Raw genomic sequence first — 57,671 nt, 5'->3', positions numbered from 1 at the left:
TTGAGTTCTATCACGATGAAGCGGGCTTTAATTACCGCATGCCAAACCTCAATGCCGCGCTTGGTTGCGCGCAGATGGAAGTACTCGATAGTTACTTGGCGCAAAAACGCGTGCTTGCCGCGCGTTATGAGCAGTTTTTTGCGGGCAGTGACATTCGTTTTGTCACGGAGCCAAGTTACGCGCAGTCAAATTACTGGCTGAATGCCGTGATTTGTCCAGACAGCGAAATGCGCGATGCGCTGCTGGCGGGCACCAATGATGCTGGCGTGATGACCCGACCGATCTGGAAGTTGATGCACCGCTTACCGATGTTTGCCAATGCGCCGCGTGGTGATTTAACGCAATCGGAATTTATTGAAGCGCACTTAGTCAACCTTCCTAGCACCCCCTTAGAGATTAAGTAATATGAGAAAAATAGCGGTATTTACAGGAACTCGAGCAGAATATGGTCTCTTATACTGGATAATTAAGGGGCTGCATGAGTCTTCGGAAGCGGAGCTTCAGTTATTTGTGGGAGGAATGCATTTATCACCAGAATTCGGTAAAACGATAGCGCAAATCGAGTCTGACAACTTTCCTGTAACCGAGAAACTGGAGTTTCTTTTATCTTCCGATACACCTGTGGGCATTGCGAAATCAATGGGGTTGGCATTGATCAGTTCTGCAGATGCGTTTGAAAGAACTAAACCTGATTTATTGGTGGTTTTAGGCGATCGATTTGAATCGATGGCTATCTGTCAAGCTGCGATGGTGGCGCAAATACCGATAGCACATATTCACGGAGGAGAAACAACCGAAGGACTTATTGATGAGGCCGTGCGTCACTCTATAACAAAAATGTCGCATTTACACTTCACGGCGACTGAAGAGTATAGACAACGTGTGATTCAACTTGGAGAAGATCCTGCGCGTGTATTTAACGTCGGAGCGCCTGGTATTGATAGCATCATGGCGTTAGATCTTTTATCTCGTGAAGCCCTTTCAGAGTCTATCCAATTTGATCTTACGGACTCTCCGTACATGGTTGTAACTTATCATCCAGTGACATTGAGTCGTGATGGTGCGGTAGACGATCTAAAACAGCTCTTGGCTGCACTGCGTGAGTATAAGGAGCATAAGTTTCTTATTACATATCCGAATGCGGATACTCATGGGCGTGCCTTGATTCCATTGTTGGACGATTTTGCACGCGAATTCCCAGGAAGGGTGTTGTTAGTTCAATCTTTGGGTCAATTGAGGTATTTAAGCGCACTGAAGTATTGCGATTTGGTTATAGGAAACTCATCAAGTGGTCTTATTGAAGTTCCTACATTCAAAGTTCCAACCATAAACATTGGGAATCGTCAAAAAGGTCGTATTGCAGGAAATACAGTAATCAGTTGCGATGGCAATAGATCCTCAATTCAAGGGGCAATCAGCGAAGCGTTGAGTACTTCGTTTAGAGATAAGTGCCGCACTTCAGTAAACCCTTATGGCATTGGCGATAGCTCCAGAAAAATTGTGAATACCATTCTAAATGAGAGTCTGAATGATCTTGTTTTTAAATCATTTTTCGACATTAAGTAGGGCGTGATGAAAGTTGGTTTTATTGGGTGCGTCGATTCGAGTCGATCAGCACTTCAAACGTTACTTGGTGTAGATGGCTTAACGGTTTCTGCGGTAGTGACTCGTGATCAATCAGCAGTTAATGCCGATTTTTGTGATTTAACGGATCTTTGTTACGAAAATGAAATTCCAGTACATCTTGAAGATCCTAAAGCGCGTGCTGAATCCGTTGCGTTTTTTACCTCTTTTGACCTAGATGTCATTTTTTGTATTGGATGGAGTTATTTACTCGATGAGAGTATGTTAGCGCTTCCCCGTATCGGAGTTATTGGGTTTCACCCAGCCAGTTTGCCGAACAATCGAGGCAGACACCCTATTATCTGGGCATTAGCGTTAGGACTAAAAGAGACTGCATCAACGTTATTCTTGATGGACGCTGGAGCTGATTCAGGACCGATTGCGAGTCAAGTTCCCGTTCCAATTGAAGATACAGATAACGCGACGAGTTTGTACGAGAAGATTTTGGCAGTTTCAACAAATCAAATTGCTAGGCTTGGTGCTGAGCTAGTTGAAGGAACAGCGACATTCGTGGAACAAGAGCATTCGCAGGCCACTTACTGGCGTAAAAGAAGCCGTAAAGACGGTATGATCGATTTTAGAATGAGTGCTAACGTGATTCATAATCTTGTTCGAGCGCTGGCACCGCCATACCCTGGTGCAGAGTTTGGCTTTGGTCAAAAGTATATTTCTGTCCAAAAGAGTCGCATTGCTGTAGAGAGTTATCCTTTAAATATCGAACCTGGAGCCGTCTTGGCTAAAACTAGCAATGCTCTGTTAGTCAAAACCGCTGGCACTGAGGCGATTTGGCTGTTGGACATCGAATACGGTGATATCGCAGTAGGGGATTATTTATGAAAACGGTTCTCGTTGTTGCTCCCCACGCAGATGATGAAACGCTGGGTTGCGGTGGTACTATTTTAAAGCTCATCGAGCAGGGTTACCAAGTTCATTGGTTGCTCGTAACCGGGATGACGAAAGAGTCTGGATATTCAGATGCTCAGATCGAATCAAGGCATGATGAGATTCTAAAGGTATCCAAACAATATGGTTTTAGTGCTACTCATGAGTTGAATTTACCTCCTGCTCGTTTAGAAACGTTAGCGAAGGGGGACGTGATTGGCCCCATTTGTAAGGTCATTAGTGAGATCAAGCCAGAGATTGTATTCTCAGTTTATCGCAATGATGCGCATAGCGACCATGAAATTGTGTTTGATGCGGTCATGTCGGCAACGAAGTCGTTTAGGTATCCATTTGTTAAAAAAGTTATGGCTTATGAAACAATGTCTGAAACGGACTTCGGCATGAAACCTGAAGATGGTGGGTTTAGACCCAATATTTTTATCGATATAGCGCCATATTTAGCTAAAAAGCTCGATATTCTTGAAATATTTGAATCTGAAGTGGGTGACTTTCCTTTTCCTCGCTCAAGGAAAGCTCTGCAATCTTTAGCTTATGTCCGTGGTGCTCAGTGCAATACTGAAGCGGCTGAAGCATTCATGTTGATTAAGGAAATTTTATGACCCTCGTTATTGCTGAAGCCGGTGTGAACCATAACGGCGATGAAGCCTTGGCGTTTCAGTTAGTGGATGCGGCCCATCAAGCGGGCGCGGACATTGTGAAATTTCAAACCTTTAAAGCGAAAAACTTGGTGACCGAGCAGGCTAAACAAGCCGAATATCAAGTCACCAATACTCAAAAAGAAGAATCACAGTTGGCGATGCTAAGCCGCTTAGAACTCTCTTATGAGGTGCATCATCAATTGGTGCAGCATTGTCAGTCGCTGGGGATTGAGTTTCTCTCGACCGCGTTCGACTTAGAAAGTCTGGTGTTCTTGGTCGAAGATCTTGGTCTTAAGCGCCTGAAGCTGCCATCTGGCGAGTTAACTAACGCGCCTTTGGTGCTTGAGCATGCTCGCACTGGGTGCGATTTGATCGTTTCAACTGGCATGGCGACCATGGCCGAAATTGAAACCGCACTGGGCGTGATCGCGTTTGGTTACACCGCTGAGCGCGATGCCGAGCCATCGATGCAAGCGTTCCAAGAGGCGTATGCCTCGACGTTGGGGCAACAAGCACTGAAAGAAAAAGTGACCATCTTGCATTGCACCACCGAATACCCCGCGCCAATGAAAGAGATCAATTTGCGCGCGATGGACACCTTGGGCAGCGCGTTTGATTTACCGGCGGGTTATTCTGATCACAGTGAAGGGATCACCATTCCCATCGCGGCGGTGGCGCGCGGCGCGGTGCTGATTGAAAAGCACTTCACTCTCGATAAAAACATGGAGGGACCAGATCATAAAGCGTCCCTTGAGCCACATGAGCTGGCGGCGATGGTGACGGCGATACGTCAGGTGGAAGTGGCGCTGGGTAGCCGCGTAAAATCGCCCACTGTGTCGGAAGTGAAAAACAAAGCTGTGGTGCGAAAAAGCTTGGTGGCCGCGCGTGCGATCAAAGCGGGCGAAACCTTTGATGCCGATAATGTCACTATCAAACGTCCGGGCTCGGGTCAATCGCCATACCATTACTGGGATTTGCTCAAGCGCCGCGCAGAACAAGATTACCAAGCCGGAGATCTGATCCTTGAATAAACTCGATAGACCGATTGTGCTGATCGGTGGCGGTGGGCATGCCGCGGTGTTGGCGGACCTGTTGCTGCGCCAAGGCGAAACCATCGCGGCGGTGATCGCTCCCGATGAGATTGCCGAGCGCGGCGTGTTTGCCCAGTTGCTGCAATTGGGCACGGCGCACCATCGTCAAGACAGCGATGTTGCGCAGTTTGCCCCAGAGTCGGTCTATTTGGTGAATGGGTTAGGGATGATGCCGAAATCGAGTTTTCGCAAGCGTCTTAACCAAACGTTTCTTGCCAAGGGGTATCAGTTTGCCTCAGTGATTGCCAAAAGCGCAGAGATCTCCCCCTTCGCCACGCTCGAAGATGGGGTGCAAATTCTTGCTGGGGCGATCGTTCAAGCGGGCGTGCACATTGGCGCGCACAGCATCGTCAATACCGCAGCCTTAGTCGAGCACGATTGCGAGCTTGGGCAATACAACCACCTTGCGCCACGCGCGACCTTGTGTGGTCAAGTCTGTGCGGGTGACGATGTGTATATCGGCGCGGGTGCGACGTTGATTCAATGCTTATCATTGGGCACTGGCGCGATCGTTGGCGCAGGGGCACTATTGACCCGCGATCTTGCGGCTGGCGAAATCGCCTATCCAGCGAGAGCGATAATTAAAACAATTGAAAATTAAAGAAAGGTGATCCATGAGCCACTGTTGGAATAACGTGCTGATCAAACCCGACAACACCATGCGTGATGCTTTGGAAATCATCAACACTGAAGCGCTGCGTGTGGTGCTGGTGGTCGATGAAGCGCAGCGTTTGCTGGGTGTGGTCACCGATGGGGATATCCGTCGAGGCTTGCTGAAAAATTTACCGCTGACGGAAACCGTCGACAAGGTGATGAACACGTCTCCGACTTTTGCGCCAGTGGATACCTCACGGGGTGATCTGATTGCTCTGATGGAGAAAAAGAGCATTCTTTCGTTGCCACTGGTGAATGAACACGGCGTGGTGGTTGGGTTGGAAACCTTGCATGGCGCACTGCATCAACCTAAGCATGCGAACCCAGTCTTCATTATGGCCGGCGGCTTTGGCACTCGACTGCGTCCATTGACGGATACTTGCCCTAAACCGATGCTCAATATTGGTGGTAAACCAATCTTAGAAACGGTGATCCGCAGTTTCATTAAGGCCGGTTTTGAGAACTTCTACATCTCCACGCATTACATGCCAGAGCAAATCGAAGCACATTTTGGTGACGGCAGTGATCTTGGCGTGTCGATCACTTATGTGTATGAAGACAGCCCACTGGGCACCGGTGGCGCATTGGGGTTATTGCCGAAAGATCTGCCGAAAGATTTGCCGCTCATCATGATGAATGGCGACGTGTTGACCAAAGTGGATTTTCAGCGTTTGCTTGATTTTCACGTCGATAATGACGCGGATGCGACCATGTGTGTGCGCGAATACGAATACCAAATTCCGTATGGCGTGATCAACGGCGAGGGCAACAAAATCGTCGGTATGGTGGAAAAGCCGATCCAACGCTTTTTTGTTAACGCAGGGATTTATGTTGTCTCACCGCGAGTTATCCAATCGGTGCCAATGAATCACCGCATCGACATGCCAACTCTGCTTGAAGAGCACATGGATGAGCGAGACAAGATCATGATGTTCCCGATTCACGAATACTGGCTTGACATCGGTCGCATGGACGACTTTAACCGTGCCCAAGCGGACATTCATACCTTGGGGATGTTGTCATGATCCATGGTAAGCGCGTGATGGCGATCATTCCTGCCCGTGGGGGCAGTAAACGTCTGCCGAGAAAAAATGTATTACCCCTGGCAGGAAAACCACTGATCGGTTGGTCAATTGATGCGGCGCTGAACAGCAAGTATGTCGATCACGTTTTTGTCAGCACGGATGATCAGGAAATTGCTGAGGTTGCTCGTCAGTTCGGTATCAACGTGCCTGAGCTAAGGCCGGCAGAGTTGGCGACCGACACTGCATCGAGCGCCAGCGTATTAAGCTACACAGTAGAAAAATTTGGCTCACAGGTGGATATTGTTGTGTTATTGCAACCCACCTCACCGCTGCGAACTACGGAACACATTGATCAAGCACTTGATCTTTACATGGCAAAACAGGCGATTTCAGTGATATCTGTCACGCCTTGTGAGCATTCACCGTTATGGGCGAATACTTTACCAGATGATTTCTCGATGGAGGATTTTTTGCCTTGTCATGCACAGACCCGCTCGCAAGATCTTAAGCCTTATTATCGGCTTAATGGTGCAGTCTACGTGATTGATGCGCAAGCGCTGAAAGATATGGGCTCGATTCCTTATACCGAGCGCACTTTTGCTTATGAGATGGGAAACCACGTCTCGTTTGATATCGACCAGCAGTTAGATTTTGAATTGGCGGAATTTTTCATTCAAAAACAATTGGCGCCCTAGGTTATCATCTCAGATAAAAGAGCCGGTCTTTAAGATCGGCTCTTTTGCGCAAGTATTAATCGATGCGTCGCCATCATTGACCCAGCTTAACAAGATAGCTCCTCAAAGCCTTCAATCTTTTTCACGTTGATGGCGTTAAATTGACGGCGCAACTCTTCACGAAGCACCGGATCGGGGTAATCGTCTGAAACTGTATAGATGGGCATTGTAGGGTAGAGTAATCGACATGTGAACATCACTGTTGAGTAGGTACCCACAAAACCAGACAGCTTGATACCTTTGTCAATTAATTCAATTTCAAGCGGATACTCACTTTGGTGATAGATGATGTTCTCGTTACGCTCTAATGCTTCACGAACTTCTTTGCGCTCGGTTCTATGTGGAAAATAGAGAATTTTGTGTTTGGCTGAGATGGTGAGTTCTTCTAGTTCTTGAACATACTGTTTTATTGATTTCTGGTATTTATCTCCAATCGCTCCCTGTCCAATGTATCCAATCGGTGCATTGGTGTTATAAAGATTAGGATGCCCATAATGGGCTTTAAGCCGTTCAAGTGTGTTTTTATGGACGGTGTGCGTCGTTGGGTCTAAATCAAACATCGTGAAGAGCTCGAGATGCTCTGAGGGTGCAAGATGACCAATGGGCTTGCAGCCTTGTAAACGAATAAGCCAATCTTGAATCAAACGAGGGCGATAAAAGGGCGCTTTGGAATAAATGTACTTTGGGTACTCGCGTAATGTCATCGTGCCATCATCAAAATATATTTCTTGCGCGATAGGCAAATTTTTGATCATAAGCTTAGTGCGCCACGAGTTGTATTCAGCATAAAAAAAACGCTCAATAGTACGCTGTTGTATGATTTTTTTTATTTTTTTGATTGCTTGGGGCACTTTGAAGCTACGATGAGTACGGTCAATTTGAATCACATGCGTCCAGTCACTGAAGTCTAGTAATTTGTCTTGCTGGGCAATTCCTTGAGCTTTGTCTTGATTAACTAGGAGCAATAGACAATCTTGGCACCCAAAGTACGCCTTTGCTTCCAATGCAAGGACGTATTGCAATGGTGATGTGACTAAAAAAAGGTTCATTTATTAACTTCCAAAATCGAGTTTAAGGTGCGCTGTAACGAGCCTCGATTATGCTTTACTACTGTATCTGCAGCCAGAATAAGAGAGTGTTGTTGTGCTCGGTTGCTCAATAATCGACTCACGGTAGTGTTTATCTCTGCTGCATCGCAAATTTTTATTGCATTGTGCTTAATTAGTGCTTCTGTGATGTCAGCAAAATTAAAGTAACTTGGCCCTGTAATGATGGGCACACCAAGTGCGGCTGGCTCTAGCATATTATGCCCCCCGACTTTATCGCCAAGTAGGCTTCCCCCCATAAAACAAACATCCGCAGCGCCTAGCAAGACCAACATTTCGCCCATAGTGTCGGCAAGGTACACTTGCGTTTCTTGTGTGGGGAGCATGCCGCTGGTGCGTCTGGTGCAGTGAAAACCTTGCTGCATGGTTAAGGTATAAACATCATTAAAACGCTCTGGATGACGCGGCACGAGGATCAAAAGCGCTGTGGGGTGAGCCTCAAGAACCACGTTATGGGCAGCAAGTAGAATTTCATCCTCGCCCCTGTGTGTGCTCGCAGCAATCCATATTGGCCTAGCGTCATTTTGGCTCAACTGCGCTTTTAGCGCCTTGCCTTGTGTGCGGATTTCTTCTGAAATATCAATATCAAACTTGATTGATCCCGTGACGCTAAGGGAGTTTTGCGCAACGCCTAACGCCGCAAAACGGTTGGCGTCACTGTCAGACTGACACAACACTTGAGTCAGGCAGGGAGCGATAATGTCAAAAAGGGGCTGAATCTTGGCATAGTTACGCCGGGATTTTTCAGATAAACGTGCGTTAACCACGAAGATCGGAATGCCCGCGTGATGCACGGTAGTGAGCGTATTGGGCCACAGCTCGGTTTCGATTATCAGCAGTTGAGACGGGTTAATGGCTTTAAGAAATCCGCGAACCGCAAAGCCAAAATCAAGCGGCATATAACGATGCTCAACCAAATCGCCCAGCTTTTTCACTTGCTCTGCACCCGTACTGGTGGTGGTCGTGACGACAATCAAAGTGTCGGGACGCTGCTTTTTTAGAGCTTTAATCAATGGAATCGCGGCTAACGTTTCGCCCACTGAAACTGCGTGAATCCAGATCGGACGCTCCGCAGTTTCAAGCTTTGGCGTTACGCCAAAATGCTCTTTCCAGCGCAAACCAAATTGCGGCTTATTGGGCTTTTTTCGATATAAACCATACAGCAAGAAGGGGGCGGCAAGCAGCAGTACGAGAGTGTAAAGCGTTAGAATAACACCTTGTTTGACGCGCACGTTCATGACTCACCTGAAGCTGAGGTATCAGCGTTAGTGGTGGGTGAGACGGCGAGCCCTTTAATGGCATCAAGCACTTGTTGTGGCATCAACTTATTAAGACAATCAAGGTGAGTAAGTGGGCACTCACGCTTAAAGCAGGGGCGACATTCGATGTCTGTGTGCACCATTGCGACGTTTTCTGCTAGCGGTGGCGTATATTTGGGTGAGGTTGAGCCATAAATGGCCACAACACGGCAACCGACTGCTGCCGCAACATGCATGAGTCCGGAGTCGTTACTGACGACAGTATGGCACGCGCCAAGCAGATCAATCGCCTCGACAAGGCTGGTTTGCCCTGCGAGGACATGAACCTGGGTTTGTAAGTCATCACTGACCAATTTTTTGATGTTGTTACAACTGTCGAGATCTTTGGCAGAACCAAACAGCCAGATCTGATGGCCTTGCTGACATAGCGCCTCGGCAACGGCCGCGTAATGGCGCTCTGGCCATTTTTTTGCTGGACCAAACTCAGCGCCGGGGCACAAGCCAACAATCGGACGATTTGAGGTGAGTGAGAACTTACTCATAGCCGCTTGCTGCAAATCGCTATCAACACGCAGCATAGGGCGCGGTAAATTGGCAAGGCCACCGAGCGCACTTGAACCCGTCATCTTATTTTTAGGGTAGGCTAGCGCCACATAGCGCTCGACCATGTATTGAAACGCTTTTTTATTCGGTCTTAAGTCGTTTAACAGTCCATAACGCATTTCGCCTTTCCAACCCGTGCGCGTAGCAATGTTGGCAAACCAAGGAATGAGCGCTGATTTTGCCGAATTGGGTAACACATAGGCGTGATCATAGTGTTCACTTCGCAGCGAGCGACCTAACTCACGGCGGCCAAGGAAGTTGAAATCGCCATGGCCTAATGGCATCTCGATGGCTCGGTTCACTTCGGGCATACGTTCGAGAATCGGCTTGCACCAAGCTGGGGCCAATACATCGATTGTGGCATTAGGGTGCTGCTGCTTTAAGGTTGTGTAAAGTGACTGTGACATCACCATATCGCCAACCCATGATGGGCCAATAATGAGGAATTTCATTGTTTATTTTTCCAATACAACAACCTCATGAACCACTCGTAGGTGCGAAATGACTCAATGAAGATTTTGTCAAAAAACGTTATTTTCGATTTATCTTTACGATGACTGCCGATGGTAGAGCTAACGCTCGCTCTCGTAAACAAACTTGGCTGAATACTGTAGGTTTGGATATGATGCCGCCATGGCTTTTCCATATAATCATCAACAGGTTCAATAAACTGTACCGCGTGTTGGCTTAGATTTAACGCGGCGCTCGGGGAGATCGCATAGCTGGTAGCCCCCGTTGTACCCTTGGCAAAGCCGCCGAGTGAGTAATCGAGTGTAAGAGGCAAAAATGAGTGAAATTTGCCACGTTTGGTCGCAGAAAGTTTGATGAATTCGAACTGCGCGATAATGTCATCCACTTTATCAATAACGTTCTTAGCATTAGGTGAAATATCAACGTTATCCTCAATCACTAGGATAGGCTCATCAATGGCAACGCAGTGTTGCCACAGCGCAAGATGGCTCGCAAAACACGCGACTTCACTTGAAAGTAACGAATACCCTTTACGTAGGCGTGTGAGCCTGTCGTTATAGCGCTCAGAGTACGTGAAAGGCGATTGAGCGGCATCAATGGCGTCAAAAAATTCGAATTCGATTTCGGCTTCAGCCATCTTTTCAATCATGCGTTTGCGACGCTCGGTTGATCGAAATAAACTAATTACGAATACTTTCATTTATTGCCATCCTAGCGTGTTAATGACTTTGTTTATAGGTAATATACCCAAGCAACTTCAGGTGGGAAGTGGAATGCCGCGTTAGTTTAGCCATTTGGGGTCTTTATAAGGGCTAATTTCATCTGGATCTGGCCGCGTTCTTAGTAGCTGGAAAATCCACATGTACTGCTCAAGATGCTCGGTAAGTACTTGCTCCAGATAAGCGTTCATACGTCTGGTATCGATAGCATCGTCATTGCTGGGGAAATCGTGCCATTCAGGGTAAATATCGATGTGGTAACGACCGGTTGTAAGATCAAAACGGGTAAAACAGGGGACTACTTTCGCGCGGCTTAATTTTGCCAATTTGCCCAACCCCGGAAGGGTGGCTTTTTCGGTGGCAAAAAAGTGGCTGAACACGCTGAGCTCTCGGCCATGATCTTGATCGGGAAGATAGTAGCCAAGGTAACCTTCACGAATCGATTTCATATACGGTTTGATTCCGGCGCTGCGTTCAAAAATGCGTGATGTGTCAAATTGCATTCGTTGGCGATGCATAAGCCAATCAGCAACAGGGTTTTTTTGCTGTTTTACCATCGCAACCACAGGACTGCCTTTTGCCGCGAGCAAAATCGGCAACACATCAATTGCCCATGTATGGGGTGTCAATAAAATCACATTGTCGCCGCGCGCGCGAACCGCTTCAAGGTGCTCTAAGCCTTGAATCTCGCTATGGCTTTCAAGGTAACGCCGACCAAGCAAGGAGATTCGTGGAAAACTGAGTAAGAACGCGCCGGCGGTTGTTAGGCAATCTTGAACAATTTTTTGTTTTTCCGCGTCGCTTTTCTCAGGAAAGCAGAGACTTAAATTTACCCAGATATTACGTACGGTGCCGCGGCGTTTTTGCGCTAAATATTTGGCCGCAAGTCGCGCCATAGCGATATGCCATCGCTTGGGCAGCAAAGAAATAGGCACCCCAACCAGTAGCGCAAGCCAAATTCCCCAATACTTTGGTGACAAAAATCGCCACTGAAAAGTTGGATTGTAGGCGTTAGCGGCGAGATCCGATTTGGTCATGAATGGCGTGCTCAGTGTGGTTAATTTTATGCTAGCTAAGGGGCTGGGTTAGCGAACCGGGAACATGATAAAAGGCGAGCCAATCGAACTCGCCTTCGATACTGCTTGCTATCGTCTAACGGTTTTGTAGCGCCAAATATTCCGCCACACCTTCGGCGACGGTTTTAAATTCAACGTCACAGCCTGCTGCGCGGAGCTTAGTTAGATCCGCTTGAGTGAATTCTTGATACGCGCCTTTTAAGTGCTCAGGGAAAGGAATGATTTCAACTTTGCCTTTGCCATGATGGGTTATTACCGCTTGAGCTACCTCATCAAAAGATTCTGCACGGCCAGTACCACAGTTAAAAATGCCAGAGACGCCGTGTTTAAAGAACCAAAGATTGACTGCGCAGACGTCACCAACGTAAACAAAATCGCGTTTGAAATCGGCGCTGCCTTCAAACAAGCGTGGGTTTTCACCGGCAAGAATTTGATTGTTCAGATGAAATGCAACAGAGGCCATGCTGCCTTTGTGATCTTCACGTGGGCCGTAGACGTTAAAGTAACGGAAACCTGTGATTGGCGGCAGTGTTTCACCATGCGCTTTGGCATCGGCCCAGACGCGGCGAACATAGTTATCAAATTGCTGTTTGGAGTAGCCATAGACGTTGAGCGCACCTTCGTACTCGCGCTCTTCAATAAAGGTTTCGGTTTCACCGTAAGTGGCGGCAGAAGAGGCATAAAGGAACGGAATATCACGTTCGATACAGTAATGAAGCAACTCTTTTGAATACTCATAGTTATTGAGCATCATGTATTTGCCATCCCACTCTGTGGTCGCAGAGCATGCTCCTTCGTGGAAAATTGCTTCAATCGGGCCAAAATCGTCGCCCGCCATGATCTGAGTGAGGAAATCATCTCGATCCATGTAGTCGGTGATATCAAGATCTACCAGATTCTTAAATTTTTTGCCGTTTTTTAGGTTATCAACCACCAAAATGTCGTTGATGCCAGCGTCATTGAGGGCTTTAACGAGATTGCTGCCAATCATGCCAGCACCACCAGTTACAATGATCATAATTGTTCCACCGATTAAGTTGTTATGCCGCAGCATAGCAAAAAAGCAAGGGGTATGAGAAGTCGACAATCAAATGAGCCCCAATGACATAAACAAATTATGTCATTGGGGGTGAACAGTGCTGTTAGCGAATCTATAACGTCAAATAGATAGGCTATATACCCAAACCATTTGGCGTTGCAGGAAGGCGGCAAAAGAATGAGACCCCATGAGCATAGGTGAACTATGTGATTGGGGCGAATGAATGCAGCCAACGAATCTGCAGCGTCAAATGGGACGGGTATAGTTAATACCAAACATACCGCGCATTGGTCACATCAAAGAGCTTGTATTTGCGATTCAGCGTTTGGCCACCATCACGTGTAATGGGTTGCCATGCAATCGTGCCACGATTAACGCTCGGTTTGATGGTTAACATGTCAAACGGAATCGAAACATAAAACCCTTTGTTATAGCTTCCTTCGCCGTACTCTTCGGTGGTGAGGTCTGTTTTCGTTGCGTAAGCACCGACGATCATTCCTGAGTCAAACCGTTTGGCGAAATCGACCCGCAACCCGTTGTCACCGCCAAGGAATTTTCCAGCGCTCACTTGAAAGCGAGAGCCTTCCAGCCACTGCCATTTCGGCAAGTAGTAAACGCTAGCTTGGCCTGTATGGCCCTCATCTAGCACGTAAGCTTGACAGGAAACATTGCCCGGCGCGCAGTTATTGGCGTTATACCCATCGTAATAGAAAAAGGGTTCTCGATAGGTTTTTAACCAGCTATCGACTTGGCGCTGACTTACTAGATTCCAATCAATGCCAAAGGCCCAGTTACTGTTTGCTTGGCGATAGAGCACTTCACCGCCAACACCGGCAAACATAGTTTCAAGGTAACCGCCATACACCTGAGTGAATAGGTTTTCAGAAGGCTGACCAAACCAAGTTAACTGTAAATTACTTAAACGAACCGGATTATCGTGCACATAGGCGCGAAATAGCGTGCGAACACGCGGCACCGAGAAGTTATCGATATGAGGGTTTTGGTCAACGTAGTTGTATTTGTCGTAGTTATCAAATAAGTTGACATAAATCGACCCGCTGGCTTCGATGGAATCGGTCAGCCAGACATGCCCATTGAGATTAACTCCGACACTGTAGAGATAAAACGACTCAGGCCCCCCAAAAGATTGTTGCAAGCTGGGGGAGAGGCCTGCATTCCAACGCTCTTGTTTGCGGCCAAAGACGGTGTCAATTTCACCCGTTGCTGTTTTATAGCCACTGCTGGCGCGGTCTTTCGCTTCGCGATTTAATGCAGCATATCGTTTGTTTGGCAATGCACGTTCAATCGAGTCATTTTCTAACGTAACATTTTTTGATAAGGCTCTATCTGCTACAGGTTGCTGCATCGCGGATGAGGCAATAACCGCATCGTCAAAACGCGCGCCAATGTATTCATGGTTGGCGTAAGCGCGATAAGCGTTAACATCAATATCGGTTTGCGTGAGCACCAAGCCATTGCGCGTCTCGATGATTCTGAGTGTGGTGATATTATCCATTTCACCAATATGATTGGTCAAAATAGCCGCGGCGCGATCAATGCCTTCTTGGCGGTCGCGATATTTTTTCTGCTCACCGGTCAAGACGAGCGTGTCACCCATTTTTTCAGCGCTACCACTGGCTGGTTGTTCTAGGCTCGCGTGATCCGCTTTCAAAAGTGCTAATTGACTTTGCTGAAAGCCAGCGTTACTGGCGAGTAAGTTGACCACAGGCTGCCAATCCGCATTTTGGCTAAGGCTGTTCGTATTTTTTGGAGCGTCAGTGACAGGTTGATACGCCACTTTTGGCGTATCGCGCCAGTTGGCACTCATCTGGTTAAAATTGGTAAATAAGTTAACGCCAAAGGTGAGTGTGTCGCCACGTTGGTAACTTAAACGTAAATCAACGAAATCATTGGCTTGATAAAGCAAACCTGCGTTCCAAGGGGTGTGCTGAGGTAGTGGCTTCCCCCGTTTTACAGGGAAATCATCACTGTAATCATTGCCATCGTATTCGAGCTTTAATCTCAGTGGCGCATGAGGGGTTTGGTATTCCAAACCGCCATATATTGCCGCAGGGCCTTTAAACCAGCGCCCGGCATCAACCGAGCCACCGCTACCTGAAAACCCATCGTCGCGATGACAAAACTCATCACTGACTTTACACAGCGGATTGGTGATGTTGCCGCGCTGGCCCAAATAGCCCCAACCAATACCTAGAGTAACATCTAATGGGCCAAAACGTTTGGTGGCGGCGAGGTATTCACCATCAAACAGTCCAGTGCCGCCAATGTCGCGAATACCAATTGCCGCTTCTGGCAAATAGTAACCTTCTTGCCAAAGGCGTAATTTCACATCAATGCCTTTGTCGGTGTAGAGATTATCACCGCTGTAATCGGGGTTGGGGTTGTAGAGCGTATCAGGCACGCGAGTGTAGCGAACAGTGGATTCAAGCCAAGAAAACAGCTGAATCGATACCGCGTATTGCTGATAATCATCGTTAAATGATAAGCCTAAGCTAAACTCGCCTTCGGGCGCCATGCGAGCACTGGGCATCTGCAGTAGACCAACACCACCGAAGTCCGTTTGTGACGGTGAGAGGGTGGTTGACGCAGCTTGAACACTTAAAGGCAGTAGGGCCAATGGCGCGATAACAGAATAAATAGGCTTTACCATGATGGGGAACTCATACTGATTAGTTCAACAAATTCGCGCTCAAGCGCTTGCCAAGGTTCGGATTGATCGCTGCTGCCAATGATGATGGTGCTACCAAGCGCCGGCTGGTAATGAGCATTGTTCCAATAGGCGTAATCCACCCGCTCAATCGTGCCATCGGGTGCAATTACCCAAGCGGTGCTTTTATTCGAATGACTGTTTTGGGCGCTCAGCGTAATGGTCGCAATATAGTCACTGAGCTCATAATCGCTGTGATAAGGCAGGGTATGTTCGCCATAAGCGCCGAAAACCCACACCGAGTTTGGTCGTGAACTTAAAAGAAGCTGATACTCACCACTGAGCAAAGGGTTTAGCGCGCTGCGTAGGCGAACTCGGTCGAGATCTAACTCGATTTTTTTCCGAGCAGCAAATTGCTGGTTTTTCATCTGTAAAAGTAGCAGCTGCGCGAGTATGGCATTGTCATCATTACTATTGGCAATCGTATTGAGTTTGGTGCTGAGCTGGTGGACTAACTCAGTAATGAGAGGGCTTTCTTGTATCGCAATGAAATGGTGACCTTCGGTGAAATTGGCCGCGAGAGATGGCTGATTAAGTGTCGTGACGGTCTTGCGCCAATGATGCGCTGCATTTGTGAGTACCTGTTCTAAACGCACCGCCTGTGGGTATTGTAAGCTCAGCTCGGGAGAGGGGGCACTTACCGCGCGCACCATTACCGTGACAGTGGATTCGTGCATAGTGTCACTGTGGCTTTCTGCAATAGCAGTAATGGGTTGTATAACTGTCATTGCACTTAACAGTGCTGTGAGTAATGCTGAGCGGCAACGCAGCTGGTGCGCGGACAAACGCTTCATACCCATAAGTGAGCGTTTAAAAAGTAAAAACATCATAACTCACTCCGGCTTTGTTGAATCGGCTAGGAACGGATTGTTCTGGTCAGTCTTGCCATTATTTGGCGCGATATAAGGCTTGACAAATTCCATCTCAATCACATCTTGCTCGGGGCCCAGTTGCTGGCGTGTTTTGCGCACTACATCATCGGAATCCACCCAATAATGGTTGATGATGTGTTGATTTAACTTTGGAAATTCAACACGCTCTTGCCAATAAGTTACCTCACCTTGCCAAAGAGGCAGAACCAGTGATTGGTGAGAGATAGCAAGCAGCGATACGTTGGCATGATTGTCATAGGCATTGTTGGGCTGCCAATCGTAAGTGGCGGTGTTATTTCTCGAATCATCAATGCGGCGAATGAGGTTATGTGAAGGCAGATGAACCGTTTTGATAATTCGACCATTTTGCGTAGCAATCATTGCATAATCGGAAGAGACCCATTTGAGCTGCGGGGCTTGGCCGTTAAATGTCTCGTCAATATGCGAGAGCACCATAAAGGCGCGCGGGCCATCATTCACCGTGACATAAGCACTCGCGTAAGGAAATTGTTGCAACTGCTCTTCGCTCATCACGACATCGGCAGCGCCAATAAACGCCTCTTTTAGCGTAGCGTTCAAATGACTAGAGGGCTGACTACAACCAAGCAAACTGAGGCTGGTGAGCAAAAATAGCCCCTTAGATTTGGCAAACATGTAGCGGGCAAATAGCGTTCTAGCCCACAGATTAGCCAAGATGAATTTGGTGAATAAATGCACATTTAACATATTTTGGGTTCACGAAAATAAATGAAAACAAAGTGCAATAGCAATAAAAATAAATTATGCACGCCGCGCAATATAATTTTGAAATGAAATTCTATTTTTAAATTTTTGTTGTGTTAGATAGATCAATTCAATATGGGTAAATGATGTTATCACGGATCCAATTGTGGGCTATGAATCTCGGTGATGTTTTTTATGTTCTACCCATTGATTATCAATTGGATTTCCACAAATTTTAAGAAAAAAATAAAAGAAGCGACCCAGAGCATTAAAAGATCTGGGTCACTTCTTTGGCGAGTTAGCAAAACCTAGCTAACCAGCATCTCACGACGAGCAATTAGTTAGTACCGTCAGAACCTGTCGTTCCATCATTGCTGTCACTTGCGGCAACAGCAACCACACTAACTGCTACAGCAGCCGTTACAGCAACAGCGGTAGTTGATACTGCACCTGCAGCAACACCTGCAGCAGCGGCAGTGCTGCCAGTTGCGGTTGAAGTTGCAGCTGCAGCAGCTTCAGTTGCTGCGTAAGCAGATGTTGAAGCACCAAGTGCGACAAGCATCGCTAGAGCAATCTTTTTCATTGCGATTTCCTTGTTAATTAACGTAATAAACATCGATGTTTGAGGTTATTTATCTACACTCAAAATATTAGAACAAAGATAAATAAAATCACCTCATCTAGATAATAGAGAAAAAGAGGCCAAGTTGTAAACTGTGGATATGATCTCAGTTTACAAAACCCCTAGTGATTGAGATACCGTTCCCAGTTTTATAGTCATACTGATGGTTTTTTTATCAGTAGTGTGAGGGTGGTTGTGAAATCCTTTAGTATAGCGTTCCAACTCTGAGAGAAAGGTCACAGTTGAATTGATTTTAACTGAGAGATGAAATATTACGGTGAAAATCACACAATTTGCTTATTCATTGGCAAAATTAGCTGGTATGCTATCGCTAAAAATAAACAAGGATTTTCGCGAATCGTCGCCGAAAATACCCTAGAGGCAGGCACCATAAGCCTGACCAATTGATAAAAATTATTTCGTGATACTGCGCCAAGCAAGGCCAGTAGTGCGTATTTACAGTACGGTTGACATGGAATTGAACAAAAAACTGCCCCTTATTGCACTAATGCCGCTGCTTTTAGTGGGCTGTGCTGTACCCGGCTCAAACTTGAATCCATCGGATTTGCCTCTAGCGACTTCTGGCGAATTATCAAATAAATCGAATGTCAATGATGCTTCACTGACTGATGCGATCAATCTTTATCCACTAAGCCCAAGCAATGTAGCAATACTCAAAGTTGCAGAGCGTTTTAATCCCACCCCAAATCCACAGCTCGACGCGCTTGTCGCCGCTTATGAATACCGTGTAGGTCCTGGCGATATTCTAAATGTTACGGTTTTTGACCATCCGGAACTGACCATTCCGGCAGGTTCATACCGCAGCGCGTCCGAAGCGGGTAACTGGGTTCACGCCGATGGCACAATATTTTACCCTTATATTGGCACGGTTGTGGTTCAGGGAAAAACGGTACGTGAAATTCGTGCTGAGATGGCGCAGCGTTTGAGTAAATACATCGAAAGTCCACAACTTGATGTCAACGTAGCGGCTTTTCGAGCGAAAAAAGCCTATGTGACCGGCGAAGTCTCTAGACCGGGCCAGCAACCCATTACCAATATTCCTCTTACTTTGCTTGATGCGATCAATAATGCCGGCGGATTAGCCAGTGATGCTGATTGGCGCAACGTGGTATTAGCTCGCAATGGCGTTGAAACTAACGTATCGCTTTATGGTCTGATGCAGCGTGGTGATTTAACCCAAAATCATCTGTTGCACCCGGGGGATATTATTCATGTGCCGCGCAACGACAGCCAAAAAGTGTTTGTGTTAGGTGAGGTAGACGAGCCGCAACTGCTTACAATTGACCGAGTAGGGATGAGCCTCACTGAAGCGCTGAGTAGCGTGGGCGGCATTAATGAGCTTTCTGCCGATGCTACGGGCGTGTTTGTGATTCGCAGCAGTGATGATAAGAGCCAAAGCATGGCCAACATCTATCAGCTCAACATTCAAGAAGCCTCGGCACTCGTACTAGGCACCGAGTTTGATTTGCAGCCTTATGATGTGGTTTACGTGACTACCGCGCCAATAACCCGTTGGAACCGTGTGATCAGTCAATTGCTGCCAACCATCACTGGCTTTAACGAAATAACCGAAGGTGTGTTAAGAGTACGGAATTGGCCGTAGGATTGAAAGCTTGGACCACAGCTCTTCATACTTAGGAGTAAAACTTGTTTAACAAAATTTTAGTTGTGTGCGTCGCAAACATCTGCCGTTCTCCAATTGGTGAGCGTATGTTGCAAGACCTATTACCAAATAAGCAGATTGCTTCAGCAGGCATTGCAGCAGAAAAAAGCCGTATGGTAGGAAAGCCCGCAGACCCATTATCGGTTGAAGTGGCCGCAGAGCATGGCATTGATGTGAGCAATCATCAATCGAGACAGATTACTGCAAGCATGTGCGCGGAATACGATTTGATTTTGGTAATGGAAAAAGGCCACATTGATGCACTAGGTCAAATTGCACCAGAAGCTCGCGGAAAAACCATGCTGTTTGGTCAATGGATTGGACAAAAAGACATTCCCGACCCATATCGCCAAAGTAAAGAAGCGTTTGATTTTGCTTGCAAATTGATTTACGAATCAGCCCAAGCTTGGGCAAAAAAACTGTAATTTAGTAACAATAGAGCTTGAGCATGTTTCAAGCAAAACATGAATAACAACACCTTTTATTATTATGACCCAAACCAAATCTCAACCTGACAATGATGAAATTGATTTAACTAAGCTGTTTGGCGTGTTGCTGGATGCTAAGTGGACTATCATTCTCACCACTTTTGTTTTTGCGCTTGGCGGTATTGCCGTTGCTCTGCTTTCTACCCCTATTTATAAAGCAGACGCTTTATTGCAAATTGAGGAGAAAAGTGGTGGTGGCATCTCTGCGATGGTTGGGGATATGGGGGAGTTGTTTTCACAAGAGTCTTCAGCCAGTACAGAAATTGAAATCATCAAATCGCGGATGATTTTGGGCGACACAGTAGAAAAATTCAATTTGACCACCGTCGCGACACCCATCTATTTACCTGTAGTTGGCAGTGGTATTGCGCGCTTAACAGACAGCCAAAACGGTATTAGCGTAAGCCGTTTTGAATTTCCAAAGTACGATATTGGCCAAGTGCTGCGAATTGTGTTGACTGAGCCAGAGGCGAATCGCTATCAGCTGGTGGATGATAACGATAATGTGATTTTATCTGGCACCGTAGGTGAATTGGCAGAAAGCGGTGAATATCGCCTGTTTGTCGCGCAAATCACCGGTGAGACAGGCGCTGAATTTTCACTATCAAAACGCAGTAATTTAGAAGCGATTGAGTGGTTAAAACAAAACCTTGTCGTGACTGAGCGTGGTAAACAAACGGGTATTTTAGAGCTTAGCTTTGAAAGTGCTGACCGCGTTCTCGCTGTGAAGTTACTCAACGACATTGCGCAAAACTACTTTTTGCAAAATGTCGCGCGTCACTCGGCAGAAGCAGAAAAAAGCCTAACCTTTTTACAAGGCCATTTGCCAGACATAAAAACTGAACTCACTGGCGCGGAAGATACCCTGAATGCTTACCGTCAAGACAATGAATCGGTTGATTTAAATTTAGAAGCACAATCGGCGCTTAAGGTAATGGTAGAGCTTGAGGCTCAGCTTAATGAGCTTACCTTCAAAGAGAGTGAAATCAGTCAGCGTTTTACCAAGGACCACCCAGCTTATATTTCACTACTCGATAAGCGGGAGACTCTACTTAAAGAGAAAGAGCGCTTAAACCGACAGATTCAAAAACTGCCAAAAACACAACGTGAAGTGCTGCGCTTAATGCGCGATGTTGAAGTGAGCCAAGAAATGTACCTTCAGTTGTTAAATAAGGTACAAGAGCTGAACATAATTAAAGCAGGTACCGTTGGAAATGTTCGTATTTTGGATGAAGCTCAAGCGTTTGCTCAGCCGGTAAAACCAAAGAAACCTTTGATTGTGGTGTTGGCAACGCTGCTTGGGGGAATGCTTAGTGTTGCAGTCGTTCTGGTCAAAGCGGCGCTGCATAAAGGGGTGGAAACACCGGAAGAGATTGAGCAATTGGGGCTTTCGGTTTACGCCAGTGTGCCTAAATCGGATTTGCAGCTTAAATTAGCTGAGCGTTTAGGTGTAGGTAAGAAAAAGCCTTTGCTTGGTACCATGAGCTTACTTGCTGAAACTAACCCTGCAGATCTCTCGGTTGAGGCGTTGCGTGGCCTGCGTACCAGCTTGCATTTTGCGATGATGGAAGCCAAAAACAATGTGGTGATGATCTCAGGTCCTGCGCCTGGTATTGGTAAATCGTTTGTCTCTACCAACTTTGCTGCCGTAGCCGCGAAGACAGGCCAAAAGGTGTTATTGATCGATGGTGATATGCGTAAAGGGTATTTACAGCAATGTTTTGGCTTAGACTCGAATGATGGTTTATCTGACCACTTAGCCGCTAAAATTGGCTTAAATGACGCAGTAAAACAGACTCAAATTGAAAACTTGGACATCATGACGCGTGGCCAAGTGCCACCGAATCCATCAGAGCTTTTGATGCACCCGCGCTTTAAGGCATTGGTTGATTGGGCAAGTGAAGAGTACGATCTAGTCATCATCGACACTCCACCTATTCTTGCCGTAACCGACCCAAGTATTGTCGGTGCTATTGCCGGAACCACATTAATGGTGGCGCGCTATAGTTTGAACTCAATTAAAGAAATTGAGTTTGCCAGAAACCGATTTGAGCAGTCCGGTATCGAAGTGAAAGGCGTCATTCTTAACGCAACTGAAAAGAAAGCCTCAAGTTACGGATACGGCTATTACAACTACGCCTATTCAAGTGACAGTAAATGATTTGAGAGTGAGCGCCGAAGATTGGTGCTCATTATTTATTGATTTAAGTGTAAATAAGAAAAGTGGATAGTAAGCAGTGGTATTTAGTGCAGTGTAAGCCTCGGCAGGAAACCAAAGCGGCACTAAATTTTTCCAATCAAGGGATAGAAAATTATTACCCCACTATTGAGGTAATAAAATTAGTGCGTGGAAAACGAGCTCAGAAAATGGAGGCGCTTTTTCCCGGATATATCTTTGTTAATCTCGACCTTTTATCTCTCTCTGCAAGTAAGGTTCGTAATACTATTGGCGCTGTCGGCTTTGTGATGTTTGCGGGTAAGCCACAGCAAGTGCCTTTGTACTTATTCAATCAAATTAAGCGATTAGTGATAGATCCGATTGATTTGGGGTTACAGCCGGGTGCGAATATTGAAATTAATCACGGACCCTATAAAGGATTAACCGGACGCTTTCTTCAATATGACGGCATTGCGCGTAGCATGGTACTGCTGAATATCTTGAATAATGAAACCAAAATTATCATTGATAATAATGATATTAGTGAGTGTTAACATTCAAGATAACAAAATGAATTTGCTGGTAAAATCATCAACCTTTAGGAGTTGTAACCTAAGGGCGGTAGCGTACTTGAAATAGAATGATGTTTAATTTGTAAGGTCAAATTTTTCAGGATCTATTGAGGCGGTTTAAGAAATAAGTTAGATCTAGGTTTTGTCAGAGGCAGGCGAAATTCTACTGTCTCAAAACGAATCAAAAGTTTCTCAGGTGTAATTGAATGTTTGAGATAAACGTACACTTCTATGAGCCTTTGACCATTGGTGTGACTTTGATATCTATGATAATAGGCTCATTTTACACCCTATAAATAGGAATTAAGTACGGGTGCATAATGTATTATTTGAAGATATAGCTGATATCGAACAGGGTATGGAAGTAAGTAAAGTAAAACTTGTTGACTATTAATGGCTAGATGTTGATTTCAAATCTTTCGTATACATGACTAGGGAAAACATGTACTAGCCCTTGTGTAAAGGGGGGCGCGTATTGATATTTCAATTGTCTAGGTTCATTATTTAGTGTTATAACATAACAATTAAGTAGTCGAAGATCGATTTATAGAACACTATCAGTGTTTTATTATACCGCCATAGATAAATTTGGGCATAATAATAGTAAGCAGTATTCATACAATTCGATATTGTCCCAGATTTTAATCAAAGGTAAAGTCAAGAACAAGTTGACTAATATTATTTTGTTAACAATTTACGGTGTATTCTCTGGTCAAAATGACTGAAACGCGATATGCCGCAGTGGCAAAGGTCGTCTGACTTTTTTAAAGCGATTTGTTGTTTTAGTCATGGTGTTACCTCAACATCGACTAAAGTCCGAACGGTGAGAATGATTAGTGCTATTCGATTCCAGAATGGATGAAAGATTGTTGTGAGTTGAACAATGACGAAGTGCTCGCGATTGATGGTAAAACGGCAAGCAGTTTTTATGATGATTCTCGCGAACTTGGCGCTATTAACATAGTCAAGGCATTTGCCACTGAAAATGGTATGAGTCTCGTACAACAAAAAGTGTACCGAACGTCGAATGAGATTATCATCATTACCAAGTCGCTTTATAAGGTGAACTAGTTCAGTATGTATGGAAAAGGTTGCGGGGTCGACAACGTTTTTTATTAAGCGATCGTGGTTAAGCCTGCAATATGAGTATATTTACTTAAAAGCTTACAGCGCTCCCCTTGAAGCAGGTGTTAAAATTGTCAACAATACAAGGCATTATAACGAAGAGCGTAACCGTTAGGCTATCAATGACCTTGGTCCTCATAAAGTTTACTTTGGTAGGAAGAGATACTCTGTATGAGTTGAAACAACCACTTAAAAGGGTGGGTTTGAACTTTAATTTGGCTTTTCTAGATCACTTATAGGATCGGGCTAGAGAAAGCACTTAAAACCATCAGTTTCAGTGAGGTTGTGAAATTTGACCATCATCAAAATGAATGAAAATTGTCCTAGGTGAGTATAGATATTTGAGGTGTAAGTGGAAGTATTGAGAATCTATGTAAAGTCTTTATTTTTATGTAACAGTAGAAGTATAAATTATGGATAGGAAAAAAGTATTAACTGTTTTTGGCACTCGCCCTGAAGCAATTAAAATGGCACCTCTTGTTCACGCATTAGCAGCAGATGAGAGATTTGAATCAAAATGTTGTGTAACCGCGCAACACCGTGAAATGCTAGATCAGGTGCTAGAACTGTTTGACATTATACCTGATTACGATTTGAACTTGATGAAAACAGGACAGACTCTGAATGATGTGACTGCACGTATTCTTCAGAAGTTAAAGCCAGTTCTACAGGATTTTAGACCGGATATTGTATTGGTGCATGGTGATACAGCGACTACTTTCGCAGCGTCTTTGGCAGCTTGTTATGAGAAAGTTGAAGTCGGGCATATAGAAGCAGGGCTTCGTACGGGAAATATTTATTCGCCTTGGCCAGAAGAAGCAAACAGAAGATTAACAGGGGTATTGACAAAATACCACTTTGCTCCAACGGATACATCGAAGCAAAACCTGTTGAATGAAAACTATGCTGAGAGCGATATTCATGTAACGGGTAATACTGTTATCGATGCGCTATTGATGGTTAAAGATAAGATTGACAATGACTCAACCCTTGAGGCAAGTCTTGCAGCTCAGTTCTCAATGTTAGATAAAACAAAAAAGCTAATTCTTGTCACAGGTCACCGTCGTGAAAGTTTTGGTGGTGGATTTGAGAGAATTTGTGAGGCGCTAGCACAAACGGCTAAAACGAACCCTGATTGCCAGGTTCTGTACCCGGTACATTTGAATCCCAATGTTCGTGAACCTGTTAATCGTATTCTTTCTAATATTGATAACATTTATTTGATTGAGCCACAACAGTACCTTCCATTTATCTATTTAATGAGTCGCGCACACATTATTCTTACTGATTCTGGCGGAATTCAAGAAGAGGCACCTTCGTTGGGTAAGCCGGTACTAGTTATGCGTGATACAACCGAGAGACCAGAAGCTGTTGCCGCTGGTACTGTAAAATTAGTTGGTACGGATATTGTCAAGATTGTTACAGAGTTAGCCGTGTTACTAAAAGATCATAAGGCTTACGAGTTAATGAGTTTTGCTCATAACCCTTATGGGGATGGAAAATCATCCGCTAGAATATGCGATATTATTCATCGCTTATGAATGGTTCTCTATTAATTATATTTGATAAAGTCTTAAAGATCATATCAGGGTTGGTTGTAGGTACCTATATAGCGCGTATTTTAGGTCCAGTTGACTTTGGGTTGATGGGATATTCTCAAAGTATCGTCACAATATTTGTGATACTCTCTGGTTTGGGTCTGGAACCTGTATTTATTAAAAGGTTGAACTCTGATTTTTCAAAGGGAAGTGATATAAAACTCATATTAAAAATACGGTTATTGGCTTGTGTTTTTGGTTTTTTATTATTTTTCGTATGTGCTTATTTCTATGTTAAAGATACTAAATTACTTTATTTACTTTGTATATTTTCCATACTTATAGTTTGTAATAATTTACTTATTGTGGAACATATCAATTATCATCTTGGTAAAGGGCGATTGATTGGTATCTTTTCTATTATAGCAACGACGTTATCCTTATTGCTAAAATCCGTAGCAATTTTTTATGGAGCTAATGTTTATATATTTTCGACAATTGTCGTTATTGAGTCAGTTGTGGTGTGTTCTCTTTATTGGATATCTATTACAGATAAACTCTGCAAAAAAAAAGTAAAATACACTTTAGAAAATGCCATTGGTGTTATAAAAAATGGCATTCCATTGCTAGTTAGTGGTGTTTCTGTAGTGTTGTACATGAAAGCCGACCAAATAATGATTGAGCATTATTTAGGTGTTGAGCATGTTGGAATATATAATTCCGCTAGTCGATTAATTGAGGCGATGTATTTCATTCCTATTGTTATTTGTAACTCGCTTCTACCTTCTGTATTAGGAATGCTTAATGTAGATAGAGAGGAATCTTTAATAAAATACAGATATATACTGAATAAAGTTCTAATTGCAGGAATTTTTCTAAGCTTAATAATTTCTCTGTTTAGTGAACTTATTATTTACTATCTCTATGGTCTAGCTTATGCAAATGCTGCATCCGTATTGCACGTTTATACTTATGCATTTCCATTTGTAATTTTAGGAGTTTTTAGCTCCAGGTTGATGATACAAGATGATCTAGAGAAAGAGCTTCTAAAGAGATCTCTCCAAGGATGTGTTATGAATTTAGTACTGAATTATTATTTAATACCAGTTTGTGGAATCTATGGAGCAGGATTGTCTACCCTGATTTCTCAATCCTATGTTAGTCATTTTAGTCTGCTTATGAAGAAAGAAACTAGAAAGTATTTTCTGGTAAACAATAAAGCAATCATTAGTTTTAGAGTATCATGAAATATATAAAACCTATATTATTAATCGGTTTCAACCGTCCCAAAGAAATAAAAAAAGTTTTAGACAAGGTCTCGCTTATTAAACCTGCCAAACTATATATTGCGATCGATGGCCCGAGGGAAGGCAATGTCAGAGACGCAGAAAAACAAGCAGAGATAAGAAAATTAGTGGAGAAAATCGATTGGGCTGGAGATGTTCAGACAAGATTCTCGAAGACTAATAGGGGCTGCAAATATGGCGTTGTTTCAGCGATAGATTGGGTTTTTGAAAATGAGGAAGAGGCAATTATTCTGGAAGATGATTGTGTTCCCCATGTTAGTTTTTTTACTTTTTGCGAGCACATGTTAGATAAGTATCGTGATGTAAAAAACGTATTACAAATAGGTGGCACAAACCCTCTGTCTAGCGTTGGTTCTTCAGACGGTTATTACCTCTCTAAATATAATAGAATTTGGGGATGGGCTACGTGGAAAGAATGCTGGTTAAACAATGATCCTGAGATTTCTTTTTGGCCTGAGGTTAGGAAGCAGAACATTCTTTTCAATATCTTCGAAGAAAAAGAGGCGAAGCTATGGCAAAAAATTTTTGATGATGTGTACGATAAAAAAATTGACACATGGGATTATCAATGGTTTTTATGCAAGCTTCTTAGAGGATTTACTGTTATTCCAGAGGTGAATCTAATTTCAAATGTTGGCTTTGGTGCAGATGCTACGCATACATTTAATGAAGAAAGCCACCTAGCAAACCTTAAAACAGGTGAGTTTCTACTACCGAAACAGCCAAGAGATGATTTCTATCTTGATTATCGAAGAGATGCTGAATGGTCAAAAATAATAACAGCTTCAAATGTTTCTATTTGGTCTCGTTGTATAAATAAAATAAGAAGGTTAATTGATAAATGAGAGTTGGTATTTTAACTTTTCACGATGGTTTCAACTATGGAGGTTTCGCTCAAGCATTTGCCTTCCAAAGAAAGTTAGAATTATTGGGTTACGAAACTGAAATAATAAACTATAAAAGAAAAGAGTTCGCTTTGAGGGAGTATCAAGTTTTTTTGGGTACGATTAGTCCACGTGTTTTCACAAAGAATTTACTGAAAATAATAAACTTCAAGAAGAATCAGAAAAGTTTTAAGCAGACTCGTTGGTATGCCAACATAAAGGATATTAATGAAAGCTACGATCATATTTTTATTGGGAGCGATTCTGTATTTAATTACTCTAACCCATTAATTGGTTTTGATTCTTCTTATTTCGGTGAATCGTTACCTTCTCAAAAAATATCATCCTATGCAGCTTCATTTGGACCAGACAAGCTAGAACAAGGTTATCCAGAAAGTCTACCTGATTTACTGCGTAATATGGACAATATTGCCGTGCGAGATACGAACTCTAAACGCTTTGTAGAAGCTTTTGGTGTGAAGTGTCAAGAAGTATTAGACCCAACATTTTTATATGACTTTTCTAATGACCTTGTTGTACCAAAGATTAAAGACTATATTTTGGTCTATTCTTATATCTTCGAAAAAGATGAAATAAAAGAGATAAAAGAATACGCGATAAAACAAAATCTAAGGATTGTTTCAGTAGGTTACAGATGGGAGTTTGCAGATGATAATTTTGATTCAATTGGACCATTTGAATGGTTGGGTTATATCAAAAACGCAAAGCTTGTAGTTACGGGTATGTATCACGGTACATTGCTGTCAATTCAAATGAATAAAGACTTTGTGTCTTTGGTTACCCCTTATCGCAAAAACAAAATATTTCACATATTGACCAAGTTTGGACTAGAAAAAAGACTTTATGAGTCAAGAGTCGATGATACTTGTAAGTTGCGTGAAGCGTTAAACTCTGGGATTGACTTTGACAGAGTTAATAGATTAGTTCGTGATGAAGTTAAAGGCTGTGAGGAGTATCTGTTGAAATGTTTGGAAAAATAGTTCATCTGTTGAAAAATGTCATTTTTAAATCTGTTAGTGTTTTTTCCTTGTTGGTTGAATGTTTTAGAGACTACCGAAGATATGTAGCTTATTCTGCTACTTTTAAAACATTTATGAATTCGGAACGCTTGATAGAGGGACGCTTAACAGCGCATTATCATGGCATTGAAAAAGGGCTCGCGATGAAACACTTCCGCCCTTACTTTGGTAAGAAACATATTGAGGCTATTGATTATTACCTAACGAAGTTAAAAAAATTAAAAAAAAAAGGAAAATTTAGCTCTACCCACGTTAATGCTTCGCTGAGTTGTCTCAAGTCTTATGTTGATAAACACGATTACGAGAGAAGCGAATATATAGAGAATGTAAGTACTATTTTAAAAAAGCATTTAGATAATTTTGGAGTCAGCATTGAGAAGTTACATTCATCAACGACGAGTTACGATTGTAGTAGGTTTGATGGAGATAACGATTTTAGATCTTTAGCCCATCGAAGAAAATCAGTTCGAGTGTTTGACGATAAGGTTATTTCTAAGAACATTCTTGAGAATGTAGTTAAACTTGCGTTGACTTCTCCATCAGTGTGTAATCGACAATCTACCAAATTAGTCTATCTGAATAATGAAAAGCTGATCGGTCAATTGCTTGACATTCAAGGAGGAGCAAACGGGTTTAAAGACCAAATAAAGAACTTGGTGGTAGTGTTCTCAGACTTAGAAGTTTTCGAAGGAATTCAAGAAAGAAATCAACCATATATTGACTCTGGTATATTTGCAATGAACCTGTTGTATTCTCTCGAGTATCATTCGTTATCCACGTGCCCACTTATGTGGCCTTCTACTGCTAAAAATAATGAACGCTTATATTCGTTGCTTGATATTAGAAAGACTTGGGAACCTATTGTGGCAATTGCTATTGGATATAAACCGAATGAAGTAGTAAAGATGCCTATATCTAAAAGGGTTGACATTAGTGAGTGTTTGGAGTTTAGATAATGAAAAAGAAAAGTTTACATGTAACGATGCACTACTTTCCAATCTTTGGTGGGCAAGAAGTATATATTGATAGCCTCTCAAAAATTCTTCTAGATCAAGGTTACGAGAATAAATATATTCAACCATTTAGAGGAAAAGAGCATGAAGATATCCTGTTTACTCCTCCCGGTAGGTTTTTTCATCGCTTTATTCCAGGGTTCGATTGGTTTTGGTTCAATCTAAATGTACTGTTGAGTCGCAGTTTCTTGAAGAAGCAATCATTGATTTTTTGCAATTACTTCTTCCACTATTCCATGTTACCTAAAGATGTTCGAACTATTGTTATTTCTCATGGTGTTGATTGGACTACTAAATCAAAAGACGTATTTAATAAGTACAAAAAGTCTGTGGCTAGGTCCAAGCTTAGAACCAATGACATTTTGGTCGCTAATTGTTCAGAAATATTACGATACAGAGGGCTTAATGTACAGGCAGGAGAGAGTCTTCATACCGAAGTGGCGAATAATGTTTTCTTTATTCCAAACTGTATAGATAATTCAAAGTTTAGAGATCTTGGACTTAAACGTAAAAAAAATATATTAGTCCCTCGAAATATTCGTCGGTCTAGAGGGGTGACTCTTGCAATTGAAGCATTTAATATTTCTTCTGCATCAAAAGAGGGATATAAATTGATTATTGCGGGGGGGCCTTTAGAAGGAAGATACTACGAAGAGTGTATCGAGCTGGTTGACAAGTATCAGCTAAATGAACGTGTTGAATTTGTCGGCAATATTTCGCAAGACGAACTTCTTAGTTACTATAACAGGAGTTTGATTTCGGTAGTACCCACCCTTGAGATGGAAGGCACTTCGTTATCCGCTTTAGAATCTATGTCTTGTGGTTGTCCTGTTGTAGCTACATATGTTGGTGGTTTGAAAGATATCGATTGTGTTCATTCTGATGTAAATCCTGAGAGTTTAGCAGATAAAATAGATCTGTTAATTGAAGATGTCGATGCAGAGTCAGCTAGACAGAAAGATGTCATACTAAACGCACATACTATTGAACACTGGAAAAAATCTTGGAAATCGGTTGTAGATAGGATTAGTTAATGCCACTTTTTGTTGATTACTTGGAATTCAACAGCATCGTGCTTAGTTTACTAATCGCTTTGTTTTTTTGTTTTGTTGCTAAAAGAACAAAGTTGATTTTTTCGTATGGTGACCCGTTTATATTACCTGTTTTTCAAGTAGTGTTTTCTTTTTTTCTGGTTTTTATAAACTCTTTAATTGGCTATAAAGAGCTAGCTGATTTTGTTGTTTTCTTTTTTATTCTGATGTTTGCAAACTTTGTTTTCTCAAAAGTTAAAAAGGTTAACGTTGTTGGTTGTGATATTTTTGATGGATTTGCAAAGTTCATTTTGCTTGTAAGCGTTATATTTAATATTATCTTGTTTTTTAAAAAAGGAGTAATTTTTCTTTCCGCTGATGTGGGAGCTGCAAAAGTTGAATTCTATCGAGGAGCTGGACTATTTAAAAGAATTAACCAGTTAAGTATACCAATTCTCACCATCTATTCCTTTAGAGCTTGGTTTTTTGTAACTGCCAAATACTCGAAGCAAGTTGCTGTAGTTGTTTTCTTATTTGTTTGCTATTTGTTGATGACGATGGGGGCTAAGTCAGGTCTTATAGTATTAATATTTTACTATTTTACTTTTATATACTTTTCCCGAAAGAAACTTAATTATAAATTTGTTTTTTTAATGGTTGCGTCTTCATTATTCGCGACCATGGTTATGTTTAGCGTTATTTATGGTGACAAGGCAATTGGCTTTTTGGTCTATAGGTTAATGAGTTTTGCGGATGGCCCTGTATATTATTTCGCTTCGGCTAGAGAGTCGATAGAGGGGACTTTATCGGTATTTTATCCCTTTGAGCAGCTAGCAGTTAGTTTAAGGCTTTTTGATGAATCATCGTTGAGCTCTCTTGGACCAATGATAAACCGTATTCATTTCGGGTTAAATGATGGTCTATATGGACCTAACCCTCAGATATTTGTTGAGGCTGATGCTATTTTGGGAGAATATGCATTGATTTATCTAATTATTTCCTCTGTCTTTATCGCTTTTATCAAGAATTTGGCTGCGAACGAGTATTCTTATGTCTTATTTAGTGCAATGTTCATCCCATTTTTTATTGATTCTCAATATGCTTTTAACAACTTTTTTAACTTGTTAATTCTGATGTTTTTGTTTTCAGGTTACTTTGTCTTTTTTATGATTCCATTTTATGTAAGGAAGTCGTATCTTCGTCCTAAAAATTAAAGTATCTAACCTATTTGGTTTGTTATAAAGGTGGACCTTACTTTGACTAAAGTTTCTATTATTACTGTCACATTTAACTGTGCAGAGAAATTGGATTTGACTCTTTCAAGTATTTCTTCTCAACAATATTCAAACTTTGAAGTTGTAGTCGTCGACGGAGGGTCTTCTGACCATACATCTGAAGTGATAGCTAAGTATTCTAACTTGATTGATGTTTACATATCTGAGAGCGATCGAGGTATATATGATGCAATGAACAAGGGCGTTATAGCTGCAAGCTGTGATTTCTTATACTTTTTGAATAGCGGAGACTTTTTTGTCAATGACTTTGTGTTGGCCTCCGTCACGGAGAAGCTCAATACAGACTACGGAATTGTAATGGGAAATGTAATGGCAACGACTCAGGATTACTGTCAGTTTATATACCCTAAGGTTTCAAAATTCGACGATTCATTACTTAACGTCTCTGCTAGGAAATTGTTCGACAGTCATATTTGTCATCAAGCATATTTTATAAATAGACGATCATTGATCGATTCTGGTATGTATGACCTCGATTTTCCTCATTTTGCGGATTTTCATTCCTTTTTCCGCATTACTCGGAAATGTAAAGTTCACAAGATTGAAGATGTTATAAGTGTTTTTCCTCTAGGTGGCGTTTCTAGCGATCCTAAGAATGCACGATTTTTGCTCAAAGAAAAGGAATTGATGCTGTCAACTATATCTCACGAGTCAGTATTGAAACGTATGTTTTTTAAATCAAAAAACTCTATTTTTGTTCTTAAAAAAAAGGTATTCAAATGGCTGCAGTGATTTTTTTTGGCTTTAATTCATTCATTACGCACAAGCGTGGTGTAGAAAACGTAATTCTTAACCAAAGCAAAGCGTTGGAATGCAAAAAATACTATATCTCCTTTGACGAGAAATATCGTAAGTATGAATATGAGAATATAGAGTGCTACTCTATAAAGAACAACATTTTTTTTCCTATTGTTTTAAATGTCCTGGTTATTTATTTAAGTATAATAAATTCAGGGCTACGTATTCATTCTCATAACTATCTCTTCAGTTTAGTATCGCTGTGTAGGATAGATCTCTTTAGTGTTCATGACGGACTTTGCTATCAGTATTGTAAAATTAATAATAGTGTAGGAAAAGTAAAATATTTGATTCTTTTTTTTATAGAGAAATTTGTATATAGAAGAGCCAAAAAAATACATGTTATTTCTGATTTCACGAAAGATAATTGTTTACTTGGTTCTCGAGAATTAAAGAAGGTAATAAAAATATATAATACGGTTCCTTTTGTATTGGAAAAATTGTCTGATGAAAAGCATAAATCTACCGACCTTGGAAATGAAAAACGTAACGTGCTGATAGTAAGGAGTATCGAAGAGCGTGCTTTGTTACCTATGATTTTTGAAGTCGCTACTCAGATGTTAGACTTTGAATTCGTTATCTGTGGTAAAGGCCCGCTTTTAGAGCAGTATAGGAATGATATTGCAGACCGAGATATAAATAATGTATTTTTGCAAGGTTTTGTTGATGACGCTTTATTGGCTCAATATTATATTAACGCAGACATAGTTGTCGTTCCTGCCTTATATGGTGAGGGTTTTGGTCTCCCAGTTATTGAGGGTTATTTGTTTAATAAACCTGTCATAGCTAGCGATGTTTGCGCGTTACCTGAAGTTATTATAGATCCAAATTGGTTGTTCGATAATACCGTGAACGATCTGCTAAACAAGTTGGAATCATTTGTTTTTATCGAGCGAGATAAAAGATTTAAAGAATATTACGTAGAAAATTTTGGTTTTAGTAGTTACCAGAATAAGATGTCGAAACTGTATAAGGAGTTGGATTTTGTATAAACGTATTTTAGTTACTGGTGGTGCCGGTTTTCTTGGTTCTCATTTGTGTGAGACACTTGTGTATGAAGGACACGATGTTCTTTGCGTGGATAATCTTTACACCGGTAGAAAAACTAATATAGCAGATCTTCTTGGTTGTCCTAACTTTGAGTTCAAACGTCATGATATAACATTTCCACTCTATGTAGAGGTCGATGAAATTTACAATTTGGCTTGCCCAGCTAGCCCAGTACATTATCAGTTTGATCCTGTTCAAACGACTAAGACAAGTGTCATAGGCGCTATTAATGTGTTAGGACTAGCCAAACGTTGTAAAGCCAAAGTTTTTCAAGCTTCTACCAGTGAGGTATACGGTGACCCCAAGGTTCATCCGCAGCAAGAATCATACTGGGGAAATGTTAATCCTATTGGTGTAAGAAGTTGTTATGATGAAGGTAAACGTTGTGCTGAGACGTTGTTTTTTGACTATAAGGCGCAACATGATTTGAAAATTAAAGTCGCACGGATTTTTAATACTTTTGGTCCTCGTATGAGGATGGACGATGGTAGAGTCGTTTCGAACTTTATTTGTCAGGCTTTACAAGGAAAAAATATTACGATCTACGGTGATGGTTTACAGACAAGAAGCTTTTGTTATGTAGATGATTTAATCACTGGATTTACTTCACTGATGAAGTCAGAAGATAGTATTACCGGACCTATCAACTTAGGTAATCCGTCAGAGTTCACTATGTTAGAGTTGGCGTCGCAGGTTATCGAATTAACAGGTAGTAAAAGTAAATTAGTTTTCGAAGCTTTACCATCAGACGATCCATCACAGCGCCAGCCTGATATATCTAAGGCTAAAGCTGAATTACAATGGGAACCAAAGGTGAACTTGACAGAAGGTTTAGTTAAAACAATCGAGTATTTTGATGCTGAACTCTCTAGTTAAGATCTATGACGGTTACGGTTTGTTGGGTGCGCTTCGTCTTATTAGAGATGTGCTTATTACTAAATGTCTTTTTTGTGATGCTCGAATTGTTAGGGTTCCTTTTTATATTCGTGGTAAGGCTCATATTAAGCTTGGAAAAAACTTCACAAGCGGTGTTGGTTTAAGATTAGATGCTTTTAGTATTGCTAGTGAACGCAAGCCTAGATTAGTCATAGGTGATAACTGTCAGGTTAACGATTATGTTCACATTGGTTGCGTTCAGAATGTAACGATAGGTAGTGATGTTCTGATTGCCAGCAAGGTGTTTATTTCAGACCATAATCACGGTTTATATGATGACAGTAGCGTCGACGTTTTAGAACTACCGTCAGTTAGGCCACTTTCTTGCTCAGCCGTTACTATAGGTAACCGAGTGTGGATTGGGGAAAATGTTTCCGTATTACCTGGAGTTTCAATAGGTGACAATTCAATAATTGGTGCTGGATCAGTGGTCACCTCTAACATTCCTGATTTTTCGATTGCTGTCGGTGCTCCAGCTCGCGTAGTCAAAAAATTTGACCTAGTAAATAAGAGATGGGAAAAACTTAAATAATGAAAATTGTATTGTCAGGTGTTAACTTGGTTGAAGGGGGCCCGCTTACAGTTTTAAAGGATGCAATCAGCTCTTCAGCTAATTGTGAAGCCATAACGGCTGTTGTATGTTTGGTAAATGATGCTAGTCTATTTGGTGAGCACAAATTGAACCCCAAGGTTAGGTTCATTGAATTTCCTATTGTAAAGCGAAACTGGGCTTTTAGGGTGTTCTTTGAATATTGTTATTGTTATTTTCTTGCAATGAAAATAAAACCAGATTTTTGGTTTTCATTGCATGACTGTACTCCATTTTTACCAAAGCAAGTTACACAATCAGTTTACTGTCACAACCCATCGCCTTTTTATATGCCAAATGTCTTCGACTTCAGGTATGACTTGAAATTTGTACTATTTACAATGTTTTATAGGTTTCTTTACAGGATAAATATTAATGCCAATAAATATGTCGTAGTTCAGCAGTCTTTTGTTCGAGATTTTATAAAGAAGATGTCTCCCGATATGGAAGTGATAGTTTCTCACCCATTAAAAAAACAGCCGAAAGAATATAAATGTAAGTCTAAATCCAAGTCAAATAGTATAGAACTAGTTCATTTTTTCTATCCTGCTCTCGCTAGAACCTTTAAAAACCATATGGTTATTTTGGAGGCTCTTAAAATTATCAAGTCCAAAAGTCCTGAGGTTCTTAGTTCGATTCGAATCACACTAACACTTCAACCAAACGGAAATCGCTTTAATCGTTTTCTTTGCAAAGCTTTTTCAGGTTATGATTGTGTTGATATTGTAGGCCTGCTGTCGAAAGATGAAGTAAACACTATATATGCTGACGCTCATGCATTGCTGTTCCCTTCTAAGCTAGAAACTTGGGGGCTTCCTCTTTCCGAAGCTAAATCGTTTGATTTGCCTTTGATCGTTTCAGACCTTCCGTATGCCAAAGAGACTATCGGTGATTATGACAAAGTGACTTTTTTTGATCCTAATAATCCAAGAGAGTTAGCTAAAATAATTTCAGACTTTGTGGCTGGGAATATCAATTTTGGAGTCAATATATTGAAGTCTGATTCTGAAACTTGTACTTCGTGGGCGCAGTTGTATGATAGGTTATTGAAGAAATGAAGATATTTGTCTTTGTCGTTTCACATGGGCATGATGATTATATTATAAATAATGCAGATCTAGTCACGCTAGCTTGTGAAGATGGGGTTACAGTATGTATCAAAGATAATATACGTAGTCCTGTACTGGAGACGCACTGCTTAAATAATGATCTTGAATATTTTATTACAGATAATAGACTGGGATTTGGGGCCAATAACAACTTTTTGTTTAACAAACTATCTCATTCAGATTTAATATGTGGTAATGATTATATAGTAATTCTCAATCCTGACCTGACAATAGAGGCAAAGCAATTGGTCGATTTTGTTTCAGAGTTATCTAAGAAAGGTAATAGGTTTGCAACTATTAACCTTTACAAGGATAAAGAGCTATCTACCTATGATAATTCAGTGCGACGTTTTCCTTCGCTAATAGATTTTGTGGCTTCTTTTTTGTTTAAAGTGAATAAGACGATTATTGATAAATCGAAAATTGAGGAAGCTACTTCTGTCGATTGGTGTGCAGGATCATTCATGGCTTTACGTGCTGACTTGTATGACCAACTAAATGGTTTTGATGAGAGGTATTATATGTACTGTGAAGACTTGGATCTATGTTTTAGGGCTAAGTATTTATTTGATCAAGGGTTAACTTTTTTTCCTAACTTCACAGCTATTCACTTGGCTCAACATAGTAATAGAAAATTACTCTCGAAACACTTTTTTTGGCATTTAACCAGTGTTGCCAAATTTATTATTCTAAAAATTAGATTAAAAGGTTTACTAAATGTCTAAAACAGCATTAATTACTGGAGTTACAGGCCAGGATGGTTCATATCTCGCAGAGTTTCTGTTAGAGAAGGGCTACAAAGTACACGGGATAAAACGCCGTTCATCATCCTTCAATACAGAGCGAGTTGATCATATATACCAGGATCCACACGAAACTGATCCCAAATTTTATCTTCATTATGGCGATTTAACGGATACATCTAATTTGACTCGTATTCTGCAAGAAGTACGACCGGACGAGGTGTATAATTTGGGAGCGCAATCTCACGTAGCCGTGTCATTTGAGTCACCAGAGTACACCGCTGACGTAGATGCCATCGGTACACTTCGCCTTCTGGAAGCCATTCGCTTCCTTGGCTTAGAGAAGAAGACCCGTTTTTACCAAGCGTCTACGTCAGAGTTGTACGGCTTGGTTCAAGAAATTCCGCAGCGGGAATCTACACCTTTCTACCCTCGCTCGCCTTATGCGGTAGCGAAAATGTATGCCTATTGGATTACCGTCAATTATCGTGAATCTTATGGGATGTATGCTTGTAATGGTATTTTGTTCAACCATGAATCACCGCGTCGTGGCGAAACCTTCGTGACGCGTAAAATCACCCGTGCCATTGCCAATATTGCACAAGGCTTGGAGCCATGTTTGTACTTGGGCAACATGGACGCACTGCGAGACTGGGGTCATGCAAAAGACTATGTTCGTATGCAGTGGATGATGTTACAGCAAGACTGCCCTGAAGACTTCGTTATTGCCACCGGTAAGCAGATTTCTGTTCGCGAATTTGTGCGCATGTCATCGTTAGAAGCAGGTATCGAACTAGAATTTAGCGGTAAAGGAGTTGACGAAATAGCTACCGTGGTTGCGGTGAGTGGTGATAATGCGCCTGGAGTTAAAGTGGGTGATGTGATTGTCCGTGTGGATCAGCGTTATTTTCGTCCAGCTGAAGTGGAAACCTTGTTGGGCGACCCTGCGAACGCGAAAAACAAGTTAGGTTGGGAGCCTGAAATCACTGTTGAAGATATGTGCGCTGAGATGGTCAAAGCTGACTTGGAAAAAGCCAAGCAGCACCGGGTGCTAAAGGAACATGGTTTTGACGTAAACGTCGCCAAAGAAAACACCCCCAATATTAAGATGTCTTAAGGTTGCCGAATGATAGAAAAAAAACGCGTGTTCGTTGCAGGTCATCGTGGCATGGTGGGTTCTGCGATTGTTCGCCAACTCGCTCAGCGCGGTGATATCGAGTTGGTAACCCGCACATCTACTGAGTTAGATCTGACAGACCAAGCTAGTGTAAACGCCTTCTTTGCTGATGCGCATATTGACGAAGTATATCTAGCGGCTGCGAAAGTCGGCGGTATTTTAGCAAACAACACTCAACCGGCTGAGTTTATTTATCAGAATTTGATGATGGAATGCAATGTCATCCATGCCGCGCATCTCGCTGATATACAAAAGTTGTTGTTTCTGGGTTCTTCGTGTATTTACCCCAAGTTTGCTGAGCAGCCGATGCAGGAAAACGTGCTGCTGACCGGGGTATTAGAGCCAACCAATGAGCCCTATGCAGTTGCAAAGATTGCGGGCATTAAACTATGTGAAAGTTACAATCGCCAGTACGGCCGCGACTATCGTTCGGTGATGCCAACTAACTTGTATGGCCCACAAGATAATTTCCACCCGGAAAATAGCCATGTGATCCCTGGGCTTATTCGTCGCTTCCACGAGGCCAAACTGGAAGGTAATTCCGAGGTTGTGGCTTGGGGCAGTGGCAGACCAATGCGAGAGTTCTTGTACGTTGACGACATGGCTGCAGCCTCGGTGCATATAATGGAGCTGAGTAAAGGTATTTACCAGTCAAATACCGATCCGATGTTGGGTCACATCAATGTGGGTACCGGAGTGGACTGTACTATTCGTGAGTTGGTTGAAACTATCGCCAAAGTTGTCGGTTTTGAAGGTGGTATCCGTTTTGATACATCTAAACCAGATGGTACTCCACGCAAACTGTTGAATGTTGATCGCTTGGCGTCACTGGGTTGGACCTACAGTGTGTCGTTGGAAGTCGGTCTTGAAAAAACCTACCGCTGGTTCCTCGATAACCAAGACCAGTTTCGTGCTTAACAGGCATGGACAATGATCAGCCTTATTTCCGATGGATACATCTAAAATGGTTCTGATCTCAACACCGTTATTGACCTATGATTGGGTTACAAAAAGATGAGAGGGTGAAGTGCTGTATAGGAAATGCATCAACCGGTATGCCAAAGGCCCCCGGTTTGTACTTCGTGGACGAGCACTGAAAGACTAACTCGGGATTGATAACCCAATGACCGAAACCCGGTCTCTCCTTGTGTTCCAACATGTTATGATGTTAATGAGTCCAGCAGTCACATGCTGTGCTGGTTTATGAAATTGTGTTCGATTCACCGCTGGGCAATCTTACTAAAGAACAGCATGCTGTCTATCGTTGGTTCAAGGAGGTGGGGCTGTTATATACGTCTGATATACATTGTCATACCCTTTGATATTTGTAGCCCGCTTATTGTGCTTTTGCATCTCCACAGATTTAAAGTGAAAGCTATTAGAGGAGTGAATATGTTAGTTCCTGTTATTATGGCTGGTGGCTCCGGTACCCGACTATGGCCATTAAGTCGCTCACTATACCCTAAACAGTTTTTGCCGCTGGCTGGTAAGAACACTCTGTTACAGTCTACGCTACAGCGGTTAAGTCGTTTAAATATTGCAGAGCCAGTGACAATATGTAATGAAGAGCACCGTTTTATCGTAGCTGAACAGTTACGTAGCCTGGGTAAACTTGGCACGATTGTGCTCGAGCCGCAGGGGCGTAATACTGCACCGGCGATTGCACTGGCAGCGGATATTGCAACAAGCCGCTTATATGGCGATACGAATCGCGAGAATGTAGACCCTTTATTGTTAGTACTGGCTGCAGACCATGTTATTCAGGATGAGGCTACGTTTACAACGGTGGTTGAAAAAGCTATTCCCATGGCCGAAGCCGGTAAGTTAGTAACCTTCGGCATCGTACCGAAATCTGCGCATACTGGCTATGGGTATATCCACCGAGGTGAGGTTTATGGTGAGGGTTTTGCGGTCGACCAATTTGTTGAGAAACCTGACAGTGCCACCGCACAAGGCTATCTGGAGAGCGGAGAATATTACTGGAACAGCGGTATGTTCCTGTTTAAAGCTAGTCGTTATTTGGAAGAGTTGAGTGAGTACGGTCCGCACATTGCAAAGTCGTGCGAAGCAGCACTTCATGGCACAACTAAAGATTTGGATTTTGTCCGTCTGAACCAGGAAGCATTCTTATCTTGTCCCGATGAGTCGATTGATTATGCAGTTATGGAACATACCAACGATGCGGTAGTTATACCACTCGATGCTGGTTGGAACGATATCGGATCTTGGTCGGCATTGTGGGAAGTGAACGAAAAAGATGCGCAGGGCAACTCCACCCGAGGTGATTGTATTTTACACGACACCCGTAATACACTGGTACATGGTGAAGAACGCTTGGTTGCTACCGTAGGTCTGGACGATATTGTAATTGTCGATACCAAAGATGCGGTGATGATAGCTCACAAGGACAAAGTTCAGGAAGTGAAACAAATTGTAGCAATGCTGAAAGACAAGCAGCGAAGCGAGTGGCAATTACATCGTGAAGTAAACCGCCCTTGGGGTAAATACGATTCTATCGATAATGGTAGTCGCTACCAAGTGAAGCGCATTACCGTTAACCCCGGTGCAAAGCTAAGCATGCAGATGCATCACCACCGCGCCGAGCATTGGATTGTTGTATCGGGTACCGCCAGAGTCACTAATGGTGATAAGACATTCCTTGTAACCGAAAATGAATCCACCTACATCCCTGTTGGGGCGGTACACGCATTGGAAAATCCAGGTAAAGTGCCTCTGGAGATGATTGAAGTGCGATCAGGTTCTTACCTAGGTGAAGACGATATTGTTCGCTTTGAAGATCGTTACGGTCGGGTAGAGGGATAGCCAATGACGATACGCATTACTAATCAGGTTATCGCCGGGAGTGGCATCGCTTTTGGTACAAGTGGTGCTCGAGGCTTGGTGGCGCAGTTTACTCCCGACACCTGCGCTGCCTTTGCCCTGGCATTCTTGGATAGCCTTCAAGCGCATTATCGTGTAGGCCAGTTAGCGATCGCTATCGATAATCGTCCCAGCAGTTTGGTGATGGCACAGGCGTGCGCCGCAGCATTACAAGCCCAAGGCATTGAGGTTATCTATTACGGCGTTGTGCCGACTCCTGCGCTGGCTTACCAAGCGATGCAAGATGGAATGCCATGTATTATGGTTACGGGTAGCCATATTCCGTTCGATCGTAACGGCCTGAAATTTTATACTCCGGACGGTGAAATCAGCAAAGCTGACGAGTTGGCTATCGTTTCCGCGCACGTAGCTTTTGCACCGATTACCGAGTTACCAGAACTTCCGGTTAACTTATTGGCTGCCGAAAACTATATCATGCGCTATACCAGCCTGTTCGATCGGCCTTGGTTGACGGGCAAACGCATTGGTATTTACGAGCACTCTAGCGCCGGTCGTGACTTGTATGCGAAACTGTTTGAGCATTTGGGTGCAGAAGTTGTCTCGCTGGGTCGCAGTGATGAGTTTGTACCGATTGACACTGAAGCGGTATCTGAAGAGGACAAGCAACAAGCGCGGGAATGGTCAGCGCAATATAACCTAGACTGCCTGTTCTCGACCGATGGAGATGGTGATCGTCCACTGATTGCTGACGAACACGGTGATTACCTGCGCGGTGATATTCTTGGTCTGCTGACTGCTGATGAGCTAAATATCAACGCACTTGCCGTACCGGTTAGTTGTAATACTGCGATTGAAAGTTGTTCGCGGTTTACTAAGGTAGAACGAACTAGGATTGGTTCCCCTTATGTGATTGCCGCATTTGATGCTCTTGCTCAAGATTACTCAGTAATTGCCGGATTTGAAGCAAACGGTGGTTTTTTGTTAGGTAGTGATGTAATGGTTAACTCTAAGCCTTTAAAAGCGTTGCCAACTCGTGATGCTGTTCTGCCAGCGATAATGTTGCTGGTAGGGGCTGAGTGCTGCGGTATTTCAACCATGGTTGCAGCGCTTCCTGAGCGCTACACTTATTCTGATAGGATCAAGAACTTTTCGACCAAAATCAGCCGAGCGCTTTTAGCGCGGGGAGTTGAAGCCCCTACCGAGCTGTTAGAGAAATTAGGTATTCAGGGTGAAATTACTTATGTGGATCAGACTGATGGGTTGCGTATGATGTTGAGTAATGGTGATATTATACATTTGCGTCCATCAGGTAATGCTCCTGAATTGCGCTGTTATGTTGAATCCAAATGTGCCTCACACGCTTTTGAGCTTGTTCGTCTGGTATTGGCCCAGTTACAAAATATAGAGATATAGACATGAAAATTGCAATCGCAGGGACAGGCTATGTAGGTTTGTCTAATGCCGTATTATTAGCTCAACATAACGAGGTAGTTGCGGTAGACGTTATTCCAGAGAAAGTGTCGTTAATTAATAGTAAGAAATCACCCATTGTGGATGCTGAGATTGAATACTTTTTAGCGAACAAAAAACTTAATCTTAAAGCAACTCTAGATAAGCGGTTGGCTTATTCTAATGCGGACTATGTTATTATTTCTACGCCAACTGATTATGATCCTGAAACCAATTATTTCAATACGAAATCAGTGGAGTCAGTGATTTCCGATGTTCTTGAAATTAACCCCACCACTACCATTGTGATTAAATCAACGGTTCCAGTTGGATACACTGCATCGGTGTGTGAAAAGTTTTCTTGTGACAATATTATTTTTTCCCCTGAGTTCTTACGCGAAGGGCGCGCTTTAATTGATAACCTGAACCCTTCTCGGATAGTTGTTGGTGAACAAAGCGAGAGAGGACGTATCTTTGCAAGATTATTAACTCAAGGAGCAGAAAAGAAAAATATCGATGTTCTTTTCACTGATTCGACAGAAGCCGAAGCGATAAAGTTGTTTGCTAATACTTTTTTAGCGTTGCGTGTATCTTACTTTAATGAATTGGACACTTATGCTGAGGCTCATGGTTTAAATAGTCGACAAATTATTGAAGGAGTTGGCTTAGACCCACGTATCGGTACACACTATAATAACCCTTCTTTTGGTTATGGTGGCTATTGCTTGCCTAAAGATACTAAGCAGTTGCTCGCAAATTATCAAAATGTTCCAAACAACATTATTCGTGCCATTGTTGATGCTAATAGCACACGTAAGGACTTTGTTGCAGAATCGATCATCAAGCGAAATCCAAAGCGAGTTGGTATTTACCGCTTGATAATGAAAGCAGGTTCGGATAATTATCGAGCTTCTTCAATTCAGGGTATCATGAAGCGTATTAAGGCTAAGGGGATTGAGGTTGTAGTATATGAGCCTGTACTACGTGAGGATGAATTCTTCCATTCTGAGGTCGTGCGGGATCTGGGTGAGTTCAAAACATCTTGTGACATAATTGTTGCTAACCGTATGGTTGATGAAATTCGTGATATAGCTGAAAAAGTTTATACGCGAGATCTGTTTGGCTCTGATTAAACACTGGGAATCTAAATGATTTTATTAACAGGTGCCGCTGGCTTTATCGGGAGTGCGGTGGCTCGGCACATTATCGAAAATACTAACAACACTGTGGTCAACGTTGATTTGCTTACTTATGCAGGTAATGTTGATAGCCTTTGCAATATTGCTGACTCTGAACGCTATTATTTTGAGCAAGTGGATATTTGTAATGCGGAAGCTATCCGTTCAGTATTTGAAAAGTACCAACCAAAAGCCGTGATGCACCTTGCTGCTGAGTCTCACGTGGATCGCTCTATTGAGGGCCCGGACGCGTTTATTCATACGAATATCGTAGGCACTTACACACTGCTTGAAGCTGCCCGTGAATATTGGTCTGGATTGGAAGGTGAAGCCAAGGAGCACTTCCGTTTTCACCATATCTCTACAGATGAAGTTTATGGTGACCTGCATGGTACAGACGACCTATTCACTGAAACAACTCCTTACGCACCTAGTTCTCCCTATTCTGCGTCAAAAGCGTCGAGTGATCATTTAGTTCGCGCTTGGCAGCGTACTTACGGTTTGCCTACAATCATCACCAATTGTTCAAATAACTATGGCCCTTATCACTTTCCTGAGAAGCTAATTCCACACATGATTTTGAATGCGTTGGACGGTAAACCATTGCCTGTGTACGGTGATGGCTTGCAGAGTCGTGATTGGCTATACGTCGAAGACCATGCTCGGGCACTCTACAAAGTCGTGACCGAGGGGGAAGTAGGCAAGACCTACAACATCGGTGGTCATAACGAGAAAAAGAATATTGATGTGGTAAAAACAATCTGTTCGCTTCTTGAAGAATTGGCACCAGAAAAACCTGAGGGCGTCCGGCAGTACGAGGACTTGATCACTTACGTGACAGATCGACCCGGTCATGATGTGCGTTATGCTATTGATGCATCAAAAATTGAACGTGAGCTGGGTTGGAAGCCTGAAGAGACTTTCGACTCAGGTATTCGCAAAACTGTACAGTGGTATCTCGACAATAAGTTGTGGTGGCAGCGTGTACTGAGTGGTGAGTATAGATTAGCACGTATTGGAGGGGAATAATGGTTGCTGCAAATACTCAGTACGCTCTCAACCAGAAAGGCTACAAGGGAGTTATTCTTGCAGGCGGCAGTGGTAGTCGATTGCATCCTATTACCCTTGGTACATCCAAGCAATTGTTACCCATTTACGATAAACCGATGATCTTTTATCCATTATCGGTTTTAATGCTGGCAGGCATCAATGATATATTGGTTATCTCAACGCCCGAAGATTTACCAAACTTTCAGCGTATGTTGGGAGATGGTTCTCAGTTTGGTGTTAGTCTTAGTTATGCCGAACAACCCTCACCAGATGGGTTAGCGCAAGCATTTCTAATTGGTGAAGAGTTTATTGGTGGCTCACCTGTTGCCTTGGTATTAGGTGATAACATTTTTTATGGTCAGCACTTCAGTGACAAGCTTGCTAATGCTACAAATAAAGCTTCTGGTGCCACTGTATTTGGTTATCACGTAGCTGATCCTGAGCGCTTTGGCGTCGTTGAGTTTGACAAGCAAGGCAAGGCGCTGGGTATTGAAGAAAAACCTGTCGAACCTAAGTCGTCTTACGCGGTTACAGGGCTCTATTTTTACGACAATGATGTCGTCTCGATTGCCAAGTCAATCATACCTTCGTTGCGCGGGGAGCTTGAAATTACCGATGTAAATAACGTGTATTTGCAGCGTGGCACTCTTGGTGTCGAGTTATTGGGTCGTGGTTTTGCTTGGCTAGATACCGGTACTCATGACTCTCTACTTGAAGCAGGACATTTCGTGCAAACTATCGAGCAAAGGCAAGGCCTGAAAGTGGCTTGTCTTGAAGAAATTGCTTTTGCTAATGGCTGGTTGTCGGTCGAGCAGCTTACGGAGCAAGCAGAAGCATTGAAAAAAACCGGTTACGGTCAATACCTGTTCCAAGTTATTAAGGAAGCACAATAATGCAAGTTATTGATACAATTATCTCAGACGTGAAAATTGTTGAACCTAAGGTATTTGGCGATGAGCGAGGTTTTTTCTTGGAAACATTCCACGCGAAGCGTTATCAAGAGATGTTGAACATTGATTCAGAGTTTGTTCAAGATAACCACTCACGCTCATGCTTTGGTGTGTTGCGTGGATTGCACTTTCAGAAAAGCAACCCCCAAGGCAAACTTGTACGCGTGGTGCGTGGCACAGTGTTTGACGTTGCTGTAGATATTCGTCCTGATTCACCAACTTTTGGGAAGTGGGCGGGCGTGGAATTGTCTGAAGACAATAGGCGCCAGCTCTGGGTGCCTCCTGGCTTGGCGCACGGTTTTGTTGTTCTATCAGATGTTGCTGACTTTGAATATAAATGCACTGACTACTACAAGCCAAGCGATGAAGGTTGCTTGAAGTGGGATGATGCTGAAGTTGGTATTGAATGGCCTATAAGCAGTGTACAATTGTCAGCGAAGGATGAGCAGGGTTTGTCACTGAAGGAGCTATTTCCAAGATGAAGGTTTTGCTAACGGGCGCTAACGGTCAGTTAGGGCGATGCCTGCAAGATCGCGCTGAGCAAGAGAGGGTCACCTTTATTGCTACCGATCGACAAGAGTTGGATATTACCAGCGAAACTGCTGTTGCAGAGTTAGTGCTCAAGGAGCAGCCTCAGCTAATTATTAATGCAGCTGCGTATACAGCGGTCGATAAAGCTGAGTCAGAATACGAGACTGCGTTAGCAGTCAATGCTAACGGGCCTGTGAATCTGGCGAAAGCTGCGGCAGTGGCAGGAATTCCGTTGCTGCATGTTTCAACCGACTATGTTTTCGATGGTAATGGCACCGAACCATACTTGCCAGAGCAACAAACCTCTCCACTTGGTGTATATGGCGAAACCAAGTGGGCGGGTGAGAAGATGGTTCGTCAACAGTTAGACAAGCATGTGATTGTGCGTACTGCTTGGGTGGTCAGCGAATACGGCAATAACTTTGCCAAAACTATACTGCGTTTGGGTAAGGAGCGGGATGAACTGAGCGTGATCGCTGATCAGTATGGGTGTCCGACCTATGCTGGTGACTTGGCTGATGCGTTGTTGGTTGTGGTTAAAGGTATTAGCGCAGGCAGACAAGAGTGGGGTACTTTTCATCACTGCGGTGACCAGCCAACTAGCTGGCATGGTTTTGCTCGCGCTATTCTGGCTGAAGCTAAAACGCAAGGTAAAATAGAGTCAATGCCTAAACTTTATGCGATTAAAACCGAAGATTACCCGCTTCCTGCACCACGTCCAACTTATTCCGTAATGGACTGCAATAGCATGCTATCTATATGGGGGGTTGGTCCTAGTAACTGGCGTAACTCACTAAAAACAATTATTGCTAAACTTTAATCGCTAATAGCACTGGTTCTTAGTGGAAGACTACTAACTAAGAACACCTCCATCTGGCGATTTCAGATTGCTGACAAAGGTCTCGCTATCTAGCTGAATCTTTGATCTAATCGGAGTATTGGAATTTGGATGCTTCTAATATTTGGTAAGCGGTTAATTAACCGCTTACAAGCAAACGTGGAAATGCAAAATCAGCTGTTGCAGCGCTCGAAGATGCATTACTGACTCGCTATAGCCTCATAGGCAAAGCGACTCTAGGTTTGCAACTACGTAGTGATAATGGCTTAGATCTTTACCTCGCGTTTATATACCGCACTGGCCAGGCAACACGGGTTAATGCAGGCGTTTATTCAACCTCATACACCTCAGCAAAATGGCATGGTTGAGCGGCTAATCAGAACTATCAAAGAGCAATGAGGCCAGAACAGTGATCGACAAGTGGCTTGAGTTCTACAATACAGAACGACCACACCAAGCTCTAAATATGAAAACGCCAGCGAAGGCGTATGTGTCGAAAACCATGAGAAGTTTAAACGACGCTTTATTTAATTCTAAGGTGGTAAGTTATCTTGGTGTAAAGTTAGCATAAAACGTCATTGCTCTGATGCGTTTTTGTGTCTTCACCGAAAAGTCCCGATAGATAAGACTTGCAGTTATGTTCTCGCTTTGAGCATAAAAGAGCCCAAACTCTTTGAGCGCTAATAACTAATCAAACACCTTTTCAGGCAAACCGCGCCAGCGACGCAGCCACGTGGTGATGCGCCAAACATAGCTTAGAGCAACTGAGTAGGCTAAAAAGCAAACGATAAACAACCCAAACATAATTGATTCGCGTATCTCAACAGTTTCTCCATAAATACCAAATGCCGCAAATAGACTTGCAATAGTGCAGATGATAAGCAGCGTTTGTCTTGAACTAAAACCGATGCGTTGGAAGATATGGTGCAGGTGTTCTCTGTCGGGTTTAAAAGGTGAGTTACCACGACGAACTCGACGGTACATGATGGCAGCCATGTCCATCAGAGGAATAGCGATCAGCCATAATGCAGTGACCGGGCGAATCAGTATATCGGTTGTTGGCTGGCTTGCGCCAAGCAGCATCCAAATCACGGTAAAACCAATCATCATGCTGCCAGCATCGCCCATAAAAACTCGTCGCTCGCGCCCAAATAACCCAAGGTTCATTAAAATGTAGGGAATGGTGGCGGCAATGAACACAGCGCAGAGATAAGCAAGCCCATGCTGGCTATCGATTTTCAATAAGTAAGCGAGCGCGCCAAAGGTGACAATCGCAAGGCCACCAAGTAACCCATCAATCCCATCCACCATGTTAAAAGCGTTTATCGCACCAATCACCGCAAGCACTGTGAATATTGGGCTTAACACACCAAAGCTCATTTCCCCGAACCCCAAAATATTGCCAATGTTCTCTAGTTGAATGTCCGCAAAGGTGATCATCAAAATCGATACGGCCGCTTGCATGAAAAGACGCAGTTTAAAGCTAATATCAAACCGGTCATCTGCCGCGCCAAGGACGATTAAGCTTGCCGTGCATCCCAAGAACAAATAGCTATGCTCGATTGTGTTGGGTGAAGTGGTGAGAAATTCACCTATGGAGAGAAAGATTGAAATCCCTCCCACTAGTGGTATTGCGCCTACATGAAGCTTCCGAGCATTAGGTTTATCAACCAGCCCAACTGATTTAGCGACTTTTCGCATTAAAAATAAACAACAAAAAGAGAAAAAACTGACGAAAATGAGTTCTAAAACCATGATAAATCCTGGGGTTTTTATTATATCCATGAGCTGTTGCGATTATTTTTAGTGTAATTACTTATTGTTAGATTTCTGCTCTCGCTGGATTTTAAATCAAAAAAACTTGAACTAACACAAATAAATACAAATGTTTTTTGATTTAACCCGTAAAATTACTTAATTGCATTAATGAGAGGTTGGTTCCGGAATTCGATGAATCTTGCTTTAAAAATGTTCGAGTATCTTTCGTTTTTAGCAATAAATTGATTCGAAAGTGATTGTAAATGACTAATGAGAGTGACGTCCTTTATATATAAACTAGACAACATAACTAGCAGATAATTATTACTAATTCATTAGTGCGATTAGTGATGGATTGTTTATTTGTTGCATTTTTTTACATCCTTCTGGTTTCATCAATGTGCTTAATGCTAGGTTGATGAATAAGCATTGCGCTTTTTATCTAGCGAAAATAGGCTAAATTGCTTATAGGTTAGGGAACTTTTTAAAGGATTTGATATGAAGATCGCCATTGCTGGAACTGGCTATGTGGGCCTGTCCAATGCGCTGCTGCTTGCACAGAATAACGAAGTCGTTGCTGTTGATATTATTGCCGATAAAGTCGACATGCTAAATCGCAAAGAGTCACCAATTGTTGATACCGAAATTGAGCATTTTTTTGCCACTAAAGAGCTCAATTTTCGCGCCACGCTTGATAAAACATCCGCCTATCAAAATGCCGATATTGTGATTATTGCGACGCCAACGGATTACGACCCTGAAACCAACTATTTCAACACGGCCAGCGTTGAATCTGTGATTCGTGATGTAACGGCGTTAAACCCAAATGCGGTAATGGTGATTAAATCGACAGTGCCAGTTGGCTTTACCGCGCGTATTAAACAAGAGCTCGGCTGCGAGAATTTGATGTTCTCACCTGAGTTTTTACGTGAAGGTAAAGCGCTTTACGATAACTTGCACCCATCACGGATTATTGTGGGGGAGCGTAGCGAAAGAGCGAAAACCTTTGCTAATTTGTTGCTTGAGGGCGCGCTAAAAAAAGAGGTCGAGGTCCTTTTTACGGACTCAACAGAAGCCGAAGCGGTTAAGCTTTTTTCTAACACCTATCTCGCGCTGCGTGTGGCGTATTTTAACGAGCTAGATACCTACGCTGAAGTGCACGGCCTTGATGCACGTCAAATCATACAAGGCGTCGGTTTAGACCCTCGTATTGGCAGTCATTACAACAACCCGTCGTTTGGTTATGGCGGCTACTGCTTGCCAAAAGATATTAAGCAGCTGCGCGCCAATTACGCTGATGTGCCAAATAACCTGATTCAAGCGATTGTCGATGCCAACACCACGCGTAAAGACTTTGTTGCCGATTCAATCGTGAAACGTAGCCCTAAGCGAGTCGGTATTTATCGACTTATTATGAAAGCCGGCTCGGATAACTTCCGCGCTTCGAGCATTCAGGGGGTGATGAAGCGCATTAAAGCTAAAGGCATTGAAGTGGTGGTGTATGAACCAGCACTTGCTGATGATTTCTTTTTTAACTCCGCAGTTGTGCGTGATTTAAATGAGTTTAAATCCAGCTGTGATGTGATAGTTTCCAACCGTATGGTGGAAGAGCTGAGCGATGTCGCAGAGAAGGTGTACACCCGCGATTTGTTTGGTAGCGATTAACATCAATAAGGGCAGAGGCGAATAGTACGCTTTCTGCCCTTCCTATTTAGGCTTTCAGTTCTCTATCTTCAGCTAATGATATTCGTTACATCTTTGCGTTTGAGTCTATGCGCAAATGCTCGCTGAGTATCGGGCTCTCCATGAATTAAGTGAATCGCTTTGGGTGGTGGGGTGATGCCATCAATAAAACGCTCTAAATCGTGCTTGTCAGCGTGAGCCGAATAGCCCGACATCGTATGGATTTGTGCGTTAACCTCATACCATTTGCCGTCAATTTCGACGCCTCTTGGTATGGTTTGATGTTTGGCAGTATCGCCGCGGAGCGCATTTAGTCTTTGCAGCGCATCGCCCAGTGTGCCACGGGCTTGGTACCCAGCAAACAAAATGTCGTTACGCGAGTCGCTCAGCAGCGCTTTGAGATAATTGACCACCCGGCCTCCTTCACACATGCCCGATGCGGCAATCACAATCGCACTTTCATTACTGTTTGCTAGTCGGTTAACCAGCGCCAAGTGGTCGCGGTGATGTTCAATTTGAATGCATTGGTCAAAGGCAAGCGGGTGACGCTGCTGTTTCAGTTTGGTTTTGGCTTCTCGCCCCCAAAGGGCTTTGAACTCACGATAAGTTTGGGTGACTTGGCTCGCCATCGGTGAGTCTAAAATGATGGGCAGTGACGCCGATAATTGCCGCTCATGCAGCAGCTGCTCAATATCAAACAATAGCTCTTGCGTGCGACCAACGCTAAAGGCGGGGATCACAATCACGCCACCATCGTTTAATGCATGATCGCAAATGGCGCCAAGGCGCTGTTTGCGCATGGCAATGTTTTCATGCGCTCGGTTGCTATAGGTTGATTCAATAAACAGATAATCGGCGCGTTCAGGAGGCAGTGGGTCGGGTAATAGGGGCGTTTGGCTTGGGCCTAAATCGCCTGAAAACACCACCACTTCGTTATTCTCTAACTGGCACTCAATATAGGCTGAACCCAAAATGTGCCCCGCAGGCTGAAAACGGATCTGGCACAGCGTGGAGCCATCAGATTTTTCTGGGCTTATTTGAATTGGTATCCACTGTTGGTAATCACACCCAACGAGGCGCGTTTTGATAAAAGCAAGTAACTGCTCACGTTGATGCTTAGATAGACCCGTTTGCAGTTTTAGGCCATCGGCGAGCATTAGAGGGGCGAGCGCCGCAGTTGCGTGAGAGCAGTAAATTGGCCCGTCAAAGCCTGCGGCGATGAGCCAAGGCAGGCGACCAATATGGTCGATATGGCTGTGAGTTAGCACAAGCGCTTTGATGTTCTCAATCGAAAAATCAATCGCAAGGCCATTGGAGCGTGCCAGATCGCGACCTTGAAACAGACCACAATCAATCAAAATGCTGCCGCGAGTTAAACGCAATTCATGACACGAGCCGGTGACCGTGGTTTTGCCGCCATGGTGAATGACACTGGTTTCTGAATTGAGTTGGATCATTACGCCGTTCCACACTGGTTGTTGGGACTGGTATATTAACTTTGTGAAACGTCCTCGCTGAAAAAGAGTCAAGACTTTGCGAAGTATTGCGTGAATAGTCATACTTATTCCAGTCTAAATCAGTCTAGTTAGGCTTAACCCCTCTCTAATACCCTTTCTTCTGCTTATCTCTTGCTCTAAAATTAATGCAATCAGTTTCACATTAGGTCTGTGGTATACCCACTGGCACAACAAGGATGAATCAATGAAAGTCTTAGTGACAGGCGGCACCGGTTACATCGGTAGCCATACCTGTATTCAAATGATTGCTTCTGGGGTTACTCCGGTGATCCTCGATAATTTATACAACAGCAAAGCCTTGGTGCTGGATCGCATCGAGGAGGTCACGGGTACTCGGCCTGAGTTCTATCAAGGTGATATTCGTGATAGCGCAATATTAGAGACGATTTTTGCGCAGCATCGCATTGATGCGGTGATCCACTTTGCCGGCTTAAAAGCGGTGGGTGAATCAGTCGAAAAGCCGCTGATGTATTATGAGAATAATGTCGCGGGCACACTGAATTTGGTACAGGCGATGGAGCGCGCGGGCGTTACTCGGCTTATTTTTAGCTCATCTGCTACCGTGTATGGCGACCCTGCATCGGTGCCGATTCGTGAGAATTTCCCAACCTCAGCCACCAATCCTTATGGCCGTAGCAAATTGATGGTCGAAGAGTGCCTTAGCGATTTTCATAAAGCCAACCCCGAGTGGAGCATTACGCTGCTGCGCTATTTTAATCCTGTCGGCGCACACAAATCTGGGCGCTTGGGTGAAGATCCTCAAGGGATCCCTAACAACTTATTGCCGTTTGTCGCGCAAGTGGCAGTCGGGCGACGTGAGAAGCTTGGCGTGTTCGGTAATGACTACCCCACGCCCGATGGTACAGGGGTGCGAGATTATATCCATGTGGTCGATTTGGCAGACGGTCATTTAGCGGCGCTAAATAAAGTAAGCCAAAAGGCTGGGCTGCATATTTTTAACCTTGGAACTGGGCATGGAAATAGCGTGCTTGAAATGGTGGCTGCGTTTGAACAGGCTGCTCAAAAGCCAATTCCTTATCAAATTTTGCCTCGCCGCCCTGGGGATATCGCTGAATGTTGGGCTGACCCAAGCTACGCAGAGCAGCAATTGGGCTGGAAAGCGCAGCGCTCACTGCAAGAAATGGTGGAAGATACTTGGCGCTGGCAGGAAATGAACCCTCAAGGGTATCAAGATTAACCCGTGAGATGTTGCCGTGTCATCTTATGCGGTAATAATGGCATAGATATCTTAGACATAAAAAAACCGGCCATTGGCCGGTTTGAGCAATTTGATAGCGTTTAAACTTACGCTTTTGCAGCTGCTGCCGCTTTTGCGATAGCCGCAAAGCCTTTTGCGTCAAGCGATGCACCGCCAACGAGAGCGCCGTCGATGTCTGGTTGAGAGAAGTACGCTTCTGCGTTCTCAGGCTTAACAGAACCACCGTATTGAATGATAACTTGCGCTGCAACGGCTTCGTCTTTTGCCGCAATTAGAGCGCGGATAGACGCGTGAATACGCTGTGCATCTTCAGCTGTTGCTGCTTTACCTGTGCCGATTGCCCAGATTGGTTCGTAAGCGATGATTGCACCGTTTAGCGCTTCAACACCGTAAGTGTCGATAACTGCGTTGATTTGACGCGCGCATACTGCTTCAGTTTCGCCCGCTTCATTTTGCGCTTCAGATTCACCGATACAGAATACTGGCGTTAGGCCATTTTCTTTTAGGAAGTTGAATTTCTCTGCGATGAAAGCATCAGATTCGTTGTGGTATTCACGACGCTCTGAGTGGCCGATGATGATGTGCGTTGCACCAAAATCTTTCAGCATTTCTGGAGACATGTCGCCAGTGTATGCGCCGCTGTTGTGTAGGTCGGTGTTTTGCGCACCTAGAATGATTTTATTACCGCCTTCAGCGATTAGACGCTCAGCAAGATCAAGGTAAAGGGCTGGTGGCGCTACTGCCACATCAACGCCTTCAACACCTTCAAGTTCAGTATTAAGACCGTTTAGCAGTTCAGTAACCATGGCTTTGCTGCCGTTAAGTTTCCAGTTACCCATCACTACAGGACGACGCATAGGAATATCTCCGTTTCTATAAATGTGAATATACCCGTCGACCTTAATGCGGTAGCGTCAAGGTGCTTGGGTATATGAATAAAATCTGCGTAGAAATATAACAGATATCGACGGTCAGATCATGATTGTTGTCATCTCTTATGGGGTTTGATTGGGTATAAGTAAGAGTTCTGCTTTAATAAGGAGCCAACATCAAAGGAGACGATGTGTTATGCCCAATTTAGTCTTGGAGTATTCAAATTCAGCGGAAGAACGTGTCAGTATGCCAGCACTATTGGCCGATTTGCATCATGTGATGTTGCAATCGGGCCTATTTGAGGCGTCCTCGGTAAAATCACGGACCTTGCGCGGCCATCAGTGGCTAATTGGCGAAGAGGGAGATAGTGTGGATTTTATTCATGTGACCGTTGAATTGCTCGTGGGCCGCAGCGATGAGCAAAAAAGCGAGCTTGCGGATGCTCTCATCACCACCTTGAGTCACAGCGCCAGTCACATACGCACATTAACGGTCAATCTGCGTGATATGGAGCCGTGTGGGTTTCGCAAGGTGATTAATCTTTAATCTTTTGCGCTTCAACCCAGTAGGCACAGCGGCGCTGCCCAGCAATGATGTGCTCACGCCGAGTCACTTGTGCTTCTGTGGCAAGTAAGCGTTGAAACAGGGTTAATTCGGTTTGACACAACGCCGGGCTATGAATGGCGGCTTTGCAAATGGGGCAGTGGTTCTCAATCAGCAGATAACCGTCGTCAAAGGTTTCCAGTTGCGCCATGTAGCCTTCGCGCTCTCGAAGCGAGACCAGTATTTGAAGTTTGCCGAGTAAAGAAGATGCATGAGATAACGCGTCATGATACTGCTCGAACAAGCGCGTTTCACGAGCGCGCTGAATATCCGCTAAACCTTGGGCGCCGTATAGTGACTCTACTGCATCGATAAGTTGTACCGTCAGTTCACCGTGGCGATCTGAAAATTGTGCATGCCCCTTGGCAGTGAGTGACCAGTGGCGAGTGGGGCGGCCAACTTTGGCGCGCACATCGTCAAAAGAGAGTAACCCCGACTCCTCCAGTCCTTGCAAATGTTGACGTGCGCCCATGGTCGTCATGCCAAGCTCGTCTGCCAATTGCTTTGCTGTCATCACACCACAGCGTTTGATGGTTTGCATAATTTTGTCGCTGGTTTTCATAAATCCCCACCTTCGATGCTGGCGATATTATGCGCGATAGATGGGGTTAGGGGAAGAACGAGCAAAATCGTCGTTTCAAGTTGAGATCATCGCCTTGCTGCTTATACCCGTCCTACTTGGCGTTGCAGCGGTGTTGGCTAGCTCTCACAAACCTCATCACATAGTTCGTCTATGTTCACGAAGTGCTCAGAGGCTTTGCTCGTTTGCCGCCTACCTGCAATTCCAAGTTGTTTGGGTATATCCACTCACTTAGCGACTTGCTTACTTCGGCTCGGGGCCGTAACGGTTGTCACCAATAGTGCCACGCAAAAGACCACACTCAATAAAAATCCATAAACCGCAGACCAACGCAATAATTGAACCGCCCATTTCTGGCATGTTCATCACCGTCTCGTCTTGCATGGTGCCTGGGAGTGCGATCGGGGTCATCATGCGCCCCGCAATGAGCGGCGCGCTGAGTAATAACCAGTAAGCCGATTTACCTCTGTCATGCCAGCGTTTGCAGGTGATGGCTAAATCTGGCCACAGCAGTATCAACAGTAAAATCGGCAGCAGCACATTGACCGCGCCTGGCGCCAGTGTGTGGATGATGAATGCGCAACTTGGCACAAGGATGTAATACGCCAAATTCCAGAGCCAAAAGGTTTGGCGGTGAATTCGTCCGTGAAATGAAAACAGTAACGGTCCAAGTGGCATAGGGCATCCTCTGCAAGAATCTATAACATTGAGTATGTTAACGATGTGGCAAAAAGCAAATGCGTCTATATACCCAAGTAACCTCAAGATGCATGGTTCAGCGAGAATGACTTGGTTCATCAGTGAGGCGAGGATTTGAAGATTGAGTGGCTCTCAATCGAAAATCGTCAACAAAGATGATGAGCCAAGACAGCTCGCCCTTTGGGAGCCGATCACTGAACCGATAGCGGCGTTAAACAACTTGAAAATAGACTCGCTATTTCGCTGCGTTGTTTGCCTTGCTCTCAGCTCAGTGAGCCGGCTCTGAATTCAGCATCTTGAGGTCACTTGGGTATACCCGTCCCACTTGACGTTGCAGCGCCTTTCTTTGAAAAATTAAGGGGCCGGCTCTCACAAACCTCATCACATCATTTGTCGATGTTCACAAAGTGCTCGAAGGCTTTGTTCGTTCGCCGCCTATCTGCATCTCTAAGCTATTTGGCTGCATTTCCAAGGTGTTTGGGTATATCGTGAAGTCAGTTTCTCACTTTTTGGAATCTTTAAAGGTCTTTCCCTACTGAGCGTTTGCGTGATTACGCTTATTAAAGGAAATGGCGCATCTTTGGTTACTTGCACTAAGCTTAATAGTGCGGTTGCAGTCGGCATGGAGCGTCTGATTGATTCAATTGTTATGCGGCGTGATAAGCGCGCTGCCTTATACAATTGACCGCGCGCAGAGGACTCAATAATGACCACGTCCAGTTCACCATTAAAGGTGCCGAAATTTGATGAATTGATGGCACTGGCAAAAAACGACCCATCGGAATTTGACCGCTTAAAGCAGTCATTGTGCGATCAGGTGATATCTGCAGCTTCCGGCGACATGCAGCCACGGCTTCGCGCTCAGCAAAGTCACATTGACCGTGTGGTAGCTCGCTGCAAAAATCCGATTCACACCAATGTGGTATTAATGAATGAGCTGCAAAAACAGGTCATGAAGTTTCGCGAGGTGCTCAGCAACCCAAGCGCAACGGTTCAAGCAGAACAAGAAACGTTAGATAACGTGGTCGCATTTCGGCGCAACGCAGAAGCAGAAGAGGACAAGGGTACCAAGGACGAAAAATAAGATGAGAGGGACTGAGTTTAGTCCCTCAATGTTTATTTCTCTTTTATGAGATAACGTCTTTTACAGGATCACCGCTTTTATAGGATCACAGCTTTGACTTCGTCATCTTTGCGCTCAAGGTAGTGAATCGAGCGTACGCGACGGATGGTGCGGCAGCGGCCGCGGATGAGCAGCGTTTCTGTGGTAGCGATATTGCCCTTACGCGTAATACCATCAAGAAGATCGCCTTTGGTAATGCCGGTTGCAGAGAACACCACGTTATCGCTGCGCGCCATGTCACCCAGTTTTAATACCACGCCTGCGGTAACGCCCATCTCTTCACAGCGTTTCAGCTCTGCAGTACCATAAATACGATTTTCTTCGGTATCGCCTTTTACTTCGTGGCGTGGCAGCAA

General features: G+C 43.6%; 55 protein-coding genes and 1 pseudogene (2 of these 56 cut by a window edge). 40 read left to right on the top strand and 16 right to left on the bottom strand.

From position 1 onward, the window contains the following. The 8 genes in view from HGP28_RS11735 to HGP28_RS11700 are tightly spaced (at most 13 nt apart) and all read left to right on the top strand, a layout consistent with a single transcriptional unit that may run on beyond the window. Positions 1–404, top strand: the end of a protein-coding gene (locus HGP28_RS11735) for a LegC family aminotransferase (RefSeq protein ID WP_168836658.1). 745 nt of this gene lie to the left of the window's left edge; the window shows 404 of its 1,149 coding nt (coding positions 746–1,149); the start codon falls outside the window, past its left edge; it ends in the stop codon at positions 402–404. A 1-nt stretch (position 405) separates the two neighbouring features. After that, complete coding sequence (gene neuC, locus HGP28_RS11730; RefSeq protein WP_168836657.1) at positions 406–1,566, top strand: UDP-N-acetylglucosamine 2-epimerase; 1,161 nt, start codon at positions 406–408, stop codon at positions 1,564–1,566. Between the two features lie 6 nt (positions 1,567–1,572). Next, a complete protein-coding gene (locus HGP28_RS11725; protein ID WP_168836656.1) occupies positions 1,573–2,460 on the top strand; it encodes a methionyl-tRNA formyltransferase in 888 nt (295 codons plus the stop codon). After that, positions 2,457–3,125, top strand: a complete 669-nt coding sequence (locus HGP28_RS11720) for a PIG-L deacetylase family protein (protein WP_168836655.1) — start codon at positions 2,457–2,459, stop codon at positions 3,123–3,125. The genes HGP28_RS11725 and HGP28_RS11720 overlap by 4 nt, the downstream gene beginning before the upstream one ends. Beyond that, entirely contained in the window at positions 3,122–4,195 is a 1,074-nt protein-coding gene (gene neuB, locus HGP28_RS11715) for an N-acetylneuraminate synthase (protein WP_168836654.1), read from the top strand. Before HGP28_RS11720 ends, neuB begins: the two co-directional genes overlap by 4 nt. Continuing rightward, positions 4,188–4,856 carry an acetyltransferase gene (locus tag HGP28_RS11710; protein ID WP_168836653.1) on the top strand — a complete coding sequence of 223 codons (669 nt, stop codon included), beginning with the start codon at positions 4,188–4,190 and terminating at the stop codon, positions 4,854–4,856. Before neuB ends, HGP28_RS11710 begins: the two co-directional genes overlap by 8 nt. Positions 4,857–4,869: 13 nt before the next feature. After that, entirely contained in the window at positions 4,870–5,934 is a 1,065-nt protein-coding gene (locus HGP28_RS11705) for a nucleotidyltransferase family protein (RefSeq protein ID WP_168836652.1), read from the top strand. After that, the gene (locus HGP28_RS11700; protein WP_168836651.1) at positions 5,931–6,629 is read left to right on the top strand and encodes an acylneuraminate cytidylyltransferase family protein; all 699 of its coding nucleotides are present in this window, start codon (positions 5,931–5,933) and stop codon (positions 6,627–6,629) included. The genes HGP28_RS11705 and HGP28_RS11700 overlap by 4 nt, the downstream gene beginning before the upstream one ends. 86 nt (positions 6,630–6,715) lie before the next feature. Here the strand turns inward: HGP28_RS11700 and HGP28_RS11695 are convergent, their stop codons facing one another. The 10 genes from HGP28_RS11695 to HGP28_RS11650 all read right to left on the bottom strand — a co-directional run bounded on the left by HGP28_RS11695 (position 6,716) and on the right by HGP28_RS11650 (position 17,847). Further along, positions 6,716–7,717 (bottom strand): polysialyltransferase family glycosyltransferase, encoded by a 1,002-nt coding sequence (locus HGP28_RS11695; RefSeq protein WP_168836650.1) that lies wholly within the window; start codon positions 7,715–7,717, stop codon positions 6,716–6,718. Then, positions 7,714–9,012 carry a lipid IV(A) 3-deoxy-D-manno-octulosonic acid transferase gene (gene waaA, locus HGP28_RS11690; protein ID WP_168836649.1) on the bottom strand — a complete coding sequence of 433 codons (1,299 nt, stop codon included), beginning with the start codon at positions 9,010–9,012 and terminating at the stop codon, positions 7,714–7,716. The genes HGP28_RS11695 and waaA overlap by 4 nt, the downstream gene beginning before the upstream one ends. Beyond that, the gene (gene waaF / locus HGP28_RS11685) at positions 9,009–10,088 is read right to left on the bottom strand and encodes a lipopolysaccharide heptosyltransferase II (RefSeq protein ID WP_168836648.1); all 1,080 of its coding nucleotides are present in this window, start codon (positions 10,086–10,088) and stop codon (positions 9,009–9,011) included. The genes waaA and waaF overlap by 4 nt, the downstream gene beginning before the upstream one ends. Beyond that, a complete protein-coding gene (locus tag HGP28_RS11680; RefSeq protein WP_168836647.1) occupies positions 10,085–10,807 on the bottom strand; it encodes a glycosyltransferase family 25 protein in 723 nt (240 codons plus the stop codon). The genes waaF and HGP28_RS11680 overlap by 4 nt, the downstream gene beginning before the upstream one ends. An 81-nt stretch (positions 10,808–10,888) precedes the next feature. Then, positions 10,889–11,863, bottom strand: coding sequence for a lipid A biosynthesis (KDO)2-(lauroyl)-lipid IVA acyltransferase (locus tag HGP28_RS11675; RefSeq protein ID WP_168836646.1), 975 nt, complete (start codon positions 11,861–11,863; stop codon positions 10,889–10,891). Between the two features lie 115 nt (positions 11,864–11,978). Next, positions 11,979–12,920, bottom strand: a complete 942-nt coding sequence (gene rfaD / locus HGP28_RS11670; RefSeq protein ID WP_168836645.1) for an ADP-glyceromanno-heptose 6-epimerase — start codon at positions 12,918–12,920, stop codon at positions 11,979–11,981. A gap of 286 nt (positions 12,921–13,206) precedes the next feature. Next, entirely contained in the window at positions 13,207–15,492 is a 2,286-nt protein-coding gene (locus tag HGP28_RS11665) for a YjbH domain-containing protein (protein WP_439333855.1), read from the bottom strand. 113 nt (positions 15,493–15,605) lie between these two features. After that, the gene (locus tag HGP28_RS11660; RefSeq protein ID WP_168836643.1) at positions 15,606–16,499 is read right to left on the bottom strand and encodes a capsule biosynthesis GfcC D2 domain-containing protein; all 894 of its coding nucleotides are present in this window, start codon (positions 16,497–16,499) and stop codon (positions 15,606–15,608) included. Between the two features lie 3 nt (positions 16,500–16,502). Then, complete coding sequence (locus HGP28_RS11655) at positions 16,503–17,267, bottom strand: YjbF family lipoprotein (protein ID WP_168836642.1); 765 nt, start codon at positions 17,265–17,267, stop codon at positions 16,503–16,505. Between the two features lie 334 nt (positions 17,268–17,601). Then, positions 17,602–17,847: a hypothetical protein gene (locus tag HGP28_RS11650; RefSeq protein ID WP_168836641.1), complete on the bottom strand. Its 246-nt coding sequence runs from the start codon at positions 17,845–17,847 to the stop codon at positions 17,602–17,604. Between the two features lie 511 nt (positions 17,848–18,358). Here HGP28_RS11650 and HGP28_RS11645 point away from each other — a divergent pair. The 28 genes and pseudogenes from HGP28_RS11645 to HGP28_RS19435 form a co-directional block, all read left to right on the top strand. Next, a complete protein-coding gene (locus HGP28_RS11645) occupies positions 18,359–19,510 on the top strand; it encodes a polysaccharide export protein (protein ID WP_168836640.1) in 1,152 nt (383 codons plus the stop codon). Positions 19,511–19,554: 44 nt separating this feature from the next. Then, positions 19,555–19,995, top strand: coding sequence for a low molecular weight protein-tyrosine-phosphatase (locus HGP28_RS11640; protein WP_168836639.1), 441 nt, complete (start codon positions 19,555–19,557; stop codon positions 19,993–19,995). Between the two features lie 64 nt (positions 19,996–20,059). Beyond that, the gene (locus tag HGP28_RS11635; RefSeq protein ID WP_168836638.1) at positions 20,060–22,219 is read left to right on the top strand and encodes a polysaccharide biosynthesis tyrosine autokinase; all 2,160 of its coding nucleotides are present in this window, start codon (positions 20,060–20,062) and stop codon (positions 22,217–22,219) included. 62 nt (positions 22,220–22,281) lie between these two features. Further along, positions 22,282–22,770, top strand: coding sequence for a transcription/translation regulatory transformer protein RfaH (rfaH, locus tag HGP28_RS11630; protein WP_168836637.1), 489 nt, complete (start codon positions 22,282–22,284; stop codon positions 22,768–22,770). Positions 22,771–23,646: 876 nt separating this feature from the next. Beyond that, a complete protein-coding gene (locus tag HGP28_RS11625; RefSeq protein ID WP_168836636.1) occupies positions 23,647–23,859 on the top strand; it encodes a hypothetical protein in 213 nt (70 codons plus the stop codon). A gap of 467 nt (positions 23,860–24,326) precedes the next feature. After that, positions 24,327–25,454, top strand: coding sequence for a non-hydrolyzing UDP-N-acetylglucosamine 2-epimerase (gene wecB / locus HGP28_RS11620; protein WP_168836635.1), 1,128 nt, complete (start codon positions 24,327–24,329; stop codon positions 25,452–25,454). Beyond that, on the top strand, positions 25,451–26,698 hold the full coding sequence (locus HGP28_RS11615; RefSeq protein ID WP_168836634.1) for a flippase: 1,248 nt from the start codon (positions 25,451–25,453) through the stop codon (positions 26,696–26,698). The genes wecB and HGP28_RS11615 overlap by 4 nt, the downstream gene beginning before the upstream one ends. After that, positions 26,695–27,603 (top strand): glycosyltransferase family 2 protein, encoded by a 909-nt coding sequence (locus HGP28_RS11610; RefSeq protein WP_168836633.1) that lies wholly within the window; start codon positions 26,695–26,697, stop codon positions 27,601–27,603. Before HGP28_RS11615 ends, HGP28_RS11610 begins: the two co-directional genes overlap by 4 nt. After that, on the top strand, positions 27,600–28,643 hold the full coding sequence (locus HGP28_RS11605) for a polysaccharide pyruvyl transferase family protein (RefSeq protein WP_168836632.1): 1,044 nt from the start codon (positions 27,600–27,602) through the stop codon (positions 28,641–28,643). The genes HGP28_RS11610 and HGP28_RS11605 overlap by 4 nt, the downstream gene beginning before the upstream one ends. Continuing rightward, entirely contained in the window at positions 28,628–29,638 is a 1,011-nt protein-coding gene (locus HGP28_RS11600; protein WP_168836631.1) for a nitroreductase family protein, read from the top strand. Before HGP28_RS11605 ends, HGP28_RS11600 begins: the two co-directional genes overlap by 16 nt. Beyond that, positions 29,638–30,729: a glycosyltransferase family 4 protein gene (locus HGP28_RS11595; protein WP_168836630.1), complete on the top strand. Its 1,092-nt coding sequence runs from the start codon at positions 29,638–29,640 to the stop codon at positions 30,727–30,729. The genes HGP28_RS11600 and HGP28_RS11595 overlap by 1 nt, the downstream gene beginning before the upstream one ends. Then, entirely contained in the window at positions 30,729–31,940 is a 1,212-nt protein-coding gene (locus HGP28_RS11590; RefSeq protein ID WP_168836629.1) for a hypothetical protein, read from the top strand. The genes HGP28_RS11595 and HGP28_RS11590 overlap by 1 nt, the downstream gene beginning before the upstream one ends. Before the next feature lie 42 nt (positions 31,941–31,982). Continuing rightward, positions 31,983–32,753 carry a glycosyltransferase family 2 protein gene (locus HGP28_RS11585; protein ID WP_168836628.1) on the top strand — a complete coding sequence of 257 codons (771 nt, stop codon included), beginning with the start codon at positions 31,983–31,985 and terminating at the stop codon, positions 32,751–32,753. After that, positions 32,741–33,811, top strand: a complete 1,071-nt coding sequence (locus HGP28_RS11580) for a glycosyltransferase family 4 protein (protein ID WP_168836627.1) — start codon at positions 32,741–32,743, stop codon at positions 33,809–33,811. Before HGP28_RS11585 ends, HGP28_RS11580 begins: the two co-directional genes overlap by 13 nt. Beyond that, positions 33,804–34,745, top strand: coding sequence for a UDP-glucuronic acid decarboxylase family protein (locus tag HGP28_RS11575; protein WP_211091973.1), 942 nt, complete (start codon positions 33,804–33,806; stop codon positions 34,743–34,745). The genes HGP28_RS11580 and HGP28_RS11575 overlap by 8 nt, the downstream gene beginning before the upstream one ends. After that, positions 34,726–35,337 (top strand): DapH/DapD/GlmU-related protein, encoded by a 612-nt coding sequence (locus HGP28_RS11570; RefSeq protein WP_168836626.1) that lies wholly within the window; start codon positions 34,726–34,728, stop codon positions 35,335–35,337. The genes HGP28_RS11575 and HGP28_RS11570 overlap by 20 nt, the downstream gene beginning before the upstream one ends. Further along, a complete protein-coding gene (locus tag HGP28_RS11565) occupies positions 35,337–36,452 on the top strand; it encodes a glycosyltransferase (RefSeq protein WP_168836625.1) in 1,116 nt (371 codons plus the stop codon). The genes HGP28_RS11570 and HGP28_RS11565 overlap by 1 nt, the downstream gene beginning before the upstream one ends. Beyond that, positions 36,449–37,228, top strand: coding sequence for a glycosyltransferase family protein (locus tag HGP28_RS11560; protein WP_168836624.1), 780 nt, complete (start codon positions 36,449–36,451; stop codon positions 37,226–37,228). The genes HGP28_RS11565 and HGP28_RS11560 overlap by 4 nt, the downstream gene beginning before the upstream one ends. Further along, on the top strand, positions 37,221–38,363 hold the full coding sequence (gene gmd / locus HGP28_RS11555) for a GDP-mannose 4,6-dehydratase (protein WP_168836623.1): 1,143 nt from the start codon (positions 37,221–37,223) through the stop codon (positions 38,361–38,363). The genes HGP28_RS11560 and gmd overlap by 8 nt, the downstream gene beginning before the upstream one ends. Before the next feature lie 9 nt (positions 38,364–38,372). After that, positions 38,373–39,341 (top strand): GDP-L-fucose synthase, encoded by a 969-nt coding sequence (gene fcl / locus HGP28_RS11550; RefSeq protein ID WP_211091972.1) that lies wholly within the window; start codon positions 38,373–38,375, stop codon positions 39,339–39,341. A 474-nt stretch (positions 39,342–39,815) separates the two neighbouring features. Further along, the gene (locus tag HGP28_RS11545; protein ID WP_168836622.1) at positions 39,816–41,246 is read left to right on the top strand and encodes a mannose-1-phosphate guanylyltransferase/mannose-6-phosphate isomerase; all 1,431 of its coding nucleotides are present in this window, start codon (positions 39,816–39,818) and stop codon (positions 41,244–41,246) included. Positions 41,247–41,249: 3 nt separating this feature from the next. Further along, positions 41,250–42,677, top strand: coding sequence for a phosphomannomutase (locus HGP28_RS11540; protein ID WP_168836621.1), 1,428 nt, complete (start codon positions 41,250–41,252; stop codon positions 42,675–42,677). A 2-nt stretch (positions 42,678–42,679) separates the two neighbouring features. Further along, positions 42,680–43,846, top strand: coding sequence for a nucleotide sugar dehydrogenase (locus HGP28_RS11535; RefSeq protein ID WP_168836620.1), 1,167 nt, complete (start codon positions 42,680–42,682; stop codon positions 43,844–43,846). A 15-nt stretch (positions 43,847–43,861) separates the two neighbouring features. Next, positions 43,862–44,920: a dTDP-glucose 4,6-dehydratase gene (gene rfbB / locus HGP28_RS11530; RefSeq protein WP_168836619.1), complete on the top strand. Its 1,059-nt coding sequence runs from the start codon at positions 43,862–43,864 to the stop codon at positions 44,918–44,920. Next, complete coding sequence (rfbA, locus tag HGP28_RS11525) at positions 44,920–45,834, top strand: glucose-1-phosphate thymidylyltransferase RfbA (RefSeq protein WP_168836618.1); 915 nt, start codon at positions 44,920–44,922, stop codon at positions 45,832–45,834. Before rfbB ends, rfbA begins: the two co-directional genes overlap by 1 nt. Continuing rightward, the gene (gene rfbC, locus HGP28_RS11520) at positions 45,834–46,373 is read left to right on the top strand and encodes a dTDP-4-dehydrorhamnose 3,5-epimerase (RefSeq protein WP_168836617.1); all 540 of its coding nucleotides are present in this window, start codon (positions 45,834–45,836) and stop codon (positions 46,371–46,373) included. The genes rfbA and rfbC overlap by 1 nt, the downstream gene beginning before the upstream one ends. Continuing rightward, a complete protein-coding gene (gene rfbD / locus HGP28_RS11515; protein WP_168836616.1) occupies positions 46,370–47,242 on the top strand; it encodes a dTDP-4-dehydrorhamnose reductase in 873 nt (290 codons plus the stop codon). Before rfbC ends, rfbD begins: the two co-directional genes overlap by 4 nt. Before the next feature lie 418 nt (positions 47,243–47,660). Then, a pseudogene (locus HGP28_RS19435) lies at positions 47,661–47,831 on the top strand (integrase core domain-containing protein); the annotation flags it as partial. A gap of 116 nt (positions 47,832–47,947) precedes the next feature. On the opposite strand, the gene wecA reads toward HGP28_RS19435, so the two are convergent. After that, complete coding sequence (gene wecA, locus HGP28_RS11500) at positions 47,948–49,015, bottom strand: UDP-N-acetylglucosamine--undecaprenyl-phosphate N-acetylglucosaminephosphotransferase (RefSeq protein ID WP_168836614.1); 1,068 nt, start codon at positions 49,013–49,015, stop codon at positions 47,948–47,950. A 501-nt stretch (positions 49,016–49,516) separates the two neighbouring features. On the opposite strand from wecA, the gene HGP28_RS11495 reads away from it, so the two are divergent. Beyond that, positions 49,517–50,683: a nucleotide sugar dehydrogenase gene (locus HGP28_RS11495; protein ID WP_168836613.1), complete on the top strand. Its 1,167-nt coding sequence runs from the start codon at positions 49,517–49,519 to the stop codon at positions 50,681–50,683. Positions 50,684–50,751: 68 nt separating this feature from the next. Here HGP28_RS11495 and HGP28_RS11490 read toward each other — a convergent pair whose 3' ends face one another. After that, positions 50,752–52,158 (bottom strand): MBL fold metallo-hydrolase RNA specificity domain-containing protein, encoded by a 1,407-nt coding sequence (locus HGP28_RS11490; RefSeq protein ID WP_168836612.1) that lies wholly within the window; start codon positions 52,156–52,158, stop codon positions 50,752–50,754. Positions 52,159–52,402: 244 nt separating this feature from the next. On the opposite strand from HGP28_RS11490, the gene galE reads away from it, so the two are divergent. Beyond that, positions 52,403–53,416, top strand: coding sequence for a UDP-glucose 4-epimerase GalE (gene galE / locus HGP28_RS11485; protein WP_168836611.1), 1,014 nt, complete (start codon positions 52,403–52,405; stop codon positions 53,414–53,416). Between the two features lie 107 nt (positions 53,417–53,523). On the opposite strand, the gene tpiA is transcribed toward galE, so the two are convergent. Beyond that, positions 53,524–54,294, bottom strand: a complete 771-nt coding sequence (gene tpiA / locus HGP28_RS11480; RefSeq protein WP_168836610.1) for a triose-phosphate isomerase — start codon at positions 54,292–54,294, stop codon at positions 53,524–53,526. Positions 54,295–54,505: 211 nt separating this feature from the next. Here tpiA and HGP28_RS11475 point away from each other — a divergent pair, with 211 nt between their 5' ends. Then, positions 54,506–54,856 carry a 5-carboxymethyl-2-hydroxymuconate Delta-isomerase gene (locus HGP28_RS11475; protein WP_168836609.1) on the top strand — a complete coding sequence of 117 codons (351 nt, stop codon included), beginning with the start codon at positions 54,506–54,508 and terminating at the stop codon, positions 54,854–54,856. Here HGP28_RS11475 and HGP28_RS11470 read toward each other — a convergent pair. Together HGP28_RS11470 and HGP28_RS11465 are read right to left on the bottom strand one after the other, a co-directional pair. Further along, entirely contained in the window at positions 54,846–55,475 is a 630-nt protein-coding gene (locus tag HGP28_RS11470; RefSeq protein WP_168836608.1) for a helix-turn-helix transcriptional regulator, read from the bottom strand. The two genes, HGP28_RS11475 and HGP28_RS11470, sit on opposite strands and share 11 nt — an antisense overlap. 261 nt (positions 55,476–55,736) lie before the next feature. Continuing rightward, complete coding sequence (locus HGP28_RS11465; protein ID WP_168836607.1) at positions 55,737–56,171, bottom strand: DUF805 domain-containing protein; 435 nt, start codon at positions 56,169–56,171, stop codon at positions 55,737–55,739. A 727-nt stretch (positions 56,172–56,898) separates the two neighbouring features. Here HGP28_RS11465 and HGP28_RS11460 point away from each other — a divergent pair. After that, complete coding sequence (locus HGP28_RS11460; RefSeq protein WP_168836606.1) at positions 56,899–57,276, top strand: DUF3135 domain-containing protein; 378 nt, start codon at positions 56,899–56,901, stop codon at positions 57,274–57,276. Positions 57,277–57,353: 77 nt separating this feature from the next. Here HGP28_RS11460 and glpX read toward each other — a convergent pair whose 3' ends face one another. After that, positions 57,354–57,671, bottom strand: partial view of a class II fructose-bisphosphatase gene (gene glpX / locus HGP28_RS11455; RefSeq protein ID WP_168836605.1) — the 3' end only. It continues 690 nt past the right edge of the window; the window shows 318 of its 1,008 coding nt (coding positions 691–1,008); its start codon lies beyond the right edge, outside the window; its stop codon occupies positions 57,354–57,356.

It is taken from the genome of Vibrio agarilyticus (genome assembly GCF_012641465.1).
Classification (GTDB): domain Bacteria; phylum Pseudomonadota; class Gammaproteobacteria; order Enterobacterales; family Vibrionaceae; genus Vibrio; species Vibrio agarilyticus.
This window is presented reverse-complemented; position numbering and strand designations above follow the sequence as displayed.

Coding starts and splice junctions, on each gene's coding strand:
- rfaD (WP_168836645.1), bottom strand. CDS start 12,920: ATGATCATTGTAACTGGTGGTGCTGGCATGATTGGCAGCAATCTCGTT.
- neuC (WP_168836657.1), top strand. CDS start 406: ATGAGAAAAATAGCGGTATTTACAGGAACTCGAGCAGAATATGGTCTC.
- HGP28_RS11660 (WP_168836643.1), bottom strand. CDS start 16,499: ATGATGTTTTTACTTTTTAAACGCTCACTTATGGGTATGAAGCGTTTG.
- rfbC (WP_168836617.1), top strand. CDS start 45,834: ATGCAAGTTATTGATACAATTATCTCAGACGTGAAAATTGTTGAACCT.
- HGP28_RS11565 (WP_168836625.1), top strand. CDS start 35,337: ATGAAAATTGTATTGTCAGGTGTTAACTTGGTTGAAGGGGGCCCGCTT.
- HGP28_RS11625 (WP_168836636.1), top strand. CDS start 23,647: ATGAAAGATTGTTGTGAGTTGAACAATGACGAAGTGCTCGCGATTGAT.
- HGP28_RS11600 (WP_168836631.1), top strand. CDS start 28,628: ATGTTTGGAAAAATAGTTCATCTGTTGAAAAATGTCATTTTTAAATCT.
- waaA (WP_168836649.1), bottom strand. CDS start 9,012: ATGAACGTGCGCGTCAAACAAGGTGTTATTCTAACGCTTTACACTCTC.
- galE (WP_168836611.1), top strand. CDS start 52,403: ATGAAAGTCTTAGTGACAGGCGGCACCGGTTACATCGGTAGCCATACC.
- HGP28_RS11645 (WP_168836640.1), top strand. CDS start 18,359: ATGGAATTGAACAAAAAACTGCCCCTTATTGCACTAATGCCGCTGCTT.
- wecA (WP_168836614.1), bottom strand. CDS start 49,015: ATGGTTTTAGAACTCATTTTCGTCAGTTTTTTCTCTTTTTGTTGTTTA.
- HGP28_RS11720 (WP_168836655.1), top strand. CDS start 2,457: ATGAAAACGGTTCTCGTTGTTGCTCCCCACGCAGATGATGAAACGCTG.
- HGP28_RS11590 (WP_168836629.1), top strand. CDS start 30,729: ATGCCACTTTTTGTTGATTACTTGGAATTCAACAGCATCGTGCTTAGT.
- HGP28_RS11655 (WP_168836642.1), bottom strand. CDS start 17,267: ATGTTAAATGTGCATTTATTCACCAAATTCATCTTGGCTAATCTGTGG.
- HGP28_RS11570 (WP_168836626.1), top strand. CDS start 34,726: ATGCTGAACTCTCTAGTTAAGATCTATGACGGTTACGGTTTGTTGGGT.
- HGP28_RS11680 (WP_168836647.1), bottom strand. CDS start 10,807: ATGAAAGTATTCGTAATTAGTTTATTTCGATCAACCGAGCGTCGCAAA.
- rfbD (WP_168836616.1), top strand. CDS start 46,370: ATGAAGGTTTTGCTAACGGGCGCTAACGGTCAGTTAGGGCGATGCCTG.
- gmd (WP_168836623.1), top strand. CDS start 37,221: ATGTCTAAAACAGCATTAATTACTGGAGTTACAGGCCAGGATGGTTCA.
- HGP28_RS11470 (WP_168836608.1), bottom strand. CDS start 55,475: ATGAAAACCAGCGACAAAATTATGCAAACCATCAAACGCTGTGGTGTG.
- fcl (WP_211091972.1), top strand. CDS start 38,373: ATGATAGAAAAAAAACGCGTGTTCGTTGCAGGTCATCGTGGCATGGTG.
- HGP28_RS11615 (WP_168836634.1), top strand. CDS start 25,451: ATGAATGGTTCTCTATTAATTATATTTGATAAAGTCTTAAAGATCATA.
- HGP28_RS11695 (WP_168836650.1), bottom strand. CDS start 7,717: ATGAACCTTTTTTTAGTCACATCACCATTGCAATACGTCCTTGCATTG.
- HGP28_RS11610 (WP_168836633.1), top strand. CDS start 26,695: ATGAAATATATAAAACCTATATTATTAATCGGTTTCAACCGTCCCAAA.
- HGP28_RS11595 (WP_168836630.1), top strand. CDS start 29,638: ATGAAAAAGAAAAGTTTACATGTAACGATGCACTACTTTCCAATCTTT.
- waaF (WP_168836648.1), bottom strand. CDS start 10,088: ATGAAATTCCTCATTATTGGCCCATCATGGGTTGGCGATATGGTGATG.
- HGP28_RS11540 (WP_168836621.1), top strand. CDS start 41,250: ATGACGATACGCATTACTAATCAGGTTATCGCCGGGAGTGGCATCGCT.
- HGP28_RS11705 (WP_168836652.1), top strand. CDS start 4,870: ATGAGCCACTGTTGGAATAACGTGCTGATCAAACCCGACAACACCATG.
- wecB (WP_168836635.1), top strand. CDS start 24,327: ATGGATAGGAAAAAAGTATTAACTGTTTTTGGCACTCGCCCTGAAGCA.
- HGP28_RS11725 (WP_168836656.1), top strand. CDS start 1,573: ATGAAAGTTGGTTTTATTGGGTGCGTCGATTCGAGTCGATCAGCACTT.
- HGP28_RS11665 (WP_439333855.1), bottom strand. CDS start 15,492: ATGCCCAGTGCTCGCATGGCGCCCGAAGGCGAGTTTAGCTTAGGCTTA.
- HGP28_RS11675 (WP_168836646.1), bottom strand. CDS start 11,863: ATGACCAAATCGGATCTCGCCGCTAACGCCTACAATCCAACTTTTCAG.
- HGP28_RS11495 (WP_168836613.1), top strand. CDS start 49,517: ATGAAGATCGCCATTGCTGGAACTGGCTATGTGGGCCTGTCCAATGCG.
- tpiA (WP_168836610.1), bottom strand. CDS start 54,294: ATGCGTCGTCCTGTAGTGATGGGTAACTGGAAACTTAACGGCAGCAAA.
- HGP28_RS11465 (WP_168836607.1), bottom strand. CDS start 56,171: ATGCCACTTGGACCGTTACTGTTTTCATTTCACGGACGAATTCACCGC.
- HGP28_RS11490 (WP_168836612.1), bottom strand. CDS start 52,158: ATGATCCAACTCAATTCAGAAACCAGTGTCATTCACCATGGCGGCAAA.
- neuB (WP_168836654.1), top strand. CDS start 3,122: ATGACCCTCGTTATTGCTGAAGCCGGTGTGAACCATAACGGCGATGAA.
- HGP28_RS11700 (WP_168836651.1), top strand. CDS start 5,931: ATGATCCATGGTAAGCGCGTGATGGCGATCATTCCTGCCCGTGGGGGC.
- HGP28_RS11545 (WP_168836622.1), top strand. CDS start 39,816: ATGTTAGTTCCTGTTATTATGGCTGGTGGCTCCGGTACCCGACTATGG.
- HGP28_RS11635 (WP_168836638.1), top strand. CDS start 20,060: ATGACCCAAACCAAATCTCAACCTGACAATGATGAAATTGATTTAACT.
- rfbA (WP_168836618.1), top strand. CDS start 44,920: ATGGTTGCTGCAAATACTCAGTACGCTCTCAACCAGAAAGGCTACAAG.
- HGP28_RS11460 (WP_168836606.1), top strand. CDS start 56,899: ATGACCACGTCCAGTTCACCATTAAAGGTGCCGAAATTTGATGAATTG.
- HGP28_RS11650 (WP_168836641.1), bottom strand. CDS start 17,847: ATGAAAAAGATTGCTCTAGCGATGCTTGTCGCACTTGGTGCTTCAACA.
- HGP28_RS11535 (WP_168836620.1), top strand. CDS start 42,680: ATGAAAATTGCAATCGCAGGGACAGGCTATGTAGGTTTGTCTAATGCC.
- HGP28_RS11475 (WP_168836609.1), top strand. CDS start 54,506: ATGCCCAATTTAGTCTTGGAGTATTCAAATTCAGCGGAAGAACGTGTC.
- HGP28_RS11560 (WP_168836624.1), top strand. CDS start 36,449: ATGAAGATATTTGTCTTTGTCGTTTCACATGGGCATGATGATTATATT.
- HGP28_RS11580 (WP_168836627.1), top strand. CDS start 32,741: ATGGCTGCAGTGATTTTTTTTGGCTTTAATTCATTCATTACGCACAAG.
- HGP28_RS11605 (WP_168836632.1), top strand. CDS start 27,600: ATGAGAGTTGGTATTTTAACTTTTCACGATGGTTTCAACTATGGAGGT.
- rfbB (WP_168836619.1), top strand. CDS start 43,862: ATGATTTTATTAACAGGTGCCGCTGGCTTTATCGGGAGTGCGGTGGCT.